The following is a 57,671-nucleotide window of genomic DNA, read 5'->3' as shown; positions in this document are numbered from 1 at the left end:
CTACGGGGTGACGCAGCGGCGTGAGGCGCGCTGCGAGCAGGAGGTGGAGAAGCTGGCGGCGGCGTGGAGCCCCGCGAGGCGCGAGCGCGTGCGTGCGGCCTTCCTCGCCACGGGCGCGCCCTACGCCGCGCCGGCCTGGGCACGGGTCGCGGCGGGGCTGGACGCCTACGCCAATCAGTGGCGCACGCTGCGCACCGAGGCCTGCCTGGCCGCGGGCAGCGACACCGACACCGGCGCATGGCAGACGGCCGCGTGCCTCGATGCGCGGCTGTGGCAGCTGGCCGCCGTGACCGACGTGCTGGAGAAGGCGGACGTGCTGACGTTGCAGAACGCGCGCCCGCTAATGACCTCCCTCGAGGGGCTCACCGGCTGCCGGGATGCGCCCGGCCTCTCCAGCCGCCCGCAGCCGCCCGACAGCCTCCGCGCCCGGCGGGTGGAGGAGGCGCGGCACAAGCTGGCGCAGGCCCGGGCCCACCTCGTGGCGCGCCGGTTCACCGACGGCCTCGCGGTGACGTCCGCCCTCATCGGGCAGCTGAAGGGGATCGACTACAGGCCGCTGGAGGCGGAGGTGTACCTGGCCCACGGGGAGCTGCTCGGAGAGAACGACAGACCGAAGGAAGCGGAGACGGCCCTCTACCAGGCCGTGTGGGCCGCCGAGGCCGGGCGTGATGACGAGACCCTGGCGCGTGCATGGCTGGAGCTCATGTTCGTGGTGGGCGAGGCGCTGTCCCGCCCCGCGGACGCGGAGAAGCTCGTCCGGCATGCCCAGTCCGCCGTCGAGCGACTGGGGCGCGAGCGCTTCCCGGACATCACGGCGGACCTGCACACACGTCTGTCTTCGCTACGGCTTCAGCAGGGACTCCACGCCGAGGCGGAGCAGGAGGTGCTCCAGGGCCTGGAGTTCTCGCGCAGGAGGAATGGTCCGGACAGCCTCCGCACGGCCAGCCTCCTGCACCAGCTCGGCAAGGTCCGCATGGTCCAGCGCCGCGACAAGGAGATGCTGGAGCTCCACCTCCAGGCCCTGGAGATGCGCAAGCGCCTGCTGGGCCCCGACAACCCGGCCCTCGTTGTTTCCTACAACAGGGTGGCATCGGCCTACCACGGGATGGGCCGTAACGCCGACGCTGTCGCCACCTGGCGCAAGGCCCTGGCCCTCCAGGAGGCGGCTCCCATCCCGGAGAACACCGTCCTCGCGAGTGTGCTCCTGAACCTCGCCGTCGTCTCCCGCGTCGAAGGCCGGCTGGAGGAGGCGCGGACCCTGCTCGAGCGGGCGCGCACCCTCTTCGAGGGCGCCCGTGGACCCGACCACTTCACGGTCGTCCAGGTGCTCGTGGAGCAAGCGATGGTGTACGGCGACGGAGGTCAGCACGACAAGACGATCGCCCTCACCACCGAGGCCCTGGAGCGCATCCAGCGTTCCATGGGCCCGGACACCCCGCGCGCCACCCTGCCCCTGATGATGCGGGGGTATGCGCACCTGTTCTCGGGCCACCACCGGGAGGCACGGCGTGACCTGTTGGACACGCTGAAGCGGATGGAGAAATCGCAAGGCTCGGGGGGAGCGGGCGCGCTGTCGGTGCTGATCCCCCTGGCCGAGGTGGCCCTGGAGAGCAAGGCTCCGAAGGAGGCGCTCGAGTACTGCGAGCGTGCGCGGATGCTCACGGAGAAGGTCCAGAGCCAGGAGTCCGACGACGGTGCCAGGGCCCTGACCTGTGTCGCGGAGGCGCATCTGGCGCTGGGCGCCGCGGACAAGGCCGTTCCCCTGGTCGAGCGCGCCTGGAGCACCCTCACCCAGAAGGGCGGACACGGAGACCCGTTGATCGCGGCCAGGACCGCCTTCGTGCTGGCCCGGGCGCTCGTGGAAACGCGCTCCTCCCCGGACCGGACGCGGGCGCTCGCCCTGGCCGAGGAGGCCCGGACGCGGCTGGAGTCCGTGGGACTCCGGGGCCGGCCGGGGCTCCAGAAGGTGCTGGCCTGGCAGCGGCGGGAGGCAAAGCGATGAGCGAGCAACCGAAGACAAACCCCCTGACGGCGCTGCTGCGGGAGCACCTGCCACCGAAGCAGCGCGCGGAGCTGGAGGCCGTGGAGGAACTGGAGGCGCTGCTGCACAAGCACGTCGAGGCGGCCCGGACCGCGTGGCCCACGTTGTTGCTCCCAACCGAGGACTTCGTGCGGCACCTGTCGCGGCACCTGCCCGTGGGGAAGGCCGCGGAGGTGCTGCGCATCCTCCACGGTGCCGACCTGTACCTCGCGTGCGCGTGCGCTACCGGGGAGCCCGCGGCACTCCGTGCCTTCGAGCAGCACATCCTCCGGTACATCCCCGCACGGCTCGGGGCGGTGTCACCGAGCATGGTGGAGGAGGTGCTCCAGACGCTCCGCGAGCGGCTGCTGGTGGGCAGCGCGGAGGCACCTCCCCGGATTGAACGCTACGGGGGCAGGGGACCGCTGCTGACGTGGGTGGGCATCACCGCCGCGCGCATCGCGGGCGAGCTGGTGGAGCGCAACGGGCGTGAAGTCCTCGTCGACGAGCCCCCGGAGGCCTTCGCGCGGATGCTGGCCACGGGCAACCCGGAGCACGAGCTGCTGCGGGAGGACGCGCGCCAGTTCCTCGTCGAGGCGGTCCGCAAGGGGGTGGCAACGCTCTCCGAGCGGGAGCGCGCCCTGCTGCGCCTGCACTACTTCCATGGCTTCACCATGGACCGGCTCGCGCTGATGTACGGCGACTCGCGCTCCGGCGTGGCGCGCAAGGTCGCCCAGGCCCGCGAGCTATTGCTCGAGCGCGTCCATGCGGAGCTGGCCACCCGGCTGAAGCAGGACACCCTCGCGGTGCAGAGCCTCCTGGGGCTGGTGCGCAGCCAGTTGGACATCAGCCTCCACCGGCTGCTGGACTGACGTCCCTGGGCGTCGCCACCGGCTCAGCCCGGCGCGGGTCCCCTGCCGTGAACCCATCCCCGGAGGCCCGCGGCTTCACCCAGAAGCCGCGGGTCGGTGGAGGGCTCCCGGCTCAATAGGTGGACGGGCACGCGGTGGACAGGGCGGTGCCGCGCTGCCAGCACTTGTTGGCGCCCGGCGTGCACGCGTACCAGGCACAGGAGGCCTGGTGCGCATCGCAGGTGGCCACGTCCGTGTAGCTCCGGCAGGGGGCGCACGCGGTCGCGTTCGGGGTGCCTCGGGGCCAGCAGGTGTTCGTGCAGGCGTACCAGCCGCAGGAGGAGCCGTACTGCTGACACGAGGCCTGCGACGTCTGGAGCGCGCACGGCCCACACGCCACGCCCAGCGGCGTCCCGGGAGACCAGCAGGAGTTGGAGCAGGCGTACCAGGCGCATCCGGCCGCGTCGCAGGAGGACACGCTGGTGTTCTGGCCACACCAGGAGTCGGCCGGGCATGCGACCTGGATGTCCGTGCCCGGGGGCCAGCAGGAGTTGGAGCAGGCGTACCAGGCGCATCCGGCCGCGTCGCAGGAGGACAGGGTCGTGTTGGCGCCGCAGGCGCTCGGCTGGGCGGGGGCCTCCGTGTCATCCAGGTGCACCAGGTGGCGCCACCAGTTGGGCGCGTTCTTCTGGCCGTAGGGCATGTGGTTGAACCACCACTTCAGGAAGCCCTCCTGCGTGCAGCCCCACTCGGTGCAGTTCAGGCTCCGCCGGGCCACGGAGTCGGGGTTCACCAGCGGATTGCGCAGCCAGGCATCCGCGCTGGAGGGCACGAACGTGGTGTTGCCATAGTCATAGTCCGTCCCCGGCGCCGCGTTGGGCGGATGGTGCACGTAGCCCACGCCCGCGAGGTTCGGCTTGTCGCGGTGCAGGTCGTTGAACTTGTCCCAGAGGTGGCCGGCGGGCTGTCCCCGGTACGCGCGGTCGAGGATGGACTCGGAGCGATGCCCGTAGGAGTGCAGCGCCTCGGCGACGCCCCGCTCGTAGTTGTAGCCCATCACCACGAAGTTGCGGAAGCTGGCCACGCGCGGCTCCGGGGGGGCGTTGCACCAGTAGGCATTGCTGCCCAGCATGCGGGACTCGTACATCTGCACCCACGGGGGCGCCATCACCCAGACCTCATCCAGCTCGTTGGCCTCCATGCGGGCCTTGAGGTTGAACTCGTTGGCGAACGCCACGTAGTCGAAGCGGGGACAGGTGCTCTCCGTCCCGGGCGTGGTGCACCCGCGCAGCTGGTCGCGCTTCAAGGGGTCCGGCTCGTTGATGATGTTCAACAACCGGGCGGGCGTGTAGCGCGTGCCGTTCTCGAACCACGGCAGCCGGTCCGTGATGACCTTCACTTCCACGACCTGGTAGTCCACGGTGAAGTGCGAGCTGGAGCGCAGCCTCGAGCGCAGCGCGTGGGTCAGCGGCTTCGGATCACTCCAGCCCTTCAGCGTGTGAAGGGGCGTGCCTGAATAGGAAGGCTCGTAGACGAACAGCAGCACCCGCGGACGGAAGAGGTCCGTGCCCGCGGAGGCGTAGCTCAGCCCGGCCTCCTCCGCACCGGCAGGGGGCGCGCCGTCCTCTGCGCCCGTGGGCGCGCAGCCCGCCAGACACGACAGCGAGAGCCACAGCGCTCGCGCCATATTCAAGATTCTTGTCATTGAAAATCCCTGTCTCAATAGAAGTTGAAGCCCTGGAGATAGGTCTGGTTGAGGACGCACGGCAGGTACGCGTGCTGGGTGGTTTCCGTATCCAGGTGGCAGAGGTAGATCTCCGTCCGCTCATTGCCCCACAGGTCCGTGGCCATGATTCCGAACATGAACTGGGTATCGAGGCTGATGCTCGTGTCGAAGAAGAAGTTGTAGAACCAGGGGCCCTGCGTCAGCGTGACCCTGAAGGTGGGAGGAAAGAGCAGGCCTCCCTGCAGGACGACGCTCTTCACCCCCCGAGGGTCGCTGACGGCGTTGGCGGAGACCTGGTACGTGTGACCGCTGCCGTAGACGCTGAAGAACTGGATGCCGGGGGGCGTGTTGTCCGCGATCACCGTGCGCGTCTCCGGTGAGCTCCAGGCGCCGTAGATGTCGAAGCACTGGAACAGCACGGTGTAGTTCCCGTCCGCCCGCGCGGAGGTGTCGACGGCGAACTGGTAGGGCGGGGTGTTGTCCGTCTGCAGCACGGCGCCGTTCTCCCGCATCTCGACGTGGTGCACGCCTTCGGTGTCATTGCACTGCACGGTGAACTTCGGCTGCTTGGGCTGGCTGTCGTCGCGGACGACGGCGGAGATGGCGGGCGGGGTGTAGACCTTGGTGAACGTGGTCGCGTACTGGGTGGTGTTGCCGCAGTTGTCGGAGACGACGGCGTGGAAGGCGTGCACGCCGACGGACACCGCGCTGCTGGCCAGGAGCACCACGTAGCCGGGCGTGGTGGGCTGGCCCACCAGGATGCCATCCACATACAGGGCATACGGGTACAGGATGCCGCAGCTGTCGGAGGTGCCCACGGTGAGCGTCATCGTGCCCGTGTAGCCCTGCTGGGCGCTGAAGGTCACCGCGGGAGCAACCCGGTCCTGGGGCGCGGTCTGCGTGGCGGTGGCCTTGTTGCCGAAGGCGTCCGTCACCTCCACGGTGAGGGTGTGGACCAGCGGGTCTGACGGCGAGTACGACGCCTGGTAGGGCGAGCCGGTGTCGCGGGTGGCGAAGACGAGCCCGTCCACCTTGAAGTCGGCACGCACCAGCGCGGAGGCATCCGTGGCCGTCGCGCTGAGGTTGAAGGGGGGGCCACTGGTGCCCACGGTCAGCGTCAGCGCCGGGCGGGTGTTGTCGACGGGCAGGGCGTGGTTGAGGACGGTGACGTTGCCGTATTCGTCGTACACCCTGGCGACCATGGGGTGGGTGCCGTCGGTCCAGGTCGAGGTGTCGAAGGTCTTGTCGTAGGGCGACGCGAACAGCGTGTCCATCAACTGGGCGCCCTTGAGGAATTCAACCTGGAGGATGCCGGAGGGGTCGGTGGCCAGGACGCTGAGCAGCGGCTGCTTGGGCGGGCCGAAGCGGCTCAGCGTGGCCTGGGGGCCCGTCTTGTCCAGGTTCACGGTGACGGTGCGGGTGGCCAGGTTGTCCCACCAATCCCAGGCCCGCAGCTGGAGGGAGTGGTTGCCGGAGGCGAGCGAGGTGCCGGAGATGCGCTGCGTGAACTGCCAGCCCGGCAACGTGTAGACCCCCGTGCCATCCACCACGATCTGGGGAGGCTTGTTGAACTGGTCGGGATACAGCGGGTCCGAGACGGTCCCGGTGCACTCGATGTCCAGGTCCACCTGATGACAGGTGAGGGTGGTCGTGGGAGGCGTGAGGTCCGGCGGGTCGCCCACGCCCACGGCCGCGAAGGCGGAGGCCACGACCTTCTTGTGGGAGCCCATGTGGAGGGGGTCCACGATCCATGCCGCCTCGAGCGCCAGCTCGCGAGCCAGGTGGAAGTCGCCGCCGTCCGGGAGGGCCTCCACGGTGCTCGCCCAGATGCGCGCCGCCTTCACGGGGCCAATGCCACTGAAGCCCTTGGGAACCAGGGGACAGTGCTGCTCCGTGTAGGGGCCCGAGTCGGGCATGGGCTGACAGCCGTACGCGAGCAGCACGAACATGCGGGTGATGGGGCCGGCCGCGGCATGCGGACCCTCCAGCCTGAGTTTGTCGTACCACTCGTAATGGACCGGAGAGCGGATGTTGCGGGCGACGGTCCCCGTCTCCTCTCCCATGCTGAAGTGGGAGGGCTGGGGCGTCATCTGGTCGATGGAGGACGGCAGGCCCCCGGCCCGCATGGCGTCGCGGGTGAGCTCGGCGAGGAAGCCGATGATGTCTCCGGTGGCCTCGTTCATCGCGGCCATCTCCGAGTAGCTCAGGTCCGTGTCCGCCGGATCCTCCCAGACCGCCGTGCCGAAGAAGTCGTGACCGATTTCATGGCCGACGATGTCGGTGGTCGCCATCGGGGTGCGCCGCAGGGTCGGGGGTGCGATGGCGCTGCTGTAGCCCACCTGGAGCCGGGGCTTGGTGCGGTGGGGGAGGTACTGCGCGCCGTACATCGGGTAGTGGAGGTTCACGCTGAGCGGCCTGCCCGTCCCGCTGGGCCCGTTGCGCAGGAGGATGGCGTCGAAGACGGTCCAGGTCGTGTTGACGGCATGGAACGCGTCCACCGCCGCCGTCTCACCGTTCACGCTGTCCGGCTGCGAGCTGGCGAGGAACTTGAGTCCGTCACCGAAGGAGGCGTCCTCACTGTAGTAGAGGGCGTAGGAGTAGGTCCCGCCTCCCTGGGGGAAGGTCGCCAGGTACTGGTTCTTGTGCGTGTCCTGGAGATCGTAGGTGCCGTCGGCGGCGTTGAAGAGCGTGAGGAAGGTGCGGGTGCCGTTGAAGTAGCCGCGGCCGGTGACGGTCCGGAAGTCGTCCGCGTCGAGCGCGAGCGGGTCCAGCCGCAGCACCTTTCCGGAGCGGGCGTCCACCTGGGCCATCCAGGTGTGGGCGGAGTCGGGCCCGCCCTCGCCGGTGGACAGCTCCAGCCGGTAGATGAGCGTCATCCCCGTCACGACCCGTTCGAAGTGCGCGGCGTTGGGACGCGCGGAGGCGGGGGCGTCTGGCTTCCGCCGGTGCTCCTCGTGGGGCAGGAGCATGAGCCGGGCGCCCGTGAGCTTCGCGGAAGGGTCCTTCAGCTCCGCCAGGACCGCGCTCACCGCCTGCTCCTGCGTCAGCTGGGGCTTCGTCTCCACGCGCACGCCGGGGGCGAGGCGGACGTTGGTGAAGTGCGTCTCGCCGTGCGCCGTCCGGGCCTCCAGGCCCAGCACGGGCACGCCCTGGAGGTGCAGCCGGTGCCGGTCCCCCTTGCCGCCGGGTGCCTCCACGAGCGTGGCTTCCCGCAGGTTGAAGCCACGCGCTTCGGCCAGCCGCTCGGCCCGGGTCCGGGCCGCCACACCGGGTGTTTCGGGTGCCTCCGGCGTTTCCACCTGTGTGGCTTCACACCCCGCGAGCACGCACACGAGCCCACCCAGCATCCACTGCATGAACCGCATCGGACTTCCCCCTCCAAGAGAAAGTTCGATTGTCGGAAGAATGGGGAAAAAGGTGTTTCGGTGAGAAAGTATTTGGTATCCGCGTCAGGGAAATTCCGACTTAACCGGCGAACTCGGCTAAAGCCGCCAGATTCCTGGCCGCTCCCCGTCGAGACACCTTGCGAGGAGACACCTTGAGGCACCTGAAAGTCTTTGCATCCCTGGCCCTGGCGGCCGCGCTCTCCGCTTGCGGCGGCCCTCCGGCGGAGGCGCCCGAGGCGCCCGAGCTGGCGTCGTCCGAGTCCGCGCTGGACTGCGCCGCCCTGAGCGGCCCCGTGTATCACCGCATCAAGCCGAGCACGGGCGACAGCCTCTACACGCTCAACGTCAACGAGGCGGCCAACGCCGCCACGACGTACGGCTACACCGAGGACCGGGGCGTGGCCTTCAAGGCCGCCACTTCCTTGGCGACGGGCCTGTCCCCTGTCTACCGCATCTACAGCCCGAGCCGCGCCGAGCACTTCTGGACCATCGACGCGACGGAGAAGCAGAACCTCGTCGCCACGGGCGGCTACACCACCGACGAGGGCATTGGCTTCTACGCCTCGAAGACGGCGGACCCGTGCCTCGTCCCGGTGTACCGCTACGCCAACGAGACGCTGCGCAAGCACCGCTTCGCCATCACCGCGGCCGAGCGCAGCAGCCTGAGCGCCGCCGGCTGGGTCGACCAGGGCATCAAGCTCTACGTCGCGCCCACCACGCCGGCGCCGGTGGACACGAAGTTCAGCTTCGTCGTCATCCCGGACACGCAGAACGAGGTGGTCAGCAACTCGACCCTCATCGACCACCGCATGCAGTGGCTCGTGGACAACCGGGCCGCGCTGGACCTGCGCTTCGTGACGCAGACGGGCGACATGCTGAACTGGGACACGCCGGACCACATCCAGTACGTGCGCGCCAGCAACGCCCTCAAGAAGCTGGACGACGCGCGGATTCCCTACGCGCTGGCCATTGGCAACCATGACACGGCGGCCACCTGCCCCGGCGGCAGCGCCTGCCCCGGCAACGTGAATGCCAACCTGCGCAACACCACCACGTTCAACACCTACTTCCCGGTGTCCCGCTTCCAGGCGCTGGCGGGCGTGTACGAGACGGGCAAGTGCGACAATGCCTATCACACGTTCAGCGCGGGCGGCCTGGACTGGCTCGTGCTCAACCTGGAGCTGTGGGCGCGCACGGGCGCGGTGGACTGGGCCAAGACGGTCATCGCGGCGCATCCCCGCCACAACGTCATCGTCATCACCCACTCGCACCAGACGAGCAGCGGCGGCATCGAGCAGGGCAACGGCGGCTACGGCAACAACAGCCCGCAGTTCGTGTTCAACAACGCGCTCCGGCTGTACCCCAACGTGAAGTTCATCTTCTCCGGTCACGTGGGCTCGCACGCGTACAGCGAGACCACCGGCGCGCAGGGCAACAAGATCTACCAGATGCTCACCACCTACCACGACGCGTCGTCGAACCCGACGCGCATCATCGAGGTGGACACCGCCGCCAACACCTTCTCCTCGCGGGTGTACTCGCCGTACACGAACGTGGAGAAGACGGACGGCTCCAAGTTCACCATCAGCAACGTGTCCTGGGTCCGCTGACCCGGCCTTGGCGTCCTGGCCTCCGCGCAGCCTCATTGCGAGGGCTGCGCGGAGGGAGCACGGCGTCCGGCAACCCGCTCCCGTGGCCCGCGTGAGTCACCCTCCGCGCTGCTGGGCTTCCCCGGGGGATTCCAGCTCCCGCACCAGCGAGGCCATCAGCTCCGTCGCCGTCCGGTGGCGCAGGTTGGGCGCGCTCTGCCCGCTCCACAGCGAGATGAGGTCCGTGCGTCCCGCCTTGATGGCGGCGGGCCTGAGCTTCGACGCGAACCAGCCCTGGATGGGGAAGGGTGGCAGCTCCGCGACGCGCGGCCCCATTTCGTCGCTCCAGCGGTTGCGCAGGCCGCGCGCCAGCCGGCCGGAGAAGGCGCGCGTCAGCGCCGTGTGTTGGGACTGGGGACTGAAGAGGGCGGCGCGGTGCTCGGCGGTGGCCCCGGACTCCTCACACGCGAGGAAGGCGGTGCCCAGCTGTCCGGCCTGGGCGCCCAGCGTGAGGGCCGCGCGGATGCCACGCCCGTCACTGATGCCCCCGGCGGAGATGACGGGCGCCTTCACGCGGTCCGCGACGAGCTGGGTGAGCGCGAAGGTCCCCAGGAGCGAGTCCTCCGCCCGCGCGAGGAAGGACGGCCGGTGTCCTCCCGCCTCGAACCCCGTCGCCACGATGAGGTCCACGCCCGCGCTGTCGAGCGCCTGTGCCTCCGCGATGGACGTCGCCCCGCCGACGGTGACGATGCCGCGCTTGCGGCACTCCGCGAGGATGCTCGCCGAGGGCACGCCGAACACGAAGCTGAACACCGGCGGCCGCGCCTCCAGGAGCGCCTCCACCTGCTCCTCGAACCGCCAGGCGTAGCGCTGCGGTCGCTCCGGCTTCTCCACGCCCAGCTCGCGGTAGTAGGGCTCGAAGAGCGCATAGACGCGGTCGAACTCCGCGGGGCTCAGCTCGAGCCCTCCCGGATCATGGTCGGAGACCCACAGGTTCAGCGCGAACGGGTTCGACGTCAGCGACCGCAGCTCCTGGGCCAGCCGGAGGATTTCGTCCGGTGACACGGTGTAGGCCCCGTACGACCCGAGCCCACCCAGGTTGGACACCGTCGCCGCCAGGCGGGGCGTGGAGAGCCCCCCTCCGAACGGACCCTGGATGATGGGATACCGCACACCCAACCGGCGCACCGCTTCGGTCTCGCTGCTCCGCTTCTCGCTCATGGCGCCAGGATAAGCGCCACGCCATCAGATGCGGGGCCTATGCGGCCGGTCGGGGCTGGCGGCGCAGTAGCAAACCTGCCACCACCACGAAGGCCACGGCGGACAGGCCGAGCGAGAGGTGGATGTTGGTCACGCTCCCCAGGAGCCCCACGGTCACCCCGCTGAACGCTCGCAGGCCGGAGGCCGACATGCTGAAGAGCCCCAGCACGCGGCCCCGGATGGTGTCCGGCGCGTTCAGCTGCACCAGGGCCTGCGTCATGCTGCTGAAGGACAGCTCCAGGAACCCGGCCACGAACAGCACGCCAATGGCCGCCGGATACCAGCTCATGAACGAGAACATGAAGAGCGAGCATCCCCACAGGAACGCAATCTTCAACGCGGAGGCCGCCGTCATCGGCAGCCATGTCCCGCGCGTCTCGAGCAGGACGCCCGCGAGCAGCGCACCGGCCGCATCCGCGGCCAGCAGGAGCGTGTAGGCCAGGCCCGGGTCTCCATGGCCCAGCTCATGGGCGAAGCCCGGCATCTGCGCATGGTAGCTGTTGCCGATGAAGAACGAGGCGCCCCCCGCCAGCATCACCATGGGCGCGACCACGGGCAACCCACGCACGTCGCGGACGGTCTGGACGATGTCGGCGAAGCCCCGGACGGCAGGCTTGGGGCCTGTCGTCCCTCCTCGAAAATGTCGGCCATGGGGCGCCCCCACCAGCCAGAGCAGGAGGGGCAGATAGAACGCCGTGTTGATGAAGATGCCCCAGGTCGGTCCGAACATCCGCATGATGATGCTGCCCACCGCGGGGCCCACCAGGAAGCCGAGGTAGCGCGCCGTAGCGTTCAGGCGTACCGCGCTCGCCAGGGAGGCCGTGCCCACGATGTCGTAGAGCAACATCTGGCTGGAGGTGCCCCAGAGGACTCCCGCGCAGCCGTGCAGCGTGAGGAGCACCATCGCGTGCCACATCTGCAAGGTGTCCGTGACGAAGAAGTAACCCCACCCCACGGAGACGGTGATGAAGAGCACCATGCCGGCCTGGATGAGGCGTCTGGAATCGAACCGGTCGTTCAGCGCGCCCACCGGCACCGAGAACATCAAGAACGGGAGCCAGTGGGACACCACCGCGAACCCACCCAGCGCCGGTGAGTTGAACTTCTGGAACGCCACCCAGTAGCTGATCACGTGCTCGATGTTGTCCGCCATCATCGCCAGCAGGAACGTGATGAGGAACGTCCGGTAGCCAGGGATGCGGAGCGCGCTCGTTGCCGCGGGAGGGGCCGTCACGGTGGAGGTCAAAGACATAGGTCGCGGTACTTTTCCGTCTGTAGTGTTTTGCTTGTATTACTGGTTAATGGATGCCCAGATGATGTCTTCCCATGGACCGCTGCCCTGTCCGGAGGTTGTCTGCCATGAAGAAGGTTCTTGCCGCCGCTCTTATCGTGACCGTGACCGCATGTGGGGGTGAAGAAGGCGCCCCGGGGAGCGGCGCGGAGGACACCGCCCCCGACGCGCTGGTGGGCGCGAGCGCCACCCTGGCCCAGCCCGCTCCTGCCTTCCTCCCGCTGCCCACCGGCCCCTGCCCCGAGTTCCAGGACGGGACGCTCACCTTCCGGCCGGCGGGGATCCCGGCCCGCGCGGTCCGCATCTGGATGTCGGCCGCGGCCCAGACCCTGGACGGCCCGCTCGTCTTCTACTGGCACGGCACGGGCAGCCAGCCGACGGAGGCCACCACGGGCATTGGCACGACGCAGATTGAAGCCATCAAGGCGCAGGGCGGCATCGTCGCGGCGCCGGCGCGCGATCCCGCCGCGGGCACCTTCCCCTGGTTCTATGTCTCGTCCACGTCCCGGGACGATGACTTCCGCGTGGCCGACGAGGTCCTGGCCTGCGCCCGGCAGAAGATTGGCATCAACGTGAGCCGCATCCACAGCATGGGCATGAGCGCGGGCGGCCTGAACACCACGCAGATGAGCTACCGCCGCTCCGGGTACATCGCGAGCGTGGCGACCTATTCGGGCGGCAGGATGTCCACCATCCCGACGCAGGATGCCTCGAACAAGTTCGCCGCGATGATCTTCCACGGCGGCCCGTCCGACCAGGTCGTCATCAACTTCCAGACGGCGAGCCAGAACTACTCCAACGACCTGAAGTCCAAGAACCAGTTCGCCATGCTGTGCAACCACGGCCGGGGGCACACCATCCCCACGGACGCGCGCGCGGCGGTGTGGCAGTTCCTCCAGGCCCACCCCTTCGGCACCGTGCCGTCGCCCTACGCGGGGGGCCTGCCGAGCACCATGCCCAGCTACTGCCAGCGCTGAGCGGCTGGGGGAGGGGAGGCGCACGGCTTCAGTCCCGCAGGCGCGCGGCGAGCCGCGTGAAGCGCTTCTGGGTGTCGCCGTTGCGCACGGCGATGCCCAGGGCCTTCTTGCTGCCCACCAGCACCACCAGCTTCTTCCCGCGCGTCACGCCGGTGTAGAGCAGGTTGCGCTGCAAGAGCGTGTAGTGCTGCGTGTGCAGGGGCAGCACCACGCACGGGTACTCGCTGCCCTGGGACTTGTGCACGCTGGTGGCATACGCGAGCACCAGCTCGTCGAGGTCCGACCAGGCGTAGACCACCGGGCGCCCGTCGTAGCGCACCACCAGCGTCTGCTCCTCCTTGTCGAGGGCCTCCACGCGCCCGATGTCTCCGTTGAAGACGCCCAGCTCGTAGTTGTTGCGCACCTGCATCACCTTGTCGTCCACGCGGAACGTCCGGTGCCCGCGGGTGAGCGTCTCCCCGTGGGGGTTCAGGTGCTCCTGCAGCGCGGCGTTGAGGTTCGCCGTCCCAATCAGGCCCCGGTTCATCGGGACGAGCACCTGCACCTCGTCCACCGGGTGCAGCCCGAAGCGGCGGGGGATGCGGTCCTTCACCAGCGTCTTGACGGCCGCGAGGATGGCCTCGGGCTCCTCCTTCTCCACGAAGTAGAAGTCGGCCATCGCGTCCGGGGCGGGCAATTGGGGCATCTGCCCCTGGTTGATGCGGTGGGCGTTGGTGATGATGAGGCTCGACTGGGCCTGCCGGAAGATGTGCTTCAGCCGCACCACCGGCACGTGCCCGGAGGCGATGATGTCCTGGAGCACGCTGCCCGGGCCCACGCTGGGGAGCTGATCCACGTCACCCACGAGCAGCAGCTGGCACGGGGACGGCAGCGCCTTGAGCACGTTGAGCATCAACACGGTGTCCACCATGGACACCTCGTCCAGCACCAGCACGTCGGCTTCAAGTGGGTTGTTGCGGTCGCGCTGGAAGCCGTGCGTGCGCGGGTTGTACTCGAGCAGCCGGTGGACGGTCTCCGCCTCGCGCCCCGTGGCCTCGCTCATGCGCTTGGCGGCGCGGCCCGTGGGCGCGGACAAGAGGATCTTGCGGCCCTTCTTCTCCAGGATGGAGAGGACTGCGTTGACGAGCGTCGTCTTCCCGGTGCCCGGACCGCCGGTGATGACGAGCACCTTGGCCACCATGGCCTGGCGCACCGCCTCCTTCTGCTCGGGAGCGAGCGAGATGCCCTGCTTGCCCTCGAACCAGGTGATGGCCCGCTCCACGTCCACGTCCAGGGGCCGTGCGGGCCACGCGGCGAGCGCCTTGAGGAGGTTGGCGACCCCGACCTCCGACACGTGCAGGGCCTTGAGGTACACCGCCTCGACGGCGTCCTCGGGGCGCGGGTGGGCCAGGGCGCTGGCCCCCTCCACGGCGAGGTACTCGGCGGCGGCGAGCCGGGTGATGGCCGCCTCGACGAGCTCCGGCGTCACCTCCAGCATCTCCACCGCGCGCAGGGTGAGCTTGTCGCGCGGCGCGTAGAGGTGGCCCTCCTCGGAGAACTCGCGCAGCACGTGCAGCACGCCCGCCTCCGCGCGCTTGGGCGAGTGCGAGGGCATGCCGAGCGACTGGGCGATGCGGTCCGCGGTGCGGAAGCCAATGCCATACACGTCGATGGCCAGCCGGTACGGGTTGTCCCTCACCACGTCAATCGACTGGGCGCCGTACTGCTTGTAGACCTTCACCGCGAAGCTGGCCGGCACCTCGTGGGACTGCAGGAAGACCATCACCTGGCGGATGTCGCGCTGCTCGGCCCACGTCTCGCGCAGCAGCTTGCGGCGCTTCTCGCCGAAGCCCTTCACCTCCGCGAGCCGCTCGGGTTTGGAGTCGATGACGTCCAGGGTCTCCAGGCCGAAGTGCTCCACCAGGCGTTTGGCCATGGCGGGGCCCACGCCCTTCACCAGCCCGCTGCCGAGGTACTTCTCGATGCCCACGAGCGTCGCCGGCTTCACCGTGGCGTACGATTCGACGCGGAACTGCTCGCCGTACTTCCGGTCCTGCACCCATGAGCCGGTGAGGCGCAAGGACTCGCCTGGCTGGACGCCCAGCAGGTTGCCCACCGCGGTGATGGGCTCCTGGCGACCGCGCACCAGCACCCGCACCACGCTCCAGGCGGCCTCCTCGTTGGTGAAGGTGATGCGCTCCAGGCTCCCCTCCACGGTGGTGGAGGGTGGGGCGCCACCCGCGTTGGCGGCGGAGGCCGGAGGGGAGCGGGGGGCGGACATGACACGCCAAGGTATCAGGACGCCCGGCCCCTGCCGTGGTGGCGAAGGCCCCTCAAGCGCCCAGGGTGGCCCCCTGCCTTCCCTCCAGCCGTTCGCCCCGGTTCCGTGCGGGGGAACGAAGAAGCGGGGCCGCCCCCCTGGCCGGCCCCGCCCCTCCACCGGGGCGCAGGGCCCCGGTGGTCTTCATCGCCCTGCGGCTACGGCGCGAGGATGCGCACCTGGAGCTGCCCCGTGCTGACTTCCGTGACGAGCACCAGCTCGCCGTCGTGCACGAACACCCGCTTCGCGCGGCCGGAGTGGTAGCTGGCCGAGAGGATGTCGAAGGTGCTGCTCAGCACCCGCAGCTGCGTCGTCTCCCCCACGGTGTCGATGAGGTAGTAGCGCCCGTCGTGGAAGGCGACATCCACGAACGACAGGCCCAGGCTGGTGCGGTAGGTCAGGTCCTTGGCGTTGAAGAACAGGCCGCTGCCCACCATGACGGCGGACTCGTCCGGCAGGAGCCGGAGGGGGTTGGGCAGGCTGTAGCTGCCGTGGTACGGCGAGTCCCGCTCGGCGCCCATCGTGCCCGCCACGGGGTCCACGTCCACCATCGTCACGTCCGTCGGAGAGACACCGGCATTGAGCAGGTAGACGCGCTTGTTCGCCGGGGAGAACACGATGCTGCGGGCGGAGTAGCGCCACTCGGCCGTGGCGACGCGCGCGCCGGTGGAACGCTGGTAGAGCGAGTGCGAATCCCACGCGCCAGAGCCGTCGACGGTGAACAGGTAGCTGCCCGCCACCACCATGCTCGACACGGTGTCCGGCGCCGCGGCGAAGAAGCGGGTGGTGCCGTCGAGCGAGAAGGCGTCGATGCGCCCGCCGGTGTAGCCGAGGTACGTGGTGTCCCCGTCCGGAGACACCGCCATGGACACGGCGTCGGCCGTGCCCGCGTAGGGGCTCAGGAAGCGGCGGTTCTCCACGTCGAGCCGGTGGACCTTGTCGGTCGCGCGGTCGAGGAAGTGGATGATGCCCCCGGCCGTCAGGGTGGCGTCGTCCAGGTTGAAGGCGAGCTGCGGGCCCTCGAGGACGAGGCCTCCATCCGGCAACGAGCCGCCGTCGGGCGTGCCCGCGTCGGTGGGCGTCTCGCCCGTCTCCAGCGTCCCCGTGATGTCGATGTCACCGGAGCCCGGCGCGTTGGGGCAGTTCTGGAGGTCACGGTGCAGGACGAGCTGGGCCGAGGTGACGCTGCCGGCCACCACCTCCACGAGGGTGCTGCCCGAGTACACCACCCGCCCGGAGGCGTTGAACGCGTTCACCCGCACCGTCCGCGCCGTGCCCGCCGGGACCTGGGAGATGCGGCCCTCGATGGCCGTCTCCGTCACCTGGAGCGCCACGGGACCGAGGGTCGTCATGTCCGGCGCGGAGACCGTCGCGTCCGCCGAGGTGACCGCGCAGACATCTCCCGACAGGGAGATCTCCATGCGGATGGTTTCGGAGCCCGTCAGCTCTTCCGGTGGCATTCCCTGACACGCCGTCAGCCATGCACAGGCGGCCACCATCCAGATCATTTGATTGGCAATCTTCATGTTCATTGCTTTCGTGGTCCCTGGGACCACGCCCCCTTCATGTGTCTGCGTTGGTGTTGGCGTCCGCGGCAGAGACGGGCGACAGGATAGACCCTGACAGGGGAGAATACGCAAGAGCCCAGGAGACCTGGTCGTGCGCTTCGATCCGGAGGCTTCGATGTTTGCCTTGGACGCCTTTCGCCCGTGCCGGTACAGTCCCCGGTTCACCCTGAGGAGGAACGCCCATGTCGCTGTCCACGCTGAAGCTCCCACCGCTTCTGGCGCTCGTGTCCGCGTTGCTGCTCGGGGCCGCACCGGCCCTGGCCGAAGACAGCATCCACACCCTCGTCGCGGTCACGACGGAGGGGGGCTGTGCGAACGCGTTGGGCTATGTGGTGGAGGTGGGTGAGCGCGACAAGGCCCGCCGCGCCGCCGAGGAGAAGGCCCAGGCGCAATACCCGACGCTGAAGCAGCGCAACCACAAGGACAACCTCAACAAGTCCAAGGTGTCGATGGGCCGACACCTGGTGGTGCTGTCCGCTGGAATCACGAAGGAGGGCTGCACCGGACGCGCCATGGGCGTCGGGTTTGGCACCGATGAGGCCTCGGCGCAGAAGGATGCGAAGAAGAACCTGGGGAAGAACTTCCCGTTCAATGACGGGGCGCTGAAGGTCGAGCACAGCCAGCGCTACTGATGTTAGAGGGCAGGGCGCCATGCCCCTGAGCTTCCTGCCGCCCGCCCTCGCTTCGCGCATCCGGCACGCCCCCTACGCTCCAGCGCTCACGCCGGAGCAGGTGGATCAGTTCGAGCGAGGCCTTCCACACCCCCTGCCGGCGGACTTCCGGGAGCTGCTCGTCCGGTTCAACGGCGCGCTCCTGGGAAACTGCTTCGCCGGGTTCCGCGACGCACTGGACCGGGAGGTGCGCATCGATGAGCTGCTCGGGCTGCGGGCCGAGGGCCGGTTCAGGCTCCAGCTCGGGGAGGAAGAGATCCCATCCGACGTGATGGTCTTCGCGAGCCAGTACGGCGCCATCAATCGCTTCGGACTCCAGCTCGTGGACCGGCCGGACTCGCCTCGGGGGACCATCTGGTTCTTCGACAGCAATGCGCCCAGCGAGACCGAGGACCTCTACGTCGCGCGTGAATGCGCGCCGTCCTTCAGCGCGTTCCTCGCCCAGCTCACGCCGCTTCCGGACGCCGCCGTGGATCCCGTGCCCCTGGAGTCCCCGGATGATCCGAACGACCCCTGGCGCCATCCCGAGGCCCTGGAGAAGGTCCCCGCGGACGTGCCCACCCCCCAGAGGCCGCTCGTCCTGGCAGGGCATGGGCATGCGATTGAATCGGCGCGCCTCACCGTCTACGTCAGCACGTGGATCCCGGACCTCGAGGCCCGCGCGTACCGCTACCAGCCCGACCGCGCCACGGTGATGTACTCGCTGGAGATCCAGGCAGAAGACAGCTCCGGCGAGGATGGCGTGCCGGAGCCCTACGCGAACACGCTCCCGGTCGCCGAGGCGAACGGAGGCCGGCATCCGAGCCTCGCGGAGTGGTCGACGCTCGTCGTCGGGCCGGAAGGTGACTGGGATGCGTGGTACGGCAACGACGCGCCGAGCCTGCAGGACAACCGGCTGACGGTGCTGGAGCGCACCGGGGCGGACCTGCGGCTGCGCTGGGAGGCGAAGTACTCGCAGTACGGCCGCGACTTCGCCTTCCTCTTCGAGGGCCCGGTCCGCTTCGAGGGCATCCGCTTCGACGTGAAGGACCCCGCGGACCTCGACCGCGTGCTCGCCTCGGCGTTCGGCGGCGGCCACCGGCCCGACGAGTGGACGCGCAAGGTGGGCGAGCGCCAGGACCGCGGGGCGCAGGCTTCGGAGGACGAGCGCTACCGCTTCCCCGTCACGCTCGTGCCCCGCGAGCCCGGGGCCCCGCCCACCTGACCGGCCGTCATCCGCCCGTGTCGGACGTCCAGCGGAAGTCGTGGTACCAGCTCGCCACGTCCACGCTGAGCCCCACCACGGTGGAGTCCTCCTCGTGGGGCAGGGCGTCGCCGCCCAGCTTGAGCGTCCACGTGTGCTGGACGAAGGCCTTCACCCACTTGTAGCCGACCTTGGCCGTCACCGCCGGCTCGGCGAAGAGCCACACGGGGTCCGTCACCTTGTCGTCCACGAGGAACTCCCGCACGCGCTCCTGCTCCGTGTAACCCCTCACGTCGAGCGAGGTGTACTTCACGGCGGAGAGGCGCAGGGAGCCGCCCAGTTCGAAGTACGGCGTGACGTAGCCCAGGTTCGGCTGCACGAAGGCGCGCAAGCCGCGAGCCTTGAAGCCGACGTCCCGGAAGGCACCTCCCTCCGCGGGGAGCTGGTCGCTGGCGGTGGACTGCCCGTAGCCCAGGCCACCGTAGGCTTCCCACACGCCGTTCTCCAGGAAGCGGCCGTAGAGTCCGCCGCCCGCCTCCGCCAGCAGACCGCTCGCCTCACGCCGCCCCTCGTCCTGGGACTCGTAGAAGCCATTGGCCAGCAGGCCCACGCCCTCGAGTGGTGACCAGGCGACCTGCACGTTGTTCGGGCCCACAGTGCCCTTCAGCTCACCCTGCTCCCGCAGGAGCGGCGCGCTGACCTGACTCGATTTGTACAGCGTGGTGGTGCAGCCGGTGGACACCAGTGTGCCGGCCACGATGACGCTGACTCGAAATGGGTTCATGGACGCCTCCTGAGCGGGGGCTACAGCAATGCCTGTGCCCACCTCCGAGACGCACTGCGGTGTAGAGGGGCGCCCTCTGACAAAGGCTCCGCGTCAGGCTTTTCACCCGGGGCCGCAGGCGCGAAGCCCGCGTCGCGGTGCGAAGCCCCGGAGGCAGGCCGCGGCCTTGTGCCTCCGCTTCGACGCGGATCCTCTCCAACACAAGCCAGCGGCCTGACAGGAGGCCGCTGGCGGTGTACGGCTCAGCTCACAGGATGTTGGTGACGATCTGCGTCTGGCACGTGTTCGGGTCGATGAAGGACTGGACCGCGTCGACAGTACAGACGGCGCCGCCGTAGGTGCCGGAGAAGACCTGCGCCGAGCAGACACCGGCGACGTCACTCACCTCCACCCGCCAGACGCACGTCTTCGCGCCAGCCGGGTTCGCCGGGTCGACCGTCCAGTAGTACTGCTGCGCGATCAGCGGCGCGGGGGCGGGGGCGCTGACCTGGAACCCACCCAGGGTGGCGGTGGGCACGGGGTAGGGCGTGAACACGCCATTGAACGTGCCCGTCACGACCTGGAGGCCCAGGGAGATGTTGAGGCCCGTCTGGTTGAAGACGAAGAGGTTCTCCAGGGCGGGTCCAATGGACGCCACCGGAGGCCCCCGCCGCGTGGGAACCTGGACCCCCTCCCCACGGAGGCTGACGTACTCGTCACGCTGGGTGAGGAGGTCGGGGAATCCAAACTCAGCCTGCCCTGCGAGCGCGATCGACGGCGTGAGGGAAAGCAACGACGCAGCCAGGAAACGCTTCACGTTCCTCGTCATGGACTCATCCTATGGTGATTGTGCGGGGTTGGCCGAAGCCAATGCCTTACTAACATTGGCCTCAAATCAATTGCAAGTATAGACGTGGAATTCGAGGACTTCCTGCGAACGTGAAGGATTGTGCCTCAGGCAGATTGTCCATTCAGTTGCATGTCAGTCTAAGGGGTTTCCGCAGGCTCGGCGGATGCGTGGGGCGCGGTTGCCATTGGCTCGGCGAGGGAGCGTGACCCATGGCAACCGGCCGTGTTCCGTCCCCCGGCTCAGGGGGGCGGAGTCAGCTCGTAGCCGAGGTCCACATCGAGGATGGTGGGCGCGCACTGGGAGTCCGGGCTGCGCAGCTGGGCCTTCCAGCAGAGCTGGAAGCCCTGGAACGGGGTGAGGTCCACCACGGCCTCGTTCTGGCCCGCCGACAGGGGAACGGGCACCCAGTTGGGCGTGGCATTGGCGGTGCAGAAGCCCTGGCTGCACACCCGGCAGTCCGAAGCGACGAAGTAGGTGATGAGGGGCGACACCGGGGTGCCGCAGGCGGGCTGGAGGTACTCCTCCGCGCGGAAGCGCACGCGGGAGACGTCGCAGACGTCCCCGAGTTCGGGGGGCACGTCCGCGGTGAGGACCGAGGAGCGCACCGTCCCTCCCGTGCCGGTCGTGTGGAGGCGGAAGACGACGTCGTTGAAGTCGCGGTCACCGCCGCCACTGACGTCCTCGAAGCCAAGAATCCACTGGCTCGTGGCGGTGCCAGGCGTCCCGATGAGGAGGTGCGGTGTGCCCCCACTGACAGGATGGGACGCCTCAGTCGCCGCCATTGGCAGCATGAGCTGGCCGTGGGCCGGCGAGCTGAGCTGATCAAGGGAGTCTGGCTCCAGCCAGCCACACATCCTCTGGGTGGTGCCGTTCAGGGTGCAGCTGTATCGCCCGGGCGCGTCCGGATCGCATGAGGGCTGGTAATCGCAGCCCATGTTGCGCTGGGCCACGGGCGTGCCGACGACGTCCGGGTCCAGGTTCCACCGCGACTTCGAGAAGAAGACGGACGTGGACGTCTTCAGATGCAGGGTGCACCGGCCATCAGCCGCCTTGCGCAGGCAGGGGTACACCATACCGGCTTCAGGCTCGTGCGGAGTCGAGTCATGGACGACGAGGAAGAGGACGATCTCCTTGCGGCCCTCCACCCAGCCCAGGTCCACCGTGCGGTCCTGGTCGCTGATGCCCGGGTCCGGGTTGGTGGTCCTTGGGAGGCCCGTGCCGTCGTAGGCGGACGTGTCGTAGTCGGGGATGCCGTCCCAGAAGTCGCTCACATCCGTCACCGCACCGAGCCGGTTGTGGACGGTGAGGTCGTCGTCATCGTCCGCCAGCAGGAAACCCAGCCGCCCAAGCCCCTTGAAGCCATTGGCGGAAGCCGCGGGCTCCAGCAGGTTGGGGATGCGCGCGTAGAGCCCGCCGTCCGAGAAGCCGCTTCCGGGAAGGGTCGTCGAGAAGGCGCCCACCACATCCGTCGTATGGAAGAGGTGCGTCTTCCCTGGCCGGGCATCCGCCAGGGACTGCCCCGCGGCGAAGGCGCTGCTGCAGGTGCTGTTCAGGGCCAGTTCGGGCTGGCTGTACAGGAGTCCCCCGGAGACGAACGTCCGCACGCACCGGCGGGTGCCCCCGACATACGGACGGGCCTGCCCCCCGGAGGGCGGCGCCAGGTTGTAGAGGTCCTCGTGCAGGTCCGCGACGCCGTTGGCATTGGCATCCCGCAGGACGTCATCGGCGGAGTCCCAGGGGGTGCCGCGCGTGTCGATGTAGCCACGGGAGACGAGGTCGTCGTAGTAGAGCCAGCCGAGCGAGTGACTCGCCTCCGACTGCTCGCTCACGAACGACGCGGAGAGCTGCCGCTCGGTCGCGAACAGGATGTGCTCCCCGTTCAGCGAGGGCCGGTGGTGGTTGAGGCGCAGCTGCGGCGGCGTGTGCTCGGTGAGCAGCACACCGTCGAGCCCGAGCTCCATTGGCCGGAAGTCGCCCTGGCGGTCCTCTGCCAGGTCCCGCTGCACGTCGATGGCGAACGACGCCGTGGCGGAGAGCCCCAGCGCGTTGGTGGCCGTGACGCTCACGGGCGCGCCGCCGGGAGCGAGGCACAGGGGTGGGCGCCACGAGACCTCGCTCGTGTTCACGCCGTGGGTCGGCGCATCCAGCCAGCCGGTGCTGGCGGACCAGGAGAAGGTGAGCGGACTGCCCTGCGGGTCGCTCGCGACGGCGCCGAACAGGGCGATGTCCTTCGGGCGAACCTGCGAGGTGGACTGCGAGACGCTGACGAACTCCGGCGGAAGGCCAGAGGGCTGGGCCTGGCTTGGAGACGCCAGGCCGGACAAACACAGGACAACGGACAGGAACGAGGGCAAGCGATTCATACGTGACGGCAATGCAATCTCCTCCGGGAAGGCATTGCATCCTGACCTCGCGCCCTGACACCGCAAGCCCCGCCCCGCGAGTCGCTTTTCACTCGACGGCTGGGTCGAAGATGTCCCCGCGCGCCCTGAAGCAGTGGCTACAGCACCTCTTCGAGGGCGCTCTTCCAGCTGTAGTTCCCGGCCTCCTTGCCCGCGATGCTGCTCTTCACCGGATCGATGTGGACGGTCAGCACGCTCCCGTCGAGCGAGACCCGGGTTCCATCCGTCGACAACCGGCAGACCGTCTTGGTGACCGCCTCCTTCACCGCCGCCTTGCCATCCTCCGTGCGGCAGACCTCGACCAGGGTGCCCACGGCCTGCTGGCATGCGCTCTGGGTCCGGTCCTTCATCGGATCGAAGGCGGGGTAGCTCGCCTTCTCGTAGCTGCTCTTCAAGGCGGACCCGCAGGCCTTGTTGACCGCGTCCTCCTTCACCTTCAGCTCCTTGTCGTAGTTCGCCCAGCCGTTCTTCTGGGCCACGGTGAGCCGGGCGGGCTTCGAGGAGGAGTCCTCGGCGATGGCGAGCGAGGCAAACAGGCAGAGACACACGGACGGAATGCGGAACATGGAGGCTCCTGGTGGAAGTGCGGTGCGGCCGTGTGGCCGCCGTTCCTCCTGGGAAGGGCCCCGGGGAATTCTTTTGCATTCTTTCCTGCCAGGTGCCCCATGGAGTCCTGCTTGAACCTGGAATCCCTGGTAGCATCCCGCCCCGCTTTTGATTCCGACGACCGGGAGTGACACATGAAGACCATGATGCGGGGACTGTTGCTGGCGACCTGTCTGCTGGGGGCCGTAGGCTGTGGCGTGGAGACCCCTGACGAGGCCACTCCGCAGACGGAGGATGCGCAGGAGGTGTCCGCCCAGGCCGGGTGCATCCCCGGCCAGACGCGGACCCTCAAGGTCGGCTGCTGCACGCCCACCCTGGAGCGCCGGCAGAACCAGATCTGCACCAACTCCGCGGGCTCCTGGAGCAACTCGGGCAGCAGCTACTGTGGTGGCTCGACCCTGAACTGCTACGGCGGGTGAAGTTCAGCGGGTTTTTGTGGCCTGGCTCACATTGCGGCTTTTACCTCTTTAGGGAGGGTTTGGCTTCGTTCTAGGGTTGTCGGGCGTGGATGCTGTCCCTCCACGCTTCGGCGCCCCCTCAGGCGTTTTGATTTTTCTGAGGGAGAAAGAACAACCATGAAGAAGCTTCTCCTGGGGCTCATGCTGGTCGCGGTTCCCCTCATCGGATGTGGTGGGGGGGCGGAGGACGTCTCGGCGGACAACGTGCAGACGGTGACGACCGAGGACGGTCAGAGCATCAACCTGGACTACGGTCCCATGAGCTCGGAAGAGCCGCTGGCGTCGATGCAGGATTCGAGCGGCGACGTCTCCGCGATGGGGGCCGGATGCTGGGTGACGCTCCTGTATTGTCGGGACCCGCGCTACAACGGGTGGGCGACCTGTCAGCAGAACGGTCAGTGCTCCCTCCAGCAGTTCAAGGACAACTGCATCGCGCTCTACAACAAGACCTGCTAGGGCTTTCGCAGCCAGGGTCTGATCATGAGAAGCCCGGCGCCCGCGAGGGATGGCCGGGCTTTTTCCGTCTCCTCGTCAACCTGCGCGACGTAGGAGACCCTGGCGGCGCGCCGCGTTGTCGGTTAGAGCCAGACTTCTTCCCCCAGGAGCCCCCATGCCCGTCAAGCGTCCCACGGTGTCGCTGTCGCCTTCGCTCCCCCGGTCCCCCTCTGCCTCGACGCCGCGCACCTCCACGCCGAAGGCCGCGGACGCGAGCCGGCCGCGCGCGCCAGGCCAGAGCCCCTTCGTCGCGAAGGATGAGCTCGCGGACCTGACGAAGCAGTACACGACCGCGCTGCGCAACTCCCGCCCGGACCAGACCGGGACGCCCAAGGACTTCAAGGCCTTTCTCAAGGAGAAGGGACTGCGCCTCGACGCGAAGGACGAGGGCCAGGTGAAGATGCTGCTGGCCAGCCAGAACCGTCCTGCCCAGTACCTGCAGGACGTCAAGGGGCGGCGGCAGGACGCCATCGAGGCCCGGCGCAAGCCCGTCATCGACGCCACGGCGGCGCAGACCTCGCCGCCCGCGCAGATCGCCAACCCGAATGCCATCAAGGAGATCTCCGACGCGGAGATCGCGCAGCTTCCCAACCGCGCCCTGCAGGACTTCGCGCGGCTGGGTTATGGCAATGCCGCCCAGTTCCTGGCGAAGAGCCCCACGGCCGTGAGCCGCCTGGATGAGACGTCGAAGGCAGGCGTCCGCGTCGCCGAGGGCTTCAGCAGCGGCCGCTCGATGACCTCGCGCCCCCTGGGCTCCAGCCAGGTGACGGTGTACATGAACCCCACGCTCAAGAGCGGGACCCACCAGGAGGCGGCGGGCACCTTCCTGTTCGAGATGAACAACGCGCACCGCTGGGACCGCTTCGAGGCGTTGAACACCGACGCGAAGAAGAAGGTCGGCACCGCGCCTGAGTTCGCCCAGAAGAAGATGGAGGTGGAGGTCGAAGGCATGCTCCACACCGGCAAGGCCGGCAGGGAGCTGGTGATGGGCAATCACGCGGGGCTGGCGGACCTGAAGGGCTGGTACGTGCCCGACTACCTTGACTACAACAAGAAGACAGGCGAACTCCCCAAGGATCTCAGCCCGGCGGACAAGAAGACCGCCCTGGGCAATCTCCGGTCGGACATCGCGCGGGAGCGGCTGGACGTGCGGCATGGCAACACCTCGCATCGCGAGGTGTACGAGAACCAGTTCAAGACCGCACGCTGAAGGCCACCCAGACGATCTACGGGGTGACCACCTTCGCCGCGTCACGGCGGAAGTAGACCTTGGCGTTTCCGCGTTCGGCGACCAGGGCGTACACCACGCCCCTGGCATTGCGCAGGAATTCGAACCGGAGCTGGGTGATCTCCACCGGGCCGAGGAAGCGCGTCGGGGACAGCGGCTGCAGCTTCCTCGGCGGTTGCTGGGTCTCGGTGACGGTCAGGGTGCCCTCGGTGATGCCCACTTCGAGCGTGTCGGACTCGAAGTGGCCGGCCAGGTTGCCGGTGAGGTCGTTCGGCACGCGCGCATCCAGGCGGTAGGTGCCGGTGTAGTTGGCAAGCACGGCTGGGGCCAGCTCCACCGTGCGCGCCACCGGATTGATGCCGCGCCCCAGTGCATCCGACAGCGCGTTGCGGATCTCCACCATCAGCCTGGAGCCCCCGGGGCTGTTGGTGAGGATGACCATGCCGTCGCCCGTTTCCAGGTAGCCCTCGATCCAGGCGCGGTAGCTGTCGTTGGAGCCGCCGTGGTGGAAGATGCGCGTCTGGCCTTCGCCTTCCAGGCGCGGCCCGAGGCCGTGAAGGCTCGGGGAGACCTCTGTCATCATCTGCAGGGCGATGGGCTGCGGCAGGAAGTCGCTCTTGCCCCGGTAGCTGTTGATCAAGGTGCCGACGAAGGCGCCCAGCTCGTTGGCGCTGGTCCACAGGCCCGACGCCGCCTGCTCCGGGAAGGTCTCCCAGCCGCGCGGCAAGGCAGCGCGCTGGCCGTCCTTGTCGTGAGCCTTGGCGATGTTGCCCAGGCTGGCCGGCAGCGGATTGACGAAGGTGCTGCGGCGCATGCCGACACGCTGGAAGACCTCGCCGCGGGCGATGGTTTCAAGCGGCTGGCGCGTGGTGTTCTCCAGCACCAACTGCTCGACGGTGACGCCGCCGCCGGAGTAGCGCATGCGCGTGCCCGGCTCGAAGTCGATGCGGACGGGCTCGTTCTTGGCCGGAGCCACGCCGTCGAGGGTCTGCACGAGGGTGGGCAGCTTCTCGTCCGGCAGGTAATCCTCGAAGCCCCACACCGTCAGGCCCGAGGTGTGTGACATCAGCATCCGCAGGGAGACCTTGTCGTTGGCGAAGGTCGGGGCCTTGGGAATCCGCCACGAGGTCAGGTAGGTGTTGACGTCGCGATCCAGGTCCAGCTTGCCCGCGGCCACCTTGCGCAGCGTCGTGGCGGCCGTCACCACCTTGCTGACCGAGCCGACGGAGAACAGGGTGTCCGCGTTCACGGCGTCCTGCGTGCCCGCTTCGCGCACGCCGAAGCCCACGGCCTGGACGACCTTGCCGTCCCTCAGCACGGCAATGGCCACGCCCGGCACGTGGTGGAAGGCCATGCGCTCCTGCAGCGACCAGCCCGGCAGCGGTTCCCCTGACTTGAGGGTGGAAGGACGCAGGCCGTGCTCCAGGGCGGCGAGCACGTTGGGGGGCTGGCCATTCCTGGGGGACGGGCCGGTCGCCTTGGGTTCGGCAGCGAAGACGTGGCCTGCGAACAGCGCGGTCGCGAGCAGGACGGTGGCGTGTTTCCGGGAGCGGCTCAGGAGCTGCGTGGGGGTCACGTCCATGCCTTCTTCCATTGGTGTGATAGAGCGCTCATGTATGCGAGTCGCTGTATGCGGTACTCATCGCGCGGGGAAGTCCACCCTCATCGACGAGTTGTCCGACCTCCTCCCAGCCTATGTGACGGTGGATGAGCCGTACCACCAGTTGGAAGAAGAGGGGTACGCGTTCGCTGAGACCCCGTCGGTCGAGGATTTCGAAGCGCAGCTCGCGCGGTCCATCGCCGACCTGGACGGGGGCCCTGGCGACGTGTTGTTCGACCGATGTCCGGTGGACTTCCTCGGCTACCTGTTGGCCCACGAGGATCGCGACGCGTTCGACCTGGATGCGTGGCTTCCGCGCGTCCGCGGCGCGCTCCGGAAGCTCGATCTGATCGTCCTGGTCGGGATCGAGCGGCCGGACCGGATTGCGCTCTCCGCCTCGGACGACGGGGCGCTGCGCCTGGCTGTCGATGAGAAGCTGAAGGAGCTCCTCCTCGATGATTCCTACGCCTTCGGTGTGGAGGTGCTCGAGGTCGAAGGTGCGACCCGCGCGCGTGCGAAGCAGGTTCTCGAGCACCTTCCTGAGGCGTCCCGGTAACTCTCACGCAGGCAGGGGAATCACCACGAGCTCGCTCCGGCAGGTCACATAGATGGCGCCGTCGTGCAGGAGCAGGCCTTCAATGTCGGCGTGACCGACGTCGTGGACGGCGAGGCACTCCGGCGAGTGGAGTGACCAGACGCGGACGGTGCCGTCGGAGCTGCCGGTGCACAGCAGCCCGCGCGACGGCTCGACCGCGACCGCACAGACCCAGTGCGCGTGGCCATGCCACTCCCGCACGACGCGGCCGGTGTCGCGGTGAAACATCCTGGCGACGAAGTCCCAGCTCCCGCAGAGCAGGTGTTCCCCGTCGGGATGCCAGGCCAGCGCCTGGATGTGGTTGCGCGCGCCGTTCCATGTGCTGCCCACCTGCCGCTTGCGCTCGTCCGAGAGCGGCTCGTGTCGCGCTGACGCCATCGGCAGGTGGAAGCTGGCGCGGACGTCGAGCGTGGGGCCGTCGAGCACGATGACGGAGCCCTGGCCTCCGCCAACGGCGACGAGCCCGCCCGCCTGGAACTCGGAGAGCGCATAGAGCGGCAAGGTATCGAGCGTGCGGAGCTGCTCACCCGTCCACGCGTCCCACAGCTTCGCGGTGCTGTCGCTGCTGATGGAGAGGATGCGCTCATCGTTGACGAACGCGGCGGTCTGCACCGGCTCACCGTGCCCGCGGAAGGTCTGGACGCAGCGCCAGTCGGTCGAGTCCCAGAGGGCGAACTCACGAATCTTGTGGGCTTCGAGCACACGCCCGAGCACCGGTTCGGACGCCAGACGGAACGTCGGCTCGCCGTCGCGGCAGATGGCGGTGCTCTTGAGCACCTGCGAGCACTCTCCGGTCGCAAGGTCCCAGAGGAAGATGCGACCACGTCCGTTGGCGGCGACGTGGCGCCCGTCGGGCCACAGCATCGGAGGGCCCAGCGGATCTCCGACAGGGTCGTCCGGGTCGAGCTTCTGGCGATAACGCACGGACGTCATGGGCAGGAGATTTTCGCGGAACTTCCGCCCGATGGCCACGGGGTTGTCGTTGCCGCTTCAATGCGCCTGGCCGCCGTCGAGCCTCGCTGCACGGAATCGCCCATCTCCTCTTGTTGCTCCTTCCTCCTGAACCACCCCAGGATGCCCCATGTCCCATCTCCATCGTCGTCGCGGGTCCGCCGCGGCCCTGTCGCTGGCGGGGTTGTTGATGCTCGCCGGCTGTGAGCCGGAGGCCCGCGAACCCGCCTCGGTCCCTCGTGAATCCCTTGCCGCCTCTGCGGCTCCGCTGGCCCTCGGGCTCGGCGGGGATACCTCCTGCGTCTGGGGAAGCCCGGACTGCAATCTGTGCAGCCCCGACGTGCCGCGTCGCTTCCAGGAGCTGCGGGATCACGGCGAAGCGCTGGGCTTCCATCCCGGACCGTTCAACCTCAACGTGGCCTATCCGGGCAGCAACCATTGGCAAGGCATCCAGCGACTGTCGGCACTCTCGGGCCGTCTCCTCGTCCTGTCGAAGCGGGATGACGCTCCCGGGGGGAACGTGGGGCACCTGGTGCACATGGCCACCCGCAACGGGGAGGGGAGGCGCTTTCGTTCCAACCGGCTGTCCTTCTCCATCAAGCAGCCCGAGGACACCGCGCCGCCGGGTGGGGACACCGCGGTGGCGGCGCTGCCGGTGCTCGACGGCTACCGCCACGGCGGCGGCATGCAGGCGGCGGGCAACATCCTGGCGCTTCCCATGGAGGAGGGGCCCGGCCTGGGGCGCATCGCGCTCTATGATTACAATCAATCCCTGGCGCCAGCGCCGTTCGCCTCTGTCCAGGGGGACACGGCGAGCGCGGGCACGGCCTCGCTCACGAAGCTGTCGGATGGGCATTTCCTGCTCCTGCTCGGGCAGGTGGACGCGAGCACGCTCGAGGTCTTCCGCTCCACGCAGACGGACATCCGCTCCGCGGCCAACCAGTGGCAGCGCGTGGACACGTGGCAGAAGTCGGAGCTGCCGGATGGGCAGTGGGGCGCCTTCCAGAACCTCAACTTCGTGACGGACTGCAATGACTCACAACTCTACCTGGTGGGCACGCGGCTGGGAGGCCTGCGCTGGGGCGCGGTGAGCGACGACTACGCCCACCTGTACCGGGTGCACCTGGACGGCCACCTGCGACTGGAGCACGTCGCCTCCAAGCACCTGTATTGCAGCAACGAGGGTTCGCGGCAGTGCAACCTGGACGCCGCCGCGGGCCTCTTCGTGGGCCCCGACCGCGGCCTCATCCTCTACGGCACCGAGCACGCGGATGACGGCCCCGGTTCCACGGTGAAGATGGTGGAGTTCCGCAGCATCTGGGCGGACACCTCCTGCCGCGCGGACCTCCAGCGCGCCTATGTCGACTTCTACGACGACTCCAACTTCAGCGACCGTGGTGTCATCCTTGATTACGAGGACCAGGGGCTGAAGAACTGGGCGCGCTTCGACGACGTCGACGGGTTCAACGACAAGGCCTCCGCGGTCCGCTGGTGCATTCCCCCGGGCTCTCGGGTGCGGCTCTACAACGACTCGAACTACAGGGGCAGCTTCAAGGACCTCGTGGGCGACGGCACGCTCCACGAGGTCAACCTGAACAGCAGCGGCTGGAGCTTCGGCGACAAGGTGTCCTCCGCGCGCTGGCTGGACTGGTGATCAGAAGCTGAAGCCCACGCGCAGGATGTCCATGTTGATGTCCACGATGCGCCCGTTCCTGGGCGCGTCGCCCCACGGCAGGCTGGACTGGCCGCCGAGGTCCAGCTCCTCGCGCTGCTGGTTCCAGCTGTAGCCCACGGCCGCGCCGAACACCGCGGCGAGATAGAAGTTCGAGCGTGCGAACGTCTTCCGGTAACCCAGGTCGAGGCCCAGGGTGAGCTGGCCTCCCGTCGTGCTGCGATGGGCGGGCTCGCCCTCGTCGGCGGCGGGCCGGTCCTTCTCGTTGCTCACCATGCCGCTCAGCTTGGGCTGAAGGAAGAAGCCGTCGCCCCGTGCGCGAGGCCACGGCGTCCAGGCCACGCCCGTGGAGAGCGTGAGCGCCCGGACCGTGCCGCAGTTGCCGACGTCATCCGTGCAGCGGCGGCGCGAGTACCGGGGCGTGACTTCAAGGACCAGGTCGGTCCGGTCCGACAGCTGGAGGTTCGTGCCGAGGGGAAGTGCCAGGTGGAGCGTGCCGCCCACGAGGGGCCCCGTCAGCATGAGGGAGCCGGTCACCAGCGGTGAGATCCAGAGCGCATGCGCGGGCCGCTCTCCCACGAAGGGCCGCGGCCCCGGCGGCTCCACGGCCTGGGCCTGGGTCGCGCCGAGGAGAAGGAGCACCGGAATCAGCATCGCCTTGTTCAACGCATGCCTCCTGCCGCGGATGGGGACTCTTGCTGGAGCAAGGGGCGTTCCACCCGCGCGCACCAGGCCCGCTGAGAGGGGCTCCCCGCCGTCGCATGACAAGGCTGTCAGGGTTTCCGCGCGCGGAGGCCGGACATGGGTGTCACACGCGCCGTGTACCGAGCCTCGGCTACAGTGGGGCGCGTCGTTCAGGAGGGGGAGCCTCTTCATGGCCACTGTGAAGTCCTTGCGTTTCGTGTTCTGTGCCGGTGTCTGTCTGCTCATGCTGGAGGGCTGTGTTTCGAAGGCCTCCAACCCCCCGCCGGATGCGGGGACTGTCGCGGACGCGGGCGCACCTCCTTACCCTCCCGTCATTCCGGAGGGCCACGTCCTGCTGACGTCCTCGGAGACGCAGTCGTTCCGCTTCACCGGTGTGCCCCCGTACCGGGGGGCATTCGTCGCCCAGGCCGGACGGCACTACGACCTCTTTGGCTCGGGCCTGGAGCAATGCAGCCTCATCCTGCGGGACCCCTCGGGGGCGACGCTGGGTCGTTACACTCCGTACAGCGACCCGTCCTACCGCCCCCGCCGCCTTCACTGGTCGGGGCTTGCCGGAGGCGCCGTCTACACCGTGGAACTGGAAAGGGCAGGCTGCCCTTCGGAGATCTTCTTCGTGGACCGGGGACCGGATGATCACGGCGACCTGCTCCCGTTGGTGACTCCGGGGCCAACGCCAGGGCAGGCGCTGACGGGCGTCAGCGAGCATTCCGGCGACCTGGACCTGACCTCGTTCGACACCGTGGCGGGCCACATCTATTCGCTCGGCTGCACCTTCGCGCCTCCACCGCCCTCCTTCCCGCCGACCTGGGACCTGTACTTCCAATCCCCCACGGGGGTGCCCTATGGCGGCACGAGCCTCGTCTCGGTGGCGGAGTCCGGTGACTACTACACGGCCTTTGAATCCCCAGGAGGCGTGGCGGTGGTCTCCATCAGCAACAGCCGGCTTGAGCCATCACCCGTCCCGTACAGCTGCACGCTGAGGGACATGGGCACGGATGATCACGGAGACACCGCGCCGGCCGCGACCGTCCTTGCCGCGGACACGGCCTCCGTCCAGGGGAAGCTGGAAACAGATTCGGACAGTGACGTCTTCTCCCTGTCCGTCCATCCCCAGCACCTCTATCGGGTGTCGTGCGACATCGGGAGCCTGCATGCGTGCAATGTCACCGGCGCCGCGTCGGAGGACGCGTCCACCGCGCGCACCGTGTACACCGGCTTCAAGGCCTCCCAGTCCCTGCACTTCCTGCATGTGTACGGCGACCGTGGCGGGGCGAAAGGATGGCTGGAGGCCCGCTACACCCTCGAGTTCGAGGACCTGGGCGAGGACGACCACGGCGACTCACCGGCGACGGCGACGCTGCTCACGGGGACGACGCAGGAAGTCCAGGGCCGCCTGTCCATCACCGAGGAAGAGGACTTCTTCTCGTTCCCGGCCATCGAGGGACGGCGCTACCGCGTCAGCCCGGCGTGGAGGGAGGTGGCCGCGCAGGAGCGGCTGTTCATGTCCATCAAGGACGCCCAGGGCAGGGAACCTCCGTCCACCTACGAACGCGCCGGGGCCCAGTGGATCCACACCTTCACCGCGCCGACGACCGGGGCCTACTTCATCAGCCTGGCCGCATCCGCCGGGACCCGGGGCGACTACACCCTCCAGATTGAAGACCTGGGACCATGATTACGGCAGGGGGCCTGGGCCCATGGGCCCATGCGCTGAGTCCTGGCATCACGACACAGTTACCTGGGGGGCTCCCGAGGGCCAGGTGCCAGCACGCGCAACGGGGCGTCCCGGCCCAGGACCACGAAGGGAGCCCAATAGTGCGGATGGGGCTTCGAGGCCCGTAGCCAGAGCATGGCTTCACGCAGGGCGGAGGCTCGGCCTTGTCCCGTCAGCAAGTTGCGGTAGTAGGCCTCCATCAACTGCGAAGTGGTGTCGTCCTTCACCTTCCACAGGCTCATCACCACCGTCTCTGCGCCCGCCACGATGAAGGCGCGGCGCAGCCCATAGACGCCTTGGCCGAGCTTGACGTCTCCGCGCCCGGTGTCGCAGGCGGAGAGGACGACCAACTGGGTGCCCCACAAGTCGAGGCCGGCCAACTCCAGCGCCGTCACCACCGCCGTGTTGGGTGGGGGCCGGGTGGGGCTGGAGGTGGAGGAGGTCAGCGCGCCCGCCCCCGAGAAGAGCAGCCCGGAGCGCAGCAGGGGATCCGGTGGGCGCGATTCGCGAGGGTTCTCGCCCAGGGCCCCGAAGTGACCGACGGCTCGGGAGTGGGGAGAAGCGGGAGTGTCATCCAGGAAGAACCCGTGGGTGGCCAGATGGAGGATGCCTGGGGCGGGCAGGGACAGCAGCCGCTCCTTGGTGGCAGCGGGGCCGAGGAAGAGCTGGGCATCGGGGAGCAGGCGTTGGATGGCTTTGGCCTCCTCGCGCGTGCCGGGCAGTGGGACCGTGGCCCAGGCCCGGTGCGTCTGGCGCTCGCCCAGCGAGGCGAAGAAGCGCCCGACGGAGGAGGAGCGCTCGGCTGACGCTTCCGCGATGGGGGAAGCAGGGGGTTGAAGCGCCGCGCTGAAGTCCGGGTCCGCGAGGACGACGGCGGAGGCCTCGGGTGCCGTCTGCTCGGGACGGGGCAGCAGGTCCTTTCCGGAGGTGACGTAGGTGAAGTCGAAGCTGTCGACAAGGAATTGGTGGGAGTCGTGGAGTGCCGCGAAGGGCACCAGGGCCAGTTGGCCATCCGGGGAGAGGAAGAGGTGGCGCCTTCCTCCCAGCAGTGGAAGCAGGGGCTGGAAGACAAGCGCGTAGAGCGCCTGTGCCTGGGTTTGGAGGGAGGCGTCTCGGTTGGCCAGGGCGTCGCGCAGGTGTGAGGCGGCGGAGTCGATAGGCTCGGCGAGGCCAAGGTCGAGGACCCGGGTGGTGGCGTCCGGGAAGAGCACCAGCGCCAGGTAGCGCAGCTGTGCCTTGGGGGTGCCGGGTCTGGGCAGCAGGGGGCGGTCCTCATAGGTGATGAACTCGACGAGGGCGCCATCCTGGGGAAGAGCCTGCGCGACATGCGCGACGATGTCCGCGAGCGCTGGCAGCGCGGCCAGCGTGCGAAGGGGCGCGGAGCGCCTGGCAAGGTCGGCTTCGAGGGCATCTCCCTGCTCGACGAGCGCTTGAAGCTGTTGCTGGTAGGTTGCCGGTGGGCGCGAGCCAGGGCCTTCATGAGAGAGCTGGGCCAGTTGGGTGCGCAGCGAGCGCAAGCGCTCGAAGGTGTCGTGCTCCTGTTGGCCCAGGCTTCGGTAGACAGCGCGGGAGATGTCGGCGGTCTCTTCGACGGAGCGGCCCTTGAGGAGCAGGGCCGCCCCCAGGGCCAGGCGTCTGACGCTGGCGTTGTCGGGGTGGGCGCGCAGCAGCGCGTAGAGGCGCTCCTCATCGGTGCGGAGAAACTGGAGGAAGCGGGCCAGGCGCGACTCGGAGAAGTCGAGTGCCTCCTGGCGCAGGCGCCGCTCGGATACGGAGAAGGCGCGCGTGAACAGCGGAATGGCCGCACCGAGGCGACGCTGGCCCAGCTTCAGCAAAGCGAGTCCGTTGAGCTCCCGGGCAACGTGGGGGTGGTTCTTGCCGAGCGCCGCTTCCAGCATGGGCAGCGCGCGTTGGTAGAGCGGCTCGGCCCGGCTGTATCGGCCCTGCTGGACGTAGAGATTGGCGAGGCCGCTGAGCGACTGGGCGGCCTCGGGATGGTTCTTGCCGTGGGCCGCTTCCAGGAGGGGCAGCGCGCGTCGGTAGAGCGGCTCGGCCCGGCCGTATCGGCCCTGCTTGACGTAGAGGTCGGCGAGGCCGTTGAGCGATTGGGCGACGTCGGGATGCTTCTTGCCGAGGGCCTCTTCGCGAAGGGCAAGCGCACGCTGATAGAGCGGCTCAGCGCGGTCGTACAACCCCTGCTCCGAGTAGAGGAGGGCGAGGTTGTGGAGCGGGATGGCGATGCTGGGATGGTTCCTGCCGAGGGCCTCTTCCTTGATGGCGAGGGCGCGCTGGTAGAGCGGCTCGGCCTGACCGTACAACCCCTGCTCATGGTAGATGTTGGCGAGGTTGGAGAGTGTGCTGGCGATGTCGAGATGATGGGTGCCGAAGTCCTCTTCCCGGATGGCGAGCGCGCGCAGATGGAGTGCCTCGGCCCGGCCGTACAACCCCTGCTCCGAGTAGAGGATGGCGAGGTTGCTGAGCGAGGTGGCGACGGAGGGATGATTCCTGCCGAGGGCCTCTTCCCGAACGGCGAGGGCGCGCTGGTAGAGCGGCTCGGCCCGGCCGTACAGCCCCTGTTGGTCGTAGAGGACGGCGAGGTTGTTGAGCGAGGCGGCGACGAGGGGATGGCTCCTGCCGAGGGCCTCTTCCCGAATGGCGAGCGCGCGCTGATGGAGCGGCTCGGCCTGGCCGAACAACCCCTGCTCCAGGTAGAGGTTGGCGAGGTTGTTGAGCGATTGGGCGACGTCGGGATGCTTCTTGCCGAGGGCCTCTTCGCGAATGGCGAGCACGCGCTGAAGCAGGGGCTCGGCCCGGTCCAACTCCCCTTGACGTCGGTGTGACGCACCGAGCAGGTCCAGACAGTTGGCGACTTCTGGATGCGAGCCCCCGAGCACCGCCTCCAGCAGCGCGAGGGCATGTCCACCCTGCGCCACGGTCTTGGCGTACTTGCCTTCCTTGTCGGACTTCATCGCCTCGGCATATGCCGCCCGGGCCTCCTGCAACCGCACATCCGGCTTCTCCTCTCCGGCCGGGGATCCCGCCGCCCAGAACAAGCACACCACCACGACCCACCCGGGAATCCGCCGCATGTCTTTCTCCCCTTTGGGTCCAAAGAGTGCCATTCCCGAGGGCCGGTTAGAAGTGCGCGAAGAGGTGTCGCCACCCCCTGGGATGCATCCGCCAACGGGTCGCGCGCGGATTCCCTGCAGCACCTGCTGTACCGCACCGGATTGATGAGACACTAGGTGGGTCGTCATCAGGCCGCTTGCTTCTGCATCAGTTCCCGCCGGGCCTGACTCGGCGAGAGGAAGTGGTGACGCTCCAGCAATCAGTGCTCGTTGTCCCGGCTCGTCATCCACCCGGTGGCGCCGGGAAGCTGGCTCCGGCTGTTCCCGGTGTGCGAGAAGCCGATGAACCTGCGCCTGGTCAGCACCCCGCGGTTCGAGAAGGGCACCGTCGCGCACGTCTACCAGCCCGAGTGATTCAGGTCGCGCGCTTCAGCGCGTCCAGGTCCGCGCCACGGATGGCGTCGAGGTTGCGGGTGAGCTTCTCGGCGTCCCAGTCCCACCAGCGGATCGCGAGGAGCTCGTCGTCATGGTGCATCGGGAACAATCGTTTTCAACGACAGGGATGCTGTCGGGCTATGGCGCGGCGGTATTCGAGGTGGCGGGGCGTGGGAGGGCGAAAACGGGCGTATAACAAACGCCCTTGTAGACAAAGGAGTCCGGGTCGCAGTCCTTCGGATCGACCGGTGACTTCATCCAGCATCCGCCATGGATGGCGACCTGGGCCTTGCCGGGGCAGCGGCCGTTGGCATCAGGCCGTCGCTGCCCCGGAAAGGGCTTCGGTGGCATGTCCACCCCAAGGGTCGACCACGCGGACGGTTCCCGGGTGGGCGCCACCGGGGTTGTCATCACCGAGTCCCCGACGGCCACGGTGCCGCCATCCTCCGCACCCATGCGCAGGGAAGTCGGCTCCTTCGCGGAAGCCGCTCCGGGATGCACGCGCAGCATCCCCCCGGCGCCAAGCATGAGCGCGCCTCCCACGCTGCCTGCCACGAGCCATGGGCGCCAGCGAGGCCTGGTGCCTCGAGGCAAGACAGGTGGGGAGTCGGCCCATGTCCTCAAGGGGTGAGACACCTCCGCGATGAAGAGCGGCGCATCCGCCTCCGGCCCCGCCTTCCTCGCGGTCTGCTCCAGCGCCTCCGCCAGTTCGCGGGCACCGCCGCGCGCCTCGGGGCGCACGGAAAGCATCCGAGACACGAGCCCGCTCAGCTCCGGGCAGCAGCGGACGTTGAGCGCTCGCGGAGGCGGAGGGCCCGCGCCCTCCAGACTCCAGACAGGGCACTCCGGGTCCTTCGGTGCCGCCGCCGGAGGGTACTCGCCGGTCACCAGCCTGTACGCGGTCACCCCCAGCGCGAAGACATCATCCGCCGTCCCAGGGGCATAGGGCACGGCCGATTCGAGGAGGGGGAAGCGCACGGAGCGCCACGCCTCGGGCGAGCGGTAGGGCGGGGTCCCGGGAGGAAAGGGCGGTGACGTCAGCGGAGCGGCGCCCACGAAGTGCCCGGAGCCGAAGTCGGTGAGGAAGGCCCGTCCCTCCGCGGCGCTCACGAGGACGTTGTCGCCCTTCACGTCCCGGTGGATGCCGCCCACGGCATGCGTGGCCTCCAGGGCCCGAGCGAGCTCGGCGAGGACGTGGAGCACCTGCCGGGAGGAGGGGCGCTGCCTCCGCGCCCACGCATACAGCGACACGCCCTCCACGTACTCCATGGCGAGGAAGGGGTGGGGCGGGCCCCCTGGCGGCAGCCAGCGTCCATGGTCCAGCAGGCGCGGGACGTGGGGGTGACGGAGGCGGGAGAGCAGCTCCACCTCGCGCGCGAAGCGCTCGTCGCCCGGGTACAGGGCCAGCTTGAGCGCCACAGGTCCGGGGTGCCCCTCGGCGAAGGCGCGGTAGACGGCGCCGTAGGCTCCCTCTCCCCGCCGCTCCATGACTCGCCAGTGCCCCACTTTCGTGCCCGGGGGGAGGCGTGCTGGATTCAGGTGAGCAGACGCCATGCCGTGTCTCGCGAGGGGGGAAGGGGCAGCCCGGCGAGCCTACTGACGGCATGGGCATGTGTCAGCGCCATCTTCCGGGCAGGCAGGGGGCCCGGCGCGTCATGGAGCGGGCTTGGGGATGGCTTTAGGAAACACAGCAGCCCGCCCCGAAAGCCCGGGGTGAGCCGCCGCATCTACAGAACGAGAGGTGTTCCCTCGGCGCCTTTGCGGCTACCCGCAGACGCCGTCGCGGGTCGAGCAGTAGCCGACGCAGGACGAGGGATAGACGCCAAGGATCTCGGTGCCGTCGCAGCAGTAGCACATGATCCAGGCAGCGCTCTTCTCATCAGCCGCCTCGCTGGGACCGCACGTCGCCTCGCACTCGGCGGCGGAACCGGTACACGTGGTGCCGTTGGCGCACGCAACGCCCATCTCTCCGTCGGACGTGCCGCCACAACCCGCCAACAGTCCCGCTGCCATCAGCCCCGCGATGATTGCCATTCGCATGTGTGTATCTCCCAGGTGAGTGCTGCCCGGCCACCATATGCCAGGGTGTCTCCCGCCAGGAGAGAAGTGGTCCCGGGTCACGAGCACCTCATGCACTGACGGTTGCAGCTCACCCGTGTGCCGTGAGGCTCAGGCGCCGTCCTCGTCCCCGGCGGCGAGCCCGTACTTTGCGCAGCTTGTCGTGCAGGGTGGCGCGGCTGATGTCGAGCCGCCGCGTCGCCTCGCTCCGGTTGCCCTTCGCGCCCTCCAGGGCCGCAACGATGAGGTCTCGCTCGTAGGTGCCCGGGGCCTTGCTACATCTCTTGCTACAGTCTCGCGGAAAGCTGAGTCCTTCCCGGGAGATGCTCAGTGGAGGCGGCGAGAATCGAAGCCTCGTAGGCGGATTTGGTCCCTACTCGGACCAACGCCTGTCCGCCCGGTTTTACCTCTGAAAGGGGGGCGGCTTCCTGTCCGGGCGAGTCCAGACCCGTCCATTGGATTTGGTTCTTTTTTGGTCCCTGCGGAACACCAAGCCGGGCGGAGCCCTGCGTCGGACAGGGCCCATGCGCGGTGGTGACCAACGCCCGCGCTGAGCGCCACCTCGGAGCCATGGAGCTTATCCCTAGACTTCTTCAAATTCCGTCCCTGTGGCCCCCATGTGTTCCAGGGCTTCTTTGATATCGTCCCGGACAATCAGCGCGATAGCCCAGCCCCGGGGGCGGAATATTTTGGCGTCACCTACCTGCGCCGGGTCGATCCGCATCCCTCGCACGTCCCGGTACTTCCCCAGCTTCTCGGGCCGCCCATCTTCTGGGGTCCATTTCCTGACGTGCCTTGATGCTCGTTCGTCAATGCACTGAATGAGTTGGGTCGCCACGAGAATGAAGAACGGCTCAGGGTGGCCCTCTATCTCCACGGGCAGGGTCTGCACTTCCTCGGGGGCTAGCTCCGTGAGTGCGGAAGCCACTCGGGCGTGGACCACCGGGGCCGCGAACGCCGCTTGTGAGAAGTCGAGCGCCCTGCCGGGTACATCCATGGGAAGTTTCAAGCGTCCCAGGTCTGGAAGTTGCTGGCCCCGATAGAACATCCAGGGGTCGTCCACCTCCCGGCCTTGAGCGTCCGTGGGAGTGCCGAGCACCCACCGGCCTGGAATGGTCATGTCGTCGCTCAGATCGAAATAGCGCCTTACCATGCGATCCATTGTCGTGATCCTAGGTGCCGGTGACCAGCCTGTTGAGGTCGGACCCGTGGGTGGCGATTTCCCCCGCCAAGTCACGCAATTCCGTAGTCAGCGCTTCGCGGCATTGCTGCATGGTGCGACACCCCTCCGTTGCGTCAGACAGGCGGCGGAGAATCGCCTTGTGGTACGCCTGCGGGTGAGGTCCCTTGTGGCCCTTGACGTGGACGATGTTGGCCGGATCGTCCAGCGACATGCCCGCCTTATCGAAGATCCTCTGGAACCTGGGAGACCACGGACCTTCATTGTTCGTGGACTTCCACCACTTGTTCGTGGCGATGTGGTGGTCATGGCCCTTCGCGTCTACCGGGGCGGCAGCCGCGCCCCCCATGGCCCGTGCCGTCATGGCCACCGCGTTGGGGGCCAGCGCCACGGTGACAGCCTCGCCCGTCACCGCCACCGCTCCCACTTCGCCCACGGCGGCAAGGCGGATACCCGCGCGGCCCCCGGCCAGCGCTGCCGCCTGGGCGGAACCAGGCAGCGTCGGCACCTTCGAGGCGAAGCCCGCAGCCGTGTTACCGACGGCCACCGTCGCCAGCAGCGCGAAGGCTCGCGCCGCGTTCCCGCCCATCACCTTGCCGTAGCGCTCACCCGCATCGCGGAGCTCGTCAAACGTGGTGGCCCGGTCCGCCTCTTCCACCAGCCGTTTGAAGCCCGCTATCAGCGTCCAGAAGGTGTCCACCCCGAGGTAGACAATGGCTGTCGCCGTCATCACAGCAGCCAGGCCCTTGCTCACCGGCTCGGGCACCGACCAGAGGACCAGATAGAGGGTCATGGTCCACAGCGCCGCCGAGAGCGCCGCGTGCGGGTCGGCCATGTCTTTGAAGGCATCTAGCATCTCCTCTAAAACAACACCTTGAGCCATGGCCATGGCCAGCGCATAGCGCCCGTCTCCGGTGACGGTGGGACTCTCCGCCAGCAAACGCAGACAGTCGCCCTTGCGCCCGGTGCGCTCGCACCAACGCAGATATGCCCGCGTCAGCTCCACCTCCGCTGGCGGCATGTCGGAGGCCAGTGCCGCCCCCTCCAGTGGCGTCATCTGCCGGGTGCGCGGATCGAAGAGGTACGTGCCGCCTCGGGCGTCCACTCCCATCAGGCGCCGCGCGGCCTGCTGGGGATTGGCCGGGAGCCTCACGCCCCGCGCCAGCCTCGCCATGGCCGCTTTGAACTCGCGCCGCTCCACCTCCACCGGCCCGGCTTCGTCGTTGTGAGGCGTGAAGACGACTGGCGGCCCCTGGCCCGTTTCCAAGCGCACCACGCGCCCTGAGGCACAGCCTGTCAACCAAACCAGCAGGAGTAGCGCGAGAGCGCGATGTACCCTCATCAAGTCCCCCAGCGGGAAAGAGCTTCATCCTCCAGGGCGAGGCAGGGCCACGGCCAGAACCCAGCGGATCGGGCCTCCCCGAGCGCCACCTCAGGGCGAGGCATCTGCGAGGTGCGCAGCGGCGGCCAGGGTCCATGCCGAGCACTACCTCGGGGCCGTGGCGCCTGCCGGTGCATGGTGGCCGCCAACGTCCGTGCCGAGCGCCACCTCGGGGCCGTTGAGCCTGCCCGCGCCGAGCACCACCTCGGGCTGTAGAGATGATCCGTGCCGAGCAACACCTCGGAGCCGTGGTGCCCTCCCTGTATGGAGTGACTGCCAGCCTCCGCGCCGAGCACCACCCGGGCGCCGTGGAACTTGCCCGGTGCGCGGCGAACACTCGCGCCGAGCGCCACCTCGGCCACCGTGGTGTCCATCCCATGCGCAATGGTTGCCAGACCCAAGCCCCGGGCCACCTCGGACGCGAAGCGCTGCGCCGAATCGGCCTATGAGGCAGGCCGAACAATGCAAAGCTCGCTATGAACACCGCATGCGCAGAGGTTTTTCGGCCCTACTCGGCCAACGGGAAGAGGTGTCCAAGGGCTGAAGCATCCCCTCATTTGGGGGCCGCAAGTCCTTGATTTTACTGGGCTCCCGAGGGCGGGGGCCCGCACTTGAGGCCCTGCCCAGAGCGACAAGGCCGTCGGCGGCCATGGCATGGATTCTAAGTTGCTGAAATTATTGCGGTTTCCGGCTCGAAAATGAGGGGATGCTTCAGGTCCAAGGGCCAAGGGGATGAACCACCGTCAGGCGAAGGAGACAGAACGCGAGCCCGTTGGCGTGCTGGAGAGCGGGAGGCTTCACCTCTCTTTGTCAAAGGCGACCTTCGCGGAATTCGAGCGCACATTTCTGGAATACCAACAAACATGGCTGCGCAATGCCAAGACTCCGAAAGAGCGGCTTGTCATCAAGCGAAGGACGGCCGAAGACATTCTGATGGGCGCTTGCAGCACCTAACGAAAGTCAGGCATGGGCTGGTCAGCGGCAAGGGGCGTCCTCAGCTTGAGGGGCATGGTCCGTGAACTCGTCCCCGACGCCTTCGCCGCGCACCCCGAGCGCTTCTCCCACGGCCCGCCGAAGCCTCAGGCCCTTCCGAACGCCGTCTGGATCAACAACCCCGCGCCGCTCCTCAACTCACAGGTGGCTGCGCACTAATCTCTCAGTTTCACTGTCTCATTCGCGTTGACAGGTTCCGCTGCTCCGCCGGCTGGCCAGCCTGGTGCCTCCTCCGAGGGCAAACCTGACGAGGTTCCACGGCGTCTTTGCCCCAGGCGCGAAAGTGCGTCCATTTCTGCTCCCTCAAGCAGGGGCGGAGCCGGGGCTGGAGGGGGAGAGCCCCGCCTTTGCCGCGACGGTGGAGGAGCCGAGGAAGGAGCGCACACTGCGTTTGGACTGGGCCGGGCTGCTGCGCAGGACGTTCGCCCTGGATGTGTTCGCGTGCTTGAGGTGTGGAGGCAGGCGGCGGGTGTTGGCGTACGTGAAGGGAGCAGGAGGGGTGAGAGCGATTCTGGAGCACCTGGGGTTGCCCACGGCGAGTGCGCACCTGGCCCCTGCGCGAGGGCCGCCCCAGAGCGCGGGGTGTTGAAGCTCAAGCCGCCACAGCCAGCCAAGAGAGCCAGGCCCCTGCCGCGCCCCGCCTGGGAAGGCGGCTGGGCTGGGCAGGCGTGTGTCTGCTGGAGATGAAAGGCTTCTGCGCCGGCCCGGCGTGCGGCTCATGGGCTCCCCGTCAGCGTCCCTCACCTCCCGCTCTGCTCCCGCCCGCTACGCCCAAGAGGGCTCCTGTCCTTCCTATGCTCTGGGTCATGGGACAGTCCATTGACACGCACTTGGTGCTGGGCGCGCTCGACATGGCGCTCAAGCGCCGCAAACCGCCTCGAGGTCTGCTGCACCACTCGGAGTCCGCGCGTGGAGGGCGCCGTGTCCTGCCCGCTGCGGCCCGGTGCTACAGCACCTCCTCGAGGGCGCCCTTCCAGCTGTAGTTCCCGGGCTCCTTGCCCGCGATGGAGCTCTTCACCGGGTCGATGTGGAGGGTCAGCACGCCCCCGTCGAGCGAGACCTTGGTTCCCTCCGTCGACAGCCGGCAGACCGTCTGGGTGACGGCCTCCTTCACGGCCGCCTTGCCATCCGGGGTGCCGCAGACCTCGACCAGGGTGCCCACGACGGACTGGCATGCGCTCTGGGTCCGGTCCTTCATCGGGTCGAAGGCGGGGTAGCTCGTCTTGTCGTAGCTGCTCTTCTTCAGCTCCGTCTCATAGACGACCCAGCCGTTCTTCTGGGCCACGGTGAGCCTGGCGGGCTTCGAGGCGGACTCGTCGGCGATGGCGAGCGAGGCGAACAGGCAGAGACACACGGACGGGATCCGGAACATGAAGGCTCCTGAAGGAAGCGGGGCGCGAGAGTGCGGACCGCCGCTCCTCCAGGGATGGGCCCCGGGAATTCATTTGCATTCCTTCCCGCGTAAAGCCGCGCGTTCCGCCAGAACGCACCCGCGTGTCCAGGCAACGCGTCAGCCCTTGTTTCATCCCCGGGGCCCCCAGGCGTGCGCTCTCACGCCGCGCCTGGATGCGCGCTGGCACGTTCCACGCAGAGTCCCGGGCTGCGCGCCGCTGATCAGGGGCGCCCATTGAATCCCCTCCCTGGACCGTCATGCCCACCCCGCGCGCCCCCAATCAGGTCCCTCCGCAGCGTCCTGCCCAGTTCGCGTCGACCGACGTCGGCTCCCTCCGGCAGAGCATCAACCTCTTCCGAGGCTCGGTGAGCTACCAGCGCCCGCTGGTCCAGCTCCCGGGGAAGCTCGGAGACGACACGCTCGCGGTGGAGCTGGGCCTCTCCTATGACAGCTCCATCCACCTCGCCGCGACGCGCTGGAACCTCGACGCGCCCACGGGCGTGGTCGGCCTGGGATGGATGCTCCCCCGCGAGCGGATCATCGCGGAGTCCGACGGCGCCCTGTCGCTCGCCGCGCGGCGCTTCAGCATGGAGTCCGGAGGCGCTCGCAACCGGCTGGTGCCCACCCCCCGCCCATGGGTCCGCGCGCTGCTGGACGCGGCGCTGACCTCGCGGCTCGGCGGGCCCCACGTCTCGCAGGAACTCATCGCCGCCTTCGCCGGAGCCGGTCTGCCCCTGTCCTCCCAGGCCACCGTCAGCGGGCAGGGCCCCTGGGACGTGGAGGACCCCGTCCACGAGCAGTCCTTCGTCCTGTCCGAGCAGGCCGGCGCGGACGGCGCACGGGTGCTCGCGGTGGCGGCGGGCGGGCTCGGCTTCGAGCCGCAGGACTTCAGCTTCTGGCGCTTCCGCTATTACCCGACCTACGAGCGCTGGGTGGCGGTGGACGACTCGGGCACGCAGCGGGTCTTCGGCGGCGGCGTCTCCGCCACCTCCCAGGGCTTCGCCACCAGCACCGGCCACGGCATCGAGTGGGGCGTGCGCTTCGGCGGCGAGCGGGGCGGCTGGACGGGCAGCTCGGTGCGCCGGGAGGGCCAGGCGCAGTACGCGCACGCGTGGAACCTGGTCGCGCGCGTGGACCGCTACGGCGACCGGGTCACCTACGCGTACGACGCCGTCGAGCAGCGCGTGGGCGCCGAAGGGCTGCCGTACACCAAGGCCTGCTACCTCTCGAGCATCACCGGCGTGGGCGGCCGCGGCGTGGCGCTGGACTACGCGCCCAAGTGGTACACGGCCACCGTCCACGAGTACCAGGACCCGCACAAGGTGCTCGTGCCCGCCGCCGACGGCGTGGCGCCGGAGAACCTCACCACCCCCAACGCCTTCCAGGACCGCTACGAGACGCTGTACCTGGACCGGCTGCGCGTCCTGGACGACGCGGGCCGCGAGCTGTACCGCGTGAAGCTGGACTACGCGCCGCCCCAGGCGCTGCCCGGCACCCCCGCCGCGTCGTCCGCCGACCTCTGCAAGCGCTTCCTCACGGGCATCACCGAGCAGGACCCGGCCGGCCGGAGCCTGCCCGGCTACGTGTTCGGCTACGCGCTGGAGGCCGACGCGGCCCACCCGGGCGCGCTCACGCGCATCACCTATCCCGAGGGCGCCACCGGCACCTTCACGTACGACGGCGCCATCCCGCTGGACATCTGCGAGCGGGACCTGACCGTCACGCCGCCCGCGGGCTTCGGCGCCACCGGCAACACCCCCTTCGTCTGGCTGGGGCCGGACTACGCCGTCACCTGCTGGCTGGATGCACAGCGCAGGCGGCTGAGCCTCCAGGTCCACACGTGGACGGGACGCTGGCAGCGCTCCACCGTCAGCGAGGGGCTCGTCTACGAGGGGGAGCAGGCACTGGACGCGGCCTCGCTCGCGGGCGTCACCTCCACGGACTTCTTCGGGCTGACCTTCCGCGTCGGCGACGAGGTGCGCGTGCTCCCGTTCCGGCGCAGTACGCTGCGCGCGTGGGAGTGGGCGCCGTACTCGGGCGGGGACGGCACCTCGTGGCTCTCCTTCCCGCGGGCGACGGGCGCCCGGCTCGCCGCCGGAGAGCGCTTCCTGCTGGCCACCGTCTCCGGGTTCGACGGCGCCGGTGACAACCTCTACCGGCTCACCTGGGACTGGCAGCGGCGCGCCTGGAATGGCGGGGATGCGCCCGCGGTGCGGGGCCGGACGATGCAGGTGCTCGCTCGCGGCGAGCGCTACCTGCTGTGGCAGCACCTCAACGGAAAGGGGACGGTGTCGCTGGCGTGGCTGGACGGCGACCACCGGTGGAACGACGGCGGCTCCCTGGACGTGCAGCTGGGGCCCCGGCAGACGGAGATGTCCTGGGCGGACGGCCCGTCGATGGTGGCGTGGTGCGAGGCCACGGACTCCAGCGCCACCGGCCGCTACGCCCTGCGCGTGCGCCGCTGGGACGCGGACTACCAGTTCCAGGAAGGGCAGGGCGTGGACGCGCAGAACCTGCGCCTGTCCTCCGTCACGCAGGTGCCCAGGCCTTCATGGCCGCCGGTGCCGTCCGTGTCCGGCAACGAGCTGGTGGGGACCGACCGGTACCTGTGGCGCTTCGATGGCGTGGGCTGGAGCACCTCCGAGGCGCTGACCGACCAGGGGCGTGGCCGGCCGGGCTGGCTGGCCTACACGTACGGGCGCGACGTGGCGCTGCAGGTGCTCAACGTGTCGGATGGCATCACCACGCGGCTGCTCGCCTACGACGCCGACAGCGGCACCTTCTCCCGCGCGCCGAGGACGCTGCCGGCCCTGCCTCCCGCAGAGGACTCCGGCTACCCCGCGGCCACCGGCGAGGACTTCATCGTCGCCTCCAACACCGTCTGGTTCCGCGGCGCCACGCCCGGGTGGACGGGGCCGGAGAGCGAGCAGCCCGTCTACGAGGGCGCTCCGGAAGGCGCGGACTCCTTCAGCGTCGTGGACGCGGCCCCGGACTTCACGGGGTGGCGGTTGCCTCCGGGGCAGGGTGCCGCGCGCATCGCCCTGGCCCTGCTGGAGAACGGCCGCGCGAAGGCCACCTCCACCATCGCCGGCCAGACGTTCGTCAGCCCCCTGTCGCCCGAGGGGCTGCTGTCTCCCCCTCGCGCGGGCAAGAGCCCCGCGGGGCCCGCCACCCTCATCACGTACCCGCAGACGGCGCCCGACTTCGAGCGCGCGCCGAGCCTCACGTTGCACCGCTTCGTGGGGGGCGACATCCAGGGCGCGCTGGTGGACTCCCCGGTGCGCTCGCTGTCCATCGACACCGGCCTGGGCGAGCCGCTGCGCTCCGTGTGGAGCTTCGACCGGGTGAGCGCCGCGTGCGACCCGTCCGGCGAGGTCATCAAGTACTACCGCTCCACGGCCTGGGATGGCTGTGACGACCCGTCCGCCGCGCACGGCGGGCGGACCGTGACGACCTACGACAACGGGGCCACGGCGGAAGGGCTGAGCATGCTGGACGGCCAGCCCCTCCAGACGCTCACCTTCGAGGGCGCCGCGCTGTTCGCCGCGCCCACCTCCGCTGCCCTGGGCCTCACGCCCGACGTCCCGCCGGGCACCCCCGTGCCCCAGGCCCTGCGCGCGCTGTTCCCGGCCGAAGCGGCGCTGTCCGCCCAGGCCGTCTACGAGGCCCGCCGCGTCGACGGGCGCTACCTGTACTGGTCCGTCGAGGACCCCACCACCGGGCGCCGCTACACGGTGGACAGCGACGAGGACCCGAAGTCCCCCACGGCGGTGCGCGGCTACACCGGCCGCCTGGTCGCCAGCGAGACCAACACCTGGGACGTCTTCACGTCGCGCGCCGGCTTCACGTCGCTCCAGGACGCGGCCTCGGGAGCGTGGAGCGAGGTGATGCTGCATGGCGCCTACGTGCGGCCGGCGAGCATCCGCTCCACGAAGGACGGCCTCGCGCTGGAGACGCGCTATGGCTACCTGGGTGGCTTCCCCGCGCCGCTGACGGGCGGCACCACCTCCGAGTCGTTCGACACACGCGACGTCCACGGCGTGACGTGGACCACGGAGATGGCCACCACCTTCGCCGCCGCCGTGCCTGCCTGGCGCGCCCTGGCGTGGGAGAACGTGCTGACCTCCGTCGCGCAGATGCGCACCCGGGTGTGGCCGAAGGACGGCGTGGACTCCGTGTCCGCGTGCGCCGCCACCACCTACGGCCCCTTCGAGACGGCCGGCGGTTGCACGGTGCTGGACGTGTCCGCCCGCTACGACTGGGGTGGCCCGACGGCCTCGGACGGCGCCCGGTTCCCGTTCGGCGCGGACACCGTTCCCCCGGAGTGGTTCATGCGCACGCGCATCCTGACGCGCGACGCCCGGGGCATCGCCACGCTGTCGAAGGACGCTTCGGGCGTGGCGCACTCCACCCGGGTGGATGCCACCGGGCAGCTGCCGCTGCTGATGGTGACGAACGCGGACCTGGCCGCGCAGGAGGCCGACGCCTGCGGCTTCGAGTCGCAGGAACCGCTCTCCGCGTGGACCTTCACCGGAGGCGCCGCCGTCACGACGGAGCGCGCCCACACCGGCGTCCGCTGCGCGTGGCTGCCGGGAGGGGCCGCCGCCGTGGAGCGCGCACCGCTGACGCCCGCGGACAACGCGCGCACCTACGTCGCCGGCTGCTGGTATGCGCGGCCCCGCGACGCCGCGGCCGGCGCGTCGCCCGTGCTGATCATCACCGTGACCTCGGGAAGCACGGTGGTGGGCGAGCCCCTTCGGCTCGCGCTGAACGACACCTCCGGGCGCTGGACCTGGGTGCAGGCGGCCATCGCTCTGGGCGAGCATCACGCGCGCCTCGCGTCCGACGGCCCGCTCTCCGTCCGGCTGCGCGTCGAGGCGGGTGGCGGCGAGCTGTGGGTGGACGACGTGGGCTTCTATCCGCGCGACGCCAACGTCATGGCGCAGGCCTTCGAGCCGGGGACGCACAAGCTGACGGCCAATGTGGGCCCCGGGGGCCTGACGTCCCGCGCCGTCTACGGCCCCACCCGGCGCATGGTGGGCCAGGTGCGCGCCAACGGATCGCTGAAGGGCGTGCAGCTGGAGTTCAGCTCCCGCCAGCGCAACGCTGGCTTCGAGCCGGGGGACCCGAACACCCAGCTGGTCGTCCAGGCCACGCAGGGCGGCACCGTGCAGACGTTCCGCGACGGCGAGGCGTGGCGTGACGCATGGACGCCCTCGGCGGAGGGCGCGTGGCGCGCGGCCTCCGGCCTGCTGCTGCACGAGGCCACCACCGCCGCGTCGCTCTCCGCCACCGCGCCAGAGACGGAGGCGTGGGCCCTCTACGTGGAGCCCACCTCGGTGGACGGCGGCCCGGTGCGGCTGTCGCCGGGCTTCGGCTTCACGGTGGGCACCGCCGCGCGGCTGTCCTGGGATGGTGGATGGAGCCTGGAAGTGGGCGGGCAGGGGGTCTCGCCGGTGGGCACGGGCGCCTCCAGCCCGGCCTCGCTGCTGCTGGTGGTGACCGGAGGCCGGCTGCTGTTCTGGACGGACGGCGGCCTGGTGTTCTCCGTGGCGGCGGGCGTGCGCGGTGGCGCGGTGCTCACCTCGGGCACCGGAGCGCTGGGCCTGCGCAACCTGGCGTGGATGGAGGGCCCGGTGATTCAGGCGCGCCTGCAGGACTCCACCGGCGCGGACCGTCAGCTCCAGGCGCTCGGGGGGGACACCTACCTCGTCAACCAGCTCATCGAGGACGCGCTGGGGCGCACCATCGTGAAGACGAAGTCCGTGCCCGGCGACTTCGGCTCGGGCGCGGCGCTGGCCCCGCTGCTCTACCGGACGGGGCTGGTGGACCTGCCGGCCTTCCAGGCCTCGCTCGCGGGCAGCGGCGCCATGGCCGGCGATGCGGCGGACTACTGGAATGGCGAGGCGGGCCGCTCCGCGGACGGGGGCTACCCGTACTCGCGGCGCCTGCTGGAGGCGTCACCGCTGGGGCGCACCGTGGAGGTGGGCCTGGCGGGCGCAGCGTGGGCCATCGTCGACCCGTACACCACGCCCGCGGACTCACGGCCCACGGCGAAGGTGCGCTACGCGCCGGACGCGGCGGTGCTCCCGGGGCTGGACCTTCCGGCCACCGACTTCCGCGTCACCACGCTCGTCTCCCCCGTGGGCGAGCGGCAGCTGAAGGTGCGCGACGCGAAGGACGCCGCGCTCGCCGTGCTCGTGCCGCTGCGGGACGACTCCACGTACGTCTCCGCGATGGACCTGGGCATGCAGCCCACGGGCACGCGCACGCGCGTCATCCTCCCCGACGGCTGGCGGGACGGCACGGACACGGCCATCGTCCGCGACTACGACTGCCTGGGCCGGCTGCTGCGTGAGTCCACGCCCGACGCAGGGGAGACGCGCTACGTCCATGACCGGGGCGGGCGCGCGCGCTTCGCCCAGACCGCGGCGGACGCGGCCGAGGGCCGCATCACCTGGACGACCTACGACGCGATGAGCCGGATGACGGCGCGCGGCCACGTGACGGGCGCGTGGAACGAGCCGCTGCTGCTCGAACGGGCGGAGCTCCCGGGCTGGCCGCTGACGGATCCAGGTTCGGGCGCGGTGACGACGGGCGTGTGGCGCTACGACGGCGACGGCTGGGACGCGCTGGCGCTGGGACAGCTGGTGGACTCCCGCTCCCAGGACACGGGCGCGCCCGCGACGGTGGACTCCTCGTACCGCTGGACGCCGCTGGGCCAGCTTGAAGCACGCACCCTGCGCGTGACGTGGGACGACGGCGAGCAGGCCGCGCCGCTGGAGGTGACGTTCGGCTACGACAACACGAACGCGCTGACGCGGCTGGGCCTGCCGCGCGAGCTGTTCCCCCAGCCCGGGCCGCTGCGGTACGGCCGCGACGTCCAGGGCCACATCACCTCCATCCAGGACGAGGCGGGCACGGAGCTGGCCTCGTTCGGATGGGATGCGATGGCGCGTGTCCGCACCAGCCGCTCCGGCCCCGTCACCTGGGAGCTGGAATACGACCCGCCGGGCCACCTGCTGCACTCCACCGCCTCCGCCGGGACCAGCGCCACGCAGGCATACACCTTCGCGCCCGACAGCAACGTGCGTGGCGCCAGCGCGGTGCTCGGCACGCAGCGGGAACAGCTCGCGTATGGCTATGACGGGCTGGGCCGCATCACCACCTCCGACACGGTGGAGGGTACGGATGCCGCCGAGCGCTTCCAGTACGAGGGCGACCTCAACGGCAACATCCGCGAACTCTCCGGCGCGAGGCTGTCGTACGTGCCGGGCGGCAACCGGCTGGACACGGTGGCGTGGCCGGACGCCAGCGAGACGTCGTTCACCTGGCGGGCCGACGGCACGGTGTCGTCGCGCCGCACCCGGGGCGCCGGCCCGGTGGACCTGGACTTCGCCTACGCGCCGGGCATGGCGCTGCCCAGCCGGATCCAGATCCGCCCCGGCGCCAGCGACGCGCGCACCGTCGAGTACGCCTACGACGCCGACGGCGTCCGCGTGGCCACCCGGGTGCACGGCCCCGGCGGCGAGGAGCGCGAGGTGCGCTTCCCGGGTGAGAACCAGCCGCTGTTCGTGACGGGAGGGAAGAGCGGCACCGTGCTGTACGTGCCGGGCCCCACGGGCTGCCCGCTGGTGTACCGCGACGGCGTCCGCTACCACGCCTCGAGCGACCGGCTGCGCTCCACGCGCGCGCTGTTCGACGCGCAGGGCACGTTGGTGGAGGGCTTCGGCTACACCGCCTTCGGCGAGGCACGGGAGACGACGGGCGCCGCGCCGTGGATGCGCCTGCGCTTCTCCGGCGCCGAGTACGACGCGGAGACGGGCCTCTACAACCTCAACGCCCGCCTCATGGACCCGGTGCTGGGCCGCTTCTACGCGCCGGACCCGGCCGACGAGTTCCCCAGCCCTTACACCTACGCGGGCAACCACCCGACCACGCGGGTGGACCGCACGGGCGCCATCTCGGACAGTGGGCGGATGGTGGTCGTCGTGTTCTCGGGCGCCGTTGCCGCCGCGGGGACCGTGGCGGGGCTGGCGCTGGACGTGACGACGATGGGGAGGACGGCGGGGCTGTCGGCGCTCGCGAGCATGGTCTCCGCGGCCGGCTGGAACGGCATGACCTACGCGCTGACCGCCGACGACTTCAGCTGGGGGGAGTTCACCGGCACGGTCATCGTGGGAGGGGTGAGCGGCTTCATCCGCGGAGGCATCTCGGGCGGCATCCAGGGACGCGCCAGGGCGGGGCGCGAGGAGAAGGTGCGGGGCTTCCCGCAGCAGGCCGCCAGGCTGGCCGAGGACGCCGCGCGGCCGGACGCGTCGCGCATGACGAAGGCGAAGAAGTGGATGTCGGAGGCCACCTACTGGGACCAGCTTCAGAAGAAGCTCAACCCCGCCGAGGACGCGTGGCAGCAGTTCATGGTGGCGCTGCCGCACAGCGCGCTGGGCAACACCATCGGCTACACCGTCGCCGGACTGGTTTCGATCCCGCTGACCAACCTGGTGACGCTCGTCGTCACCGGCGAGAACGAGTTCGGGGCGGACTGGAAGGACGCCATCAACGTCCTCCTGGACGGGGCCTGGGGCCTGACCGTGGGCGTGGGCGGGACGTCCCTCGGCTACGTCGCGAATCGCTACAAGCTCAAGGAGCGGCTGACGCGCAAGCTCGGGTCCGCGGGCAGCGCGATGCTGGACGGACTGTCGAACCCGAGCGTGATGGGGAGCGCGGGTGGCCTGAACTTCGGGCCGGCCGGCCGGCTCGTCGGCGTCATGGGAATTTCCTGAGAAGAGGGGAGCGTCGATGAGGATCTGCGTGAAGACCGCGGTGATGCCCAAGAACAAGACCTGGGCGTCACCCATGAAGGTGGACTTCGGTGAAGACCTGCTGCCGGGCGAGCGCGTGCTCGCGGCGATGGCGGGGCTGAGCTACTTCCGGCTGTACTACGCCGACAACGGCTCCACCTCGGAGGCGGTGGGACAGGCCAGCGTGACGCTGGTGCCGAACCTCACCGAGGACGCCGTCCACGTGACGGCGTCGCTGGTGATGACCAACTACGACGGCGCCGAGGCGGCCAGCTCGACGGATGGCAGCGGGCACGACAGCTTCGTGCGCATCACCGTGGTCGCCGTGCTCGGGCTGACGAACCCCGCGTACCAGGCGGTGGCGGGGAACCTCTACGGGCTCGCCGGGCAGTGGGGAGAGGCCATCCCCATCGCCTCCGCGTCGGCGGAGGCCCGCGCGTTCCTCGCCGGCTTCTACATCGCGGGCAGCAGCGCGAAGGAGGTGAGCAGCCTGTCCTTCACCTCTTCCGTGGAGAAGCCCGGAGGCGCCCAGGCGAAGGTGAGCGGGACGGCGACCCAGAGCGGTGACGAGGAGCGGACGGGGACGGCGGACGTGGCCTTCCTGTCCACCGACGGGGTGACGTCCTACCGGGTCCTGTCCATCGACACGAACTCCAGCAAGTGGACGGAGGTCGACGACGAGCGCGACGGCGTGACGTGCGCCTTCAGCGTGACGCCCACCCTGGCCTCGGGCGAGACGGTGCGCCGGGCCGGGGTGCTCCTGCAGAACGTGAACATCAACTTCGAGCGGGACAAGACGAGCGACCTGGAGCTGTTCGAGGCGGGCGTCACGAGCGACACGCTGAGCATCTCGAATGGGAAGACCATCTCCGGGACGCTCATCCTGAACATCTTCAACTCGCGCTCGGGAGACGACTACGGAATCGCGCCGCCTCCCGACAGCAACCTGACGGCGTTCGTCATCGCTGAAATCGCAAGGCCGCGGCCTGGAGGTGCGTCATGAGCTGGCAGTTCAGTCGCAAGGAAGTGGCATCCGGGGACACGGCGACGTTCGACTTCTCGGGCGACGTGGGGCTCGCGCTGTATGGCATCTCGCGCTTCGACATCAACTTCGCCACGAAGGCTTCGGGAGGGAACCTGGGGGGCTCCCCCATCTCCGGGTTCGGCGTGAAGCTGACGCGGGAGAACGCGGGGGAGAACAGCCGGCGGCAGGTCAAGGTGAAGGCGGAGGTGACGGGCACGCCGCTGTCCTCCGCCAAGGTGTGGATCACCGTCATCGCCTGGGTCGGCGGTGAGTCCAGCACGCTGTATGTCGTGAGCGGCGAGGAGCTGGCGACGGGACAGATGTCCCGGCCCGAGGCCGTGGTGGCCTGGCCGGAGTTCTCCGCCGCCGTGCTGTCGGGCTTCAAGCTCGACTTCGCCTCGGGCAGCCACAACGTCGGCGGCGTGGGCGCGTCGGCGGGCATCTCGGCGTCCCTCACTGCCCCGGGCAGCGCCTACGTCACGGGCGCCGCAACGCTCACGGGCAAGGGCGCCTCCAACTGCACGGTGAGCCCGTCGGGGCTCGTGCTGGGGGAGGCCCAGGAGAACGCGTGGTTCGGGCTCGTCGCCGACGAGTCGACCTACACCGTGAACGACACCAACTGGGGGAAGACGAAGTTGCGGGTGGAGACGGGCGCGACGGTGCCGCTGCGGCATGCCGCGGTACTGCTCCAGTCCTTCTACGGGCGCTTCAGCGCGACGAGCATGTCCTCCAGCCCGCTCAGCTCGGTGACCATGGGCGCGGGCGAACCGGTGGCGGTGTCCGCCGAGTCCGGCGTCTTCGAGTTCGAGTCCACCCGGTGGCTGGCCGACTGCACGACCATCGTGAATACGGGCAAGGAGATCTGGACGGAGGCGCAGACGTACTCGGCCGTCTACCTCTGGGCCGCGCTGGGCTGAGGGCGCGGGCCTTCAATCCCTGGCGCGTGTTTCAGGTTGGCGCCGCCCACCAGCAGGTCGTGGTGCGACGTGTTCTGCCCGCTGCGGCACATGGCGTGTGCGCCGACATGAACTGAGCGATGCCGAGTGGAGCCGCATCGAGCCCCTGCTGGGCTCCCGGAGCGGCCCTCCCTCGAAGCGAGGGGACCGTGACTTCATCAACGCCGGGGTGTGGCGCGTGAAGACCGGGGTGCAGTGGCGGGACCTGCCGGAGCGATTCGGCCACTGGAAGACCGTCTACAACCGCTTCCACCGATGGGCGAAAACCGGGCGCTGGGAAGCCATCTTCCAGGCGCTTCGGCTCGACGTGGATGAGCTCCGCTCCCTCGTCGACGCATCGGTCGTCCGGGCGCACCAAGACGCCGCGGACGGAAAAGGGGGATCCGAAGCAATGCTCTGGGGCGTTCTCGAGGAGGTTTTTCAACAAAGGTTCACGCCGTCACAACGACGGGCGGTAAGCCGCTCCACCTCGCGCTGACGCCCGGCCAGCAGCATGAGTCCACCATGGCCGAGGAACTCCTGGTGCACGCCGAAGGCGAAGCCTTCATCGCCGACACGGGCGATGACGCCGACCGCATCCGCGCCAACGTCCAGAAGCCTGGAATGAAGCCTGTCATCCATTCGAACCCGAGCCGCAAGAGCCCGTTGCCTTTGGACCGGTCCCTCTACCGGCTGCGCTACCGGGTCGAATGCTTCTTCCTCGACCTCAAACACTTTCGGGCTGCCGCCACCCGCTACGACAAGACGGCGACCAGCTACCTCGCCGTCCTGCACGTCGCCTCCATGCTTCTCTGGCTGCGTTGATCAGGGAACGCCCCTGGAAGACGCGGCGGCAATCGAACCCGCCGCCGTGAAGGCACCGCTCAGCGCACGGCGGCGCGCTGCAGATGGATCATCGCCTCATCCAGCAGCGCGGCCACGCCCCGCCGCACCACGTGCACCACCTTGTGGTGATGCGCTGGCGGGCCGTGCGTGTAATGGCCAGACACCTTGTGATGCAACTCCGTGGCACCCCACACCAGCACCAGGTCCGCCCACTCCAAATCACTCTTCGCGCGGTCCGACGTGCGCCGCTCGGTGCCGTCCACCATGCGCAGCTGGATGTGATTGCCCAGCTTCGTCTCCAACTCCTCACGCACCGCGGGCGAACCACCCACCACCACCACACGGCGGACGTCCAGGCTGCGGCACACCTCCAGGAACGCCACCTCCGCTCTCCGGTTGGCGGACCCTCCGCACCGGGCGCAATGGGTTCGGGGCTCGACTCGCAAGGGCTCACGGCCGCTGGCGGTCGCCACCTGGAGACACGCCGGGTCGGCGCACACCTGGAAGAAGCGCTCGGTCAGCACCTCGGCCGCGCGCATCAGCTTGGGCTCGCTCATGCGCGCCTTGCCCGGCCGCGTGAGCCCTGCCTCCTCCAGCACGCCCCGCGCCCGCACGCGCGCGTCCATCAGCGTGACGCCCCGCTCCGCCAACCACCCGTCGATGTCCCGGTCCGCGCTCATCGCTTCGCCATGGGAGTGGGAGTAGCGGCGAACAGCTCCGTCTGCATGGGAACAGACTCGGCGGGCTGCCCCAACCCGAGCGCCTCGCGCACCGGTCCGAAGCTCCGTCGGTGGATGGGCAGCACCCCCAGGGCCTGGATCGCCGCCACGTGCTGCGCGGTGGGGTAGCCCTTGTGGGCCGCCAGGCCGTAGCCCGGATAGCGCGCGTCCAGCTCCGTCATCAGCCGGTCGCGCGTCGTCTTCGCCAGCACGGAGGCCGCCGCGATGCTCAACGACAGCGAGTCGCCCTTGATGATGCCCCGCTGCGGCGCCACGCACTGCGGGATGGTGCGCGCGTCCACCAGCACGTAGTCCGGCGTCAGCCCCAGCCCCTCCACCGCGCGGCGCATCGCCAGCAGGCCCGCGTGGTAGATGTTGAGCTGATCAATCTCCTCCACCTCCGCCCGGCCCACCGCCCACGCCACCACGTCGCGCTTGAGGGCCTCCGCCAGGGCCTCGCGCTTGTCCGGGTCGAGAATCTTCTTCGAGTCGTCCAGCCCCCGGAGCCGGTAGCCCCGGGGCAGGATGGCCGCGGCCGCGACGACGGGGCCCGCGAGCGGTGCCATGCCCGCCTCGTCCACGCCCGCGACCTTGAGCAGCCCCTGCTCCCACAGCTCCGTCTCGAACTTGAGCAGGTGCCGCAGCCGCTGGCCCTCCGCCCGGTTCTTCTCCTGGCGCGAGCGCAGCCTCTTCGCGAGCCCCTGCGCTGCCTGGCGGGGGTCGGCTTCCAGCGCCTCCAGCATCCCCTGGGGGACGGGATGGGCCTGGGCGACGAAGCGCTCCGTCAGCTCGGAGACCGAGCACCGGAGCAGCGTTTCCACACTGTCTGCTGGCATGGGGGACCTTCGGAATTGCCTACCCGGCGGGTAGCGCGGATGCACGGCTTACTGGAGCGGGGGAACACCAGTGCCGCGACAACACATCCGAAGTCCCGTCGTCAGGCCCACCGAGCGGGCGACCTGGCGCAAGGAATGCCTGACCGGAGCGGAGGCGCGCATGCAGGTCTGACGCATGGCGCAATCCGTACCGCACGCAGGCGGGTCAACACAACCGTCCCACAGGCTGGGACGGCGGATTTCCCGCCGCTGGAGCCTGAAGGGAGCCTGTCCTCGACGTCAGTCCCGCAGCTCAAGGGTGAGGCTCTCGGGAACGGGCGTGCAGTGGCACGCGTCACACGTCCACTCCACCTGCTGCGCGGGCGACACGTGCGAGCCTGAGGTGGCCATCACGCGGATGGCGCTGGGCGCGAGGTTTTCGTTGATGGCCGTGGTGACGCCCCGGTCATCCGTCACGCCGGTGATGCTGACGTTGCTCTCCAGGTTGGTGGCCGTCACGGTGGCGCCCTGGATGTACGCCCCATCCGAGGACAGCACCTCCACGCGCAGCGACCTCGGCTCCGCGCACGGGTCCTCCTGGCGATTGGCGCTCGGGGCGTCGTCACAGCCCGTCACCAGCACGCTCGCGAGGAGCCCCAACCATCCATACGTCCGCAGCTGCTTCCCCATCCCCACGCCCCCGACCCATCCCATGGGGGCAATCTGGTACCGGAGGACGGGTGCGGCAATGCTTGTGTCACGCGGCGGGCTTCAGCCGCGCGTGGGCAAAACGGGCGGCCTCCGTGTCCGGATACCGGTGCAGGACGTACCGGTAGATTTCCTCCGCACGCACCGCGTCTCCCAACTTCTCCCCCTGCACCCGCGCCAGCAGCACCAGGGCCCGGGGCGCGAGCACGTCGTCGGGCGCCGCGTCCGCCGCGGCCTCCAACGCGACAACCGACAGTGGGAAATCTCCTTCCACTGCCGCGGCCTGCCCGATGAACAGATGGTGCGCGGGCGAAAGCTTCAGGCGGGGCAGAACACGCAGGACGCCGTACAGGGCCAACGCCCGGGCCACGTCGCGCCCCTCCACCGCCGCCGTGAACGCGGCCAGCTGTTCGGCCGGGGAGGTGTCGCCGGGGGCCGGTGCTTCGTCGGGGGTG

General features: G+C 69.3%; 42 protein-coding genes and 1 pseudogene (1 of these 43 running past the window's edge). 19 read left to right on the top strand and 24 right to left on the bottom strand.

The annotated features are described in order from the left end of the window. Positions 1-2,002, top strand: partial view of a serine/threonine-protein kinase gene (locus tag D7X12_RS02525; protein ID WP_120623659.1) — the 3' portion only. 1,097 nt of this gene lie to the left of the window's left edge; 2,002 of the gene's 3,099 nt are visible here — the last part of the coding sequence; its start codon lies off the left edge, out of view; it ends in the stop codon at positions 2,000-2,002. Continuing rightward, on the top strand, positions 1,999-2,892 hold the full coding sequence (locus D7X12_RS02520) for a sigma factor-like helix-turn-helix DNA-binding protein (protein WP_120623658.1): 894 nt from the start codon (positions 1,999-2,001) through the stop codon (positions 2,890-2,892). Before D7X12_RS02525 ends, D7X12_RS02520 begins: the two co-directional genes overlap by 4 nt. Before the next feature lie 112 nt (positions 2,893-3,004). Here the strand turns inward: D7X12_RS02520 and D7X12_RS02515 are convergent, their stop codons facing one another. Then, complete coding sequence (locus D7X12_RS02515) at positions 3,005-4,558, bottom strand: hypothetical protein (protein ID WP_120623657.1); 1,554 nt, start codon at positions 4,556-4,558, stop codon at positions 3,005-3,007. Between the two features lie 32 nt (positions 4,559-4,590). Further along, positions 4,591-7,962: an Ig-like domain-containing protein gene (locus D7X12_RS02510; protein ID WP_120623656.1), complete on the bottom strand. Its 3,372-nt coding sequence runs from the start codon at positions 7,960-7,962 to the stop codon at positions 4,591-4,593. Between the two features lie 173 nt (positions 7,963-8,135). On the opposite strand from D7X12_RS02510, the gene D7X12_RS02505 reads away from it, so the two are divergent. Beyond that, positions 8,136-9,593 (top strand): metallophosphoesterase, encoded by a 1,458-nt coding sequence (locus tag D7X12_RS02505; protein ID WP_120623655.1) that lies wholly within the window; start codon positions 8,136-8,138, stop codon positions 9,591-9,593. A gap of 96 nt (positions 9,594-9,689) precedes the next feature. On the opposite strand, the gene D7X12_RS02500 is transcribed toward D7X12_RS02505, so the two are convergent. Both D7X12_RS02500 and D7X12_RS02495 read right to left on the bottom strand, forming a co-directional pair. Next, on the bottom strand, positions 9,690-10,793 hold the full coding sequence (locus D7X12_RS02500; RefSeq protein ID WP_120623654.1) for an NAD(P)H-dependent flavin oxidoreductase: 1,104 nt from the start codon (positions 10,791-10,793) through the stop codon (positions 9,690-9,692). 37 nt (positions 10,794-10,830) lie between these two features. Next, positions 10,831-12,084 carry an MFS transporter gene (locus D7X12_RS02495; protein ID WP_120623653.1) on the bottom strand — a complete coding sequence of 418 codons (1,254 nt, stop codon included), beginning with the start codon at positions 12,082-12,084 and terminating at the stop codon, positions 10,831-10,833. A gap of 107 nt (positions 12,085-12,191) precedes the next feature. On the opposite strand from D7X12_RS02495, the gene D7X12_RS02490 reads away from it, so the two are divergent. Next, entirely contained in the window at positions 12,192-13,100 is a 909-nt protein-coding gene (locus tag D7X12_RS02490) for an alpha/beta hydrolase family protein (RefSeq protein WP_147443492.1), read from the top strand. A gap of 28 nt (positions 13,101-13,128) precedes the next feature. On the opposite strand, the gene recD2 is transcribed toward D7X12_RS02490, so the two are convergent. Together recD2 and D7X12_RS02480 are read right to left on the bottom strand one after the other, a co-directional pair. Then, complete coding sequence (gene recD2 / locus D7X12_RS02485; RefSeq protein ID WP_120623651.1) at positions 13,129-15,360, bottom strand: SF1B family DNA helicase RecD2; 2,232 nt, start codon at positions 15,358-15,360, stop codon at positions 13,129-13,131. A 197-nt stretch (positions 15,361-15,557) separates the two neighbouring features. Then, positions 15,558-16,931, bottom strand: coding sequence for a WD40 repeat domain-containing protein (locus D7X12_RS02480; RefSeq protein WP_244224308.1), 1,374 nt, complete (start codon positions 16,929-16,931; stop codon positions 15,558-15,560). Between the two features lie 218 nt (positions 16,932-17,149). On the opposite strand from D7X12_RS02480, the gene D7X12_RS02475 reads away from it, so the two are divergent. After that, the gene (locus D7X12_RS02475; RefSeq protein ID WP_120623650.1) at positions 17,150-17,599 is read left to right on the top strand and encodes a hypothetical protein; all 450 of its coding nucleotides are present in this window, start codon (positions 17,150-17,152) and stop codon (positions 17,597-17,599) included. 19 nt (positions 17,600-17,618) lie between these two features. Further along, positions 17,619-18,842: an SMI1/KNR4 family protein gene (locus D7X12_RS02470; RefSeq protein WP_120623649.1), complete on the top strand. Its 1,224-nt coding sequence runs from the start codon at positions 17,619-17,621 to the stop codon at positions 18,840-18,842. A 7-nt stretch (positions 18,843-18,849) separates the two neighbouring features. On the opposite strand, the gene D7X12_RS02465 is transcribed toward D7X12_RS02470, so the two are convergent. The 4 genes from D7X12_RS02465 to D7X12_RS42765 form a co-directional block, all read right to left on the bottom strand. Beyond that, a complete protein-coding gene (locus D7X12_RS02465) occupies positions 18,850-19,605 on the bottom strand; it encodes a hypothetical protein (RefSeq protein WP_147443491.1) in 756 nt (251 codons plus the stop codon). A 247-nt stretch (positions 19,606-19,852) separates the two neighbouring features. Further along, a complete protein-coding gene (locus D7X12_RS02460; protein ID WP_244224307.1) occupies positions 19,853-20,242 on the bottom strand; it encodes a hypothetical protein in 390 nt (129 codons plus the stop codon). 431 nt (positions 20,243-20,673) lie between these two features. Beyond that, positions 20,674-22,797 (bottom strand): DUF4114 domain-containing protein, encoded by a 2,124-nt coding sequence (locus D7X12_RS02455; protein WP_158619930.1) that lies wholly within the window; start codon positions 22,795-22,797, stop codon positions 20,674-20,676. 137 nt (positions 22,798-22,934) lie between these two features. After that, entirely contained in the window at positions 22,935-23,402 is a 468-nt protein-coding gene (locus D7X12_RS42765) for a hypothetical protein (protein WP_158619929.1), read from the bottom strand. A 174-nt stretch (positions 23,403-23,576) separates the two neighbouring features. Here D7X12_RS42765 and D7X12_RS02450 point away from each other — a divergent pair, with 174 nt between their 5' ends. The 3 genes from D7X12_RS02450 to D7X12_RS02440 all read left to right on the top strand — a co-directional run bounded on the left by D7X12_RS02450 (position 23,577) and on the right by D7X12_RS02440 (position 25,605). Then, positions 23,577-23,861 carry a hypothetical protein gene (locus D7X12_RS02450; protein ID WP_120623645.1) on the top strand — a complete coding sequence of 95 codons (285 nt, stop codon included), beginning with the start codon at positions 23,577-23,579 and terminating at the stop codon, positions 23,859-23,861. Positions 23,862-24,017: 156 nt separating this feature from the next. After that, the gene (locus D7X12_RS02445) at positions 24,018-24,356 is read left to right on the top strand and encodes a hypothetical protein (protein ID WP_120623644.1); all 339 of its coding nucleotides are present in this window, start codon (positions 24,018-24,020) and stop codon (positions 24,354-24,356) included. A 154-nt stretch (positions 24,357-24,510) separates the two neighbouring features. After that, positions 24,511-25,605 carry a hypothetical protein gene (locus tag D7X12_RS02440; RefSeq protein WP_120623643.1) on the top strand — a complete coding sequence of 365 codons (1,095 nt, stop codon included), beginning with the start codon at positions 24,511-24,513 and terminating at the stop codon, positions 25,603-25,605. A gap of 16 nt (positions 25,606-25,621) precedes the next feature. Here D7X12_RS02440 and D7X12_RS02435 read toward each other — a convergent pair whose 3' ends face one another. Next, the gene (locus D7X12_RS02435; RefSeq protein ID WP_120623674.1) at positions 25,622-27,205 is read right to left on the bottom strand and encodes a serine hydrolase domain-containing protein; all 1,584 of its coding nucleotides are present in this window, start codon (positions 27,203-27,205) and stop codon (positions 25,622-25,624) included. Positions 27,206-27,239: 34 nt separating this feature from the next. On the opposite strand from D7X12_RS02435, the gene D7X12_RS02430 reads away from it, so the two are divergent. Further along, positions 27,240-27,779 (top strand): AAA family ATPase, encoded by a 540-nt coding sequence (locus D7X12_RS02430; RefSeq protein ID WP_120623642.1) that lies wholly within the window; start codon positions 27,240-27,242, stop codon positions 27,777-27,779. A 3-nt stretch (positions 27,780-27,782) separates the two neighbouring features. On the opposite strand, the gene D7X12_RS02425 is transcribed toward D7X12_RS02430, so the two are convergent. Continuing rightward, positions 27,783-28,751: a WD40 repeat domain-containing protein gene (locus D7X12_RS02425; protein ID WP_244224306.1), complete on the bottom strand. Its 969-nt coding sequence runs from the start codon at positions 28,749-28,751 to the stop codon at positions 27,783-27,785. Between the two features lie 148 nt (positions 28,752-28,899). On the opposite strand from D7X12_RS02425, the gene D7X12_RS02420 reads away from it, so the two are divergent. After that, positions 28,900-30,423: a hypothetical protein gene (locus tag D7X12_RS02420; RefSeq protein ID WP_147443490.1), complete on the top strand. Its 1,524-nt coding sequence runs from the start codon at positions 28,900-28,902 to the stop codon at positions 30,421-30,423. On the opposite strand, the gene D7X12_RS02415 is transcribed toward D7X12_RS02420, so the two are convergent. After that, a complete protein-coding gene (locus D7X12_RS02415) occupies positions 30,424-31,107 on the bottom strand; it encodes a hypothetical protein (protein WP_244224305.1) in 684 nt (227 codons plus the stop codon). 208 nt (positions 31,108-31,315) lie between these two features. On the opposite strand from D7X12_RS02415, the gene D7X12_RS02410 reads away from it, so the two are divergent. Next, positions 31,316-32,821, top strand: a complete 1,506-nt coding sequence (locus D7X12_RS02410; protein WP_120623640.1) for a hypothetical protein — start codon at positions 31,316-31,318, stop codon at positions 32,819-32,821. A gap of 59 nt (positions 32,822-32,880) precedes the next feature. Here D7X12_RS02410 and D7X12_RS02405 read toward each other — a convergent pair whose 3' ends face one another. Continuing rightward, positions 32,881-35,949, bottom strand: coding sequence for a CHAT domain-containing tetratricopeptide repeat protein (locus D7X12_RS02405; protein ID WP_120623639.1), 3,069 nt, complete (start codon positions 35,947-35,949; stop codon positions 32,881-32,883). A 249-nt stretch (positions 35,950-36,198) separates the two neighbouring features. Here D7X12_RS02405 and D7X12_RS42760 point away from each other — a divergent pair, with 249 nt between their 5' ends. After that, entirely contained in the window at positions 36,199-36,342 is a 144-nt protein-coding gene (locus D7X12_RS42760) for a dihydrofolate reductase family protein (RefSeq protein WP_158619928.1), read from the top strand. Positions 36,343-36,501: 159 nt separating this feature from the next. On the opposite strand, the gene D7X12_RS02395 is transcribed toward D7X12_RS42760, so the two are convergent. The 5 genes from D7X12_RS02395 to D7X12_RS02375 form a co-directional block, all read right to left on the bottom strand. Beyond that, the gene (locus tag D7X12_RS02395; protein WP_120623638.1) at positions 36,502-37,851 is read right to left on the bottom strand and encodes a serine/threonine-protein kinase; all 1,350 of its coding nucleotides are present in this window, start codon (positions 37,849-37,851) and stop codon (positions 36,502-36,504) included. Between the two features lie 276 nt (positions 37,852-38,127). Next, a complete protein-coding gene (locus D7X12_RS02390; protein WP_120623637.1) occupies positions 38,128-38,403 on the bottom strand; it encodes a hypothetical protein in 276 nt (91 codons plus the stop codon). Between the two features lie 109 nt (positions 38,404-38,512). Next, entirely contained in the window at positions 38,513-38,653 is a 141-nt protein-coding gene (locus tag D7X12_RS43980) for a helix-turn-helix domain-containing protein (RefSeq protein WP_244224312.1), read from the bottom strand. A 351-nt stretch (positions 38,654-39,004) separates the two neighbouring features. Continuing rightward, entirely contained in the window at positions 39,005-39,583 is a 579-nt protein-coding gene (locus tag D7X12_RS02380) for an imm11 family protein (RefSeq protein WP_439329342.1), read from the bottom strand. Positions 39,584-39,593: 10 nt separating this feature from the next. Further along, on the bottom strand, positions 39,594-40,943 hold the full coding sequence (locus D7X12_RS02375; protein WP_120623636.1) for an AHH domain-containing protein: 1,350 nt from the start codon (positions 40,941-40,943) through the stop codon (positions 39,594-39,596). Between the two features lie 771 nt (positions 40,944-41,714). Between D7X12_RS02375 and D7X12_RS02370 the strand changes: the two genes are divergently transcribed. Together D7X12_RS02370 and D7X12_RS42755 are read left to right on the top strand one after the other, a co-directional pair. Continuing rightward, positions 41,715-41,936, top strand: a complete 222-nt coding sequence (locus D7X12_RS02370) for a hypothetical protein (protein WP_244224304.1) — start codon at positions 41,715-41,717, stop codon at positions 41,934-41,936. 54 nt (positions 41,937-41,990) lie between these two features. Continuing rightward, complete coding sequence (locus D7X12_RS42755) at positions 41,991-42,134, top strand: hypothetical protein (protein WP_158619927.1); 144 nt, start codon at positions 41,991-41,993, stop codon at positions 42,132-42,134. A gap of 787 nt (positions 42,135-42,921) precedes the next feature. Here the strand turns inward: D7X12_RS42755 and D7X12_RS02360 are convergent. Further along, a complete protein-coding gene (locus D7X12_RS02360) occupies positions 42,922-43,347 on the bottom strand; it encodes a hypothetical protein (RefSeq protein WP_120623634.1) in 426 nt (141 codons plus the stop codon). A 278-nt stretch (positions 43,348-43,625) separates the two neighbouring features. Here D7X12_RS02360 and D7X12_RS02355 point away from each other — a divergent pair, with 278 nt between their 5' ends. The 4 genes and pseudogenes from D7X12_RS02355 to D7X12_RS43975 all read left to right on the top strand — a co-directional run bounded on the left by D7X12_RS02355 (position 43,626) and on the right by D7X12_RS43975 (position 54,953). Then, on the top strand, positions 43,626-52,151 hold the full coding sequence (locus D7X12_RS02355; protein ID WP_120623633.1) for an RHS repeat-associated core domain-containing protein: 8,526 nt from the start codon (positions 43,626-43,628) through the stop codon (positions 52,149-52,151). Between the two features lie 16 nt (positions 52,152-52,167). Next, positions 52,168-53,172 (top strand): hypothetical protein, encoded by a 1,005-nt coding sequence (locus D7X12_RS02350; protein WP_147443489.1) that lies wholly within the window; start codon positions 52,168-52,170, stop codon positions 53,170-53,172. Further along, complete coding sequence (locus D7X12_RS02345; RefSeq protein ID WP_120623631.1) at positions 53,169-54,110, top strand: hypothetical protein; 942 nt, start codon at positions 53,169-53,171, stop codon at positions 54,108-54,110. The genes D7X12_RS02350 and D7X12_RS02345 overlap by 4 nt, the downstream gene beginning before the upstream one ends. Positions 54,111-54,207: 97 nt before the next feature. Then, positions 54,208-54,953, top strand: a pseudogene (locus D7X12_RS43975) (IS5 family transposase). Positions 54,954-55,012: 59 nt separating this feature from the next. On the opposite strand, the gene D7X12_RS02330 reads toward D7X12_RS43975, so the two are convergent. The 4 genes from D7X12_RS02330 to D7X12_RS42745 form a co-directional block, all read right to left on the bottom strand. Continuing rightward, the gene (locus tag D7X12_RS02330) at positions 55,013-55,654 is read right to left on the bottom strand and encodes a hypothetical protein (protein WP_120623628.1); all 642 of its coding nucleotides are present in this window, start codon (positions 55,652-55,654) and stop codon (positions 55,013-55,015) included. Then, entirely contained in the window at positions 55,651-56,529 is an 879-nt protein-coding gene (gene rnhB / locus D7X12_RS02325) for a ribonuclease HII (RefSeq protein ID WP_120623627.1), read from the bottom strand. The genes D7X12_RS02330 and rnhB overlap by 4 nt, the downstream gene beginning before the upstream one ends. Before the next feature lie 279 nt (positions 56,530-56,808). Beyond that, a complete protein-coding gene (locus tag D7X12_RS02320; protein WP_244224303.1) occupies positions 56,809-57,222 on the bottom strand; it encodes a carboxypeptidase-like regulatory domain-containing protein in 414 nt (137 codons plus the stop codon). Between the two features lie 43 nt (positions 57,223-57,265). Continuing rightward, positions 57,266-57,671 (bottom strand): tetratricopeptide repeat protein (locus D7X12_RS42745; protein ID WP_369333650.1); only part of this gene is annotated, 406 nt, incomplete at its 5' end.

It is taken from the genome of Corallococcus sicarius, assembly GCF_003611735.1.
Lineage (GTDB): Bacteria > Myxococcota > Myxococcia > Myxococcales > Myxococcaceae > Corallococcus > Corallococcus sicarius.
The sequence above is the reverse complement of the archived record's forward strand: the minus strand, read 5'-3'. Positions and strand labels throughout refer to the sequence as shown.

Coding starts and splice junctions, on each gene's coding strand:
- D7X12_RS02520 (WP_120623658.1), top strand. CDS start 1,999: ATGAGCGAGCAACCGAAGACAAACCCCCTGACGGCGCTGCTGCGGGAG.
- D7X12_RS02515 (WP_120623657.1), bottom strand. CDS start 4,558: ATGGCGCGAGCGCTGTGGCTCTCGCTGTCGTGTCTGGCGGGCTGCGCG.
- D7X12_RS02510 (WP_120623656.1), bottom strand. CDS start 7,962: ATGCGGTTCATGCAGTGGATGCTGGGTGGGCTCGTGTGCGTGCTCGCG.
- D7X12_RS02500 (WP_120623654.1), bottom strand. CDS start 10,793: ATGAGCGAGAAGCGGAGCAGCGAGACCGAAGCGGTGCGCCGGTTGGGT.
- D7X12_RS02495 (WP_120623653.1), bottom strand. CDS start 12,084: ATGTCTTTGACCTCCACCGTGACGGCCCCTCCCGCGGCAACGAGCGCG.
- D7X12_RS02490 (WP_147443492.1), top strand. CDS start 12,192: ATGAAGAAGGTTCTTGCCGCCGCTCTTATCGTGACCGTGACCGCATGT.
- recD2 (WP_120623651.1), bottom strand. CDS start 15,360: ATGTCCGCCCCCCGCTCCCCTCCGGCCTCCGCCGCCAACGCGGGTGGC.
- D7X12_RS02480 (WP_244224308.1), bottom strand. CDS start 16,931: ATGAACATGAAGATTGCCAATCAAATGATCTGGATGGTGGCCGCCTGT.
- D7X12_RS02475 (WP_120623650.1), top strand. CDS start 17,150: ATGTCGCTGTCCACGCTGAAGCTCCCACCGCTTCTGGCGCTCGTGTCC.
- D7X12_RS02470 (WP_120623649.1), top strand. CDS start 17,619: ATGCCCCTGAGCTTCCTGCCGCCCGCCCTCGCTTCGCGCATCCGGCAC.
- D7X12_RS02465 (WP_147443491.1), bottom strand. CDS start 19,605: ATGAACCCATTTCGAGTCAGCGTCATCGTGGCCGGCACACTGGTGTCC.
- D7X12_RS02455 (WP_158619930.1), bottom strand. CDS start 22,797: ATGAATCGCTTGCCCTCGTTCCTGTCCGTTGTCCTGTGTTTGTCCGGC.
- D7X12_RS42765 (WP_158619929.1), bottom strand. CDS start 23,402: ATGTTCCGCATTCCGTCCGTGTGTCTCTGCCTGTTTGCCTCGCTCGCC.
- D7X12_RS02450 (WP_120623645.1), top strand. CDS start 23,577: ATGAAGACCATGATGCGGGGACTGTTGCTGGCGACCTGTCTGCTGGGG.
- D7X12_RS02445 (WP_120623644.1), top strand. CDS start 24,018: ATGAAGAAGCTTCTCCTGGGGCTCATGCTGGTCGCGGTTCCCCTCATC.
- D7X12_RS02440 (WP_120623643.1), top strand. CDS start 24,511: ATGCCCGTCAAGCGTCCCACGGTGTCGCTGTCGCCTTCGCTCCCCCGG.
- D7X12_RS02435 (WP_120623674.1), bottom strand. CDS start 27,205: ATGGACGTGACCCCCACGCAGCTCCTGAGCCGCTCCCGGAAACACGCC.
- D7X12_RS02430 (WP_120623642.1), top strand. CDS start 27,240: ATGCGAGTCGCTGTATGCGGTACTCATCGCGCGGGGAAGTCCACCCTC.
- D7X12_RS02425 (WP_244224306.1), bottom strand. CDS start 28,751: ATGACGTCCGTGCGTTATCGCCAGAAGCTCGACCCGGACGACCCTGTC.
- D7X12_RS02420 (WP_147443490.1), top strand. CDS start 28,900: ATGTCCCATCTCCATCGTCGTCGCGGGTCCGCCGCGGCCCTGTCGCTG.
- D7X12_RS02410 (WP_120623640.1), top strand. CDS start 31,316: ATGGCCACTGTGAAGTCCTTGCGTTTCGTGTTCTGTGCCGGTGTCTGT.
- D7X12_RS02405 (WP_120623639.1), bottom strand. CDS start 35,949: ATGCGGCGGATTCCCGGGTGGGTCGTGGTGGTGTGCTTGTTCTGGGCG.
- D7X12_RS02395 (WP_120623638.1), bottom strand. CDS start 37,851: ATGGAGCGGCGGGGAGAGGGAGCCTACGGCGCCGTCTACCGCGCCTTC.
- D7X12_RS02390 (WP_120623637.1), bottom strand. CDS start 38,403: ATGCGAATGGCAATCATCGCGGGGCTGATGGCAGCGGGACTGTTGGCG.
- D7X12_RS02380 (WP_439329342.1), bottom strand. CDS start 39,583: ATGGATCGCATGGTAAGGCGCTATTTCGATCTGAGCGACGACATGACC.
- D7X12_RS02375 (WP_120623636.1), bottom strand. CDS start 40,943: ATGAGGGTACATCGCGCTCTCGCGCTACTCCTGCTGGTTTGGTTGACA.
- D7X12_RS02370 (WP_244224304.1), top strand. CDS start 41,715: ATGAACCACCGTCAGGCGAAGGAGACAGAACGCGAGCCCGTTGGCGTG.
- D7X12_RS42755 (WP_158619927.1), top strand. CDS start 41,991: ATGGTCCGTGAACTCGTCCCCGACGCCTTCGCCGCGCACCCCGAGCGC.
- D7X12_RS02360 (WP_120623634.1), bottom strand. CDS start 43,347: ATGTTCCGGATCCCGTCCGTGTGTCTCTGCCTGTTCGCCTCGCTCGCC.
- D7X12_RS02355 (WP_120623633.1), top strand. CDS start 43,626: ATGCCCACCCCGCGCGCCCCCAATCAGGTCCCTCCGCAGCGTCCTGCC.
- D7X12_RS02350 (WP_147443489.1), top strand. CDS start 52,168: ATGAGGATCTGCGTGAAGACCGCGGTGATGCCCAAGAACAAGACCTGG.
- D7X12_RS02345 (WP_120623631.1), top strand. CDS start 53,169: ATGAGCTGGCAGTTCAGTCGCAAGGAAGTGGCATCCGGGGACACGGCG.
- D7X12_RS02330 (WP_120623628.1), bottom strand. CDS start 55,654: ATGAGCGCGGACCGGGACATCGACGGGTGGTTGGCGGAGCGGGGCGTC.
- rnhB (WP_120623627.1), bottom strand. CDS start 56,529: ATGCCAGCAGACAGTGTGGAAACGCTGCTCCGGTGCTCGGTCTCCGAG.
- D7X12_RS02320 (WP_244224303.1), bottom strand. CDS start 57,222: ATGGGATGGGTCGGGGGCGTGGGGATGGGGAAGCAGCTGCGGACGTAT.